Origin of the sequence: Sphingomonas zeae (assembly GCF_014197135.1) — a bacterium.
GTDB lineage: Bacteria > Pseudomonadota > Alphaproteobacteria > Sphingomonadales > Sphingomonadaceae > Sphingomonas > Sphingomonas zeae.
In genome coordinates, this window is the sequence record NZ_JACIFA010000016.1 from 1 (window position 1) to 57,671 (window position 57,671).

Annotated in this window: 46 protein-coding genes and 2 tRNA genes (1 of these 48 running past the window's edge); 17 read left to right on the plus strand and 31 right to left on the minus strand. The window is 65.6% G+C overall.

The features are described from left to right. Positions 1-5 precede the first annotated feature (5 nt). From GGR45_RS19550 to GGR45_RS16910, 4 genes are all read right to left on the minus strand, one after another. Complete coding sequence (locus GGR45_RS19550; protein ID WP_221235837.1) at positions 6-239, minus strand: hypothetical protein; 234 nt, start codon at positions 237-239, stop codon at positions 6-8. A 279-nt stretch (positions 240-518) separates the two neighbouring features. Then, positions 519-1,388, minus strand: coding sequence for an SDR family oxidoreductase (locus tag GGR45_RS16900; RefSeq protein WP_175311000.1), 870 nt, complete (start codon positions 1,386-1,388; stop codon positions 519-521). Then, complete coding sequence (locus tag GGR45_RS16905) at positions 1,385-1,873, minus strand: MarR family winged helix-turn-helix transcriptional regulator (protein WP_175311001.1); 489 nt, start codon at positions 1,871-1,873, stop codon at positions 1,385-1,387. Before GGR45_RS16905 ends, GGR45_RS16900 begins: the two co-directional genes overlap by 4 nt. 233 nt (positions 1,874-2,106) lie before the next feature. Continuing rightward, positions 2,107-4,362 carry a glycoside hydrolase family 3 N-terminal domain-containing protein gene (locus GGR45_RS16910; RefSeq protein WP_175311002.1) on the minus strand — a complete coding sequence of 752 codons (2,256 nt, stop codon included), beginning with the start codon at positions 4,360-4,362 and terminating at the stop codon, positions 2,107-2,109. A gap of 180 nt (positions 4,363-4,542) precedes the next feature. On the opposite strand from GGR45_RS16910, the gene GGR45_RS16915 reads away from it, so the two are divergent. The 3 genes from GGR45_RS16915 to GGR45_RS16925 all read left to right on the plus strand — a co-directional run bounded on the left by GGR45_RS16915 (position 4,543) and on the right by GGR45_RS16925 (position 10,261). Continuing rightward, a complete protein-coding gene (locus GGR45_RS16915; protein WP_175311003.1) occupies positions 4,543-5,607 on the plus strand; it encodes a LacI family DNA-binding transcriptional regulator in 1,065 nt (354 codons plus the stop codon). A gap of 3 nt (positions 5,608-5,610) precedes the next feature. Continuing rightward, the gene (locus GGR45_RS16920; RefSeq protein WP_246358286.1) at positions 5,611-8,694 is read left to right on the plus strand and encodes a TonB-dependent receptor; all 3,084 of its coding nucleotides are present in this window, start codon (positions 5,611-5,613) and stop codon (positions 8,692-8,694) included. Between the two features lie 91 nt (positions 8,695-8,785). Continuing rightward, positions 8,786-10,261: a glucoamylase family protein gene (locus tag GGR45_RS16925; RefSeq protein WP_175311004.1), complete on the plus strand. Its 1,476-nt coding sequence runs from the start codon at positions 8,786-8,788 to the stop codon at positions 10,259-10,261. A 19-nt stretch (positions 10,262-10,280) separates the two neighbouring features. On the opposite strand, the gene GGR45_RS16930 is transcribed toward GGR45_RS16925, so the two are convergent. From GGR45_RS16930 to GGR45_RS16975, 10 genes are all read right to left on the minus strand, one after another. Beyond that, complete coding sequence (locus tag GGR45_RS16930) at positions 10,281-10,487, minus strand: hypothetical protein (RefSeq protein ID WP_175311005.1); 207 nt, start codon at positions 10,485-10,487, stop codon at positions 10,281-10,283. Positions 10,488-10,722: 235 nt separating this feature from the next. Next, positions 10,723-10,799, minus strand: a tRNA-Pro gene (locus GGR45_RS16935). A 59-nt stretch (positions 10,800-10,858) separates the two neighbouring features. Then, entirely contained in the window at positions 10,859-11,350 is a 492-nt protein-coding gene (locus GGR45_RS16940; RefSeq protein ID WP_175311006.1) for a nucleoside deaminase, read from the minus strand. A gap of 53 nt (positions 11,351-11,403) precedes the next feature. Beyond that, the gene (locus GGR45_RS16945) at positions 11,404-13,263 is read right to left on the minus strand and encodes a glycoside hydrolase family 2 protein (RefSeq protein ID WP_175311007.1); all 1,860 of its coding nucleotides are present in this window, start codon (positions 13,261-13,263) and stop codon (positions 11,404-11,406) included. Between the two features lie 84 nt (positions 13,264-13,347). Next, entirely contained in the window at positions 13,348-14,673 is a 1,326-nt protein-coding gene (locus tag GGR45_RS16950; RefSeq protein ID WP_175311008.1) for an alpha/beta hydrolase family protein, read from the minus strand. Continuing rightward, positions 14,673-16,973: a TonB-dependent receptor gene (locus tag GGR45_RS16955; RefSeq protein WP_246358287.1), complete on the minus strand. Its 2,301-nt coding sequence runs from the start codon at positions 16,971-16,973 to the stop codon at positions 14,673-14,675. The genes GGR45_RS16950 and GGR45_RS16955 overlap by 1 nt, the downstream gene beginning before the upstream one ends. A gap of 440 nt (positions 16,974-17,413) precedes the next feature. Continuing rightward, on the minus strand, positions 17,414-19,798 hold the full coding sequence (locus GGR45_RS16960; RefSeq protein WP_175311009.1) for a glycoside hydrolase family 31 protein: 2,385 nt from the start codon (positions 19,796-19,798) through the stop codon (positions 17,414-17,416). After that, a complete protein-coding gene (locus GGR45_RS16965; protein ID WP_175311056.1) occupies positions 19,795-21,066 on the minus strand; it encodes an MFS transporter in 1,272 nt (423 codons plus the stop codon). Before GGR45_RS16965 ends, GGR45_RS16960 begins: the two co-directional genes overlap by 4 nt. 117 nt (positions 21,067-21,183) lie before the next feature. After that, a complete protein-coding gene (locus GGR45_RS16970) occupies positions 21,184-22,773 on the minus strand; it encodes a glycoside hydrolase family 43 protein (protein WP_175311010.1) in 1,590 nt (529 codons plus the stop codon). Continuing rightward, on the minus strand, positions 22,770-24,050 hold the full coding sequence (locus GGR45_RS16975) for an MFS transporter (protein WP_175311011.1): 1,281 nt from the start codon (positions 24,048-24,050) through the stop codon (positions 22,770-22,772). Before GGR45_RS16975 ends, GGR45_RS16970 begins: the two co-directional genes overlap by 4 nt. Before the next feature lie 92 nt (positions 24,051-24,142). Here GGR45_RS16975 and GGR45_RS16980 point away from each other — a divergent pair, with 92 nt between their 5' ends. Continuing rightward, positions 24,143-25,183: a LacI family DNA-binding transcriptional regulator gene (locus tag GGR45_RS16980; protein ID WP_175311012.1), complete on the plus strand. Its 1,041-nt coding sequence runs from the start codon at positions 24,143-24,145 to the stop codon at positions 25,181-25,183. A 163-nt stretch (positions 25,184-25,346) separates the two neighbouring features. Here GGR45_RS16980 and GGR45_RS16985 read toward each other — a convergent pair whose 3' ends face one another. Together GGR45_RS16985 and GGR45_RS16990 are read right to left on the minus strand one after the other, a co-directional pair. After that, the gene (locus GGR45_RS16985; protein WP_246358288.1) at positions 25,347-26,318 is read right to left on the minus strand and encodes a glycoside hydrolase family 43 protein; all 972 of its coding nucleotides are present in this window, start codon (positions 26,316-26,318) and stop codon (positions 25,347-25,349) included. Positions 26,319-26,347: 29 nt separating this feature from the next. After that, the gene (locus GGR45_RS16990; protein WP_246358289.1) at positions 26,348-29,332 is read right to left on the minus strand and encodes a TonB-dependent receptor plug domain-containing protein; all 2,985 of its coding nucleotides are present in this window, start codon (positions 29,330-29,332) and stop codon (positions 26,348-26,350) included. Between GGR45_RS16990 and GGR45_RS16995 the strand changes: the two genes are divergently transcribed. Further along, positions 29,331-29,840: a nuclear transport factor 2 family protein gene (locus tag GGR45_RS16995; RefSeq protein ID WP_246358290.1), complete on the plus strand. Its 510-nt coding sequence runs from the start codon at positions 29,331-29,333 to the stop codon at positions 29,838-29,840. The two genes, GGR45_RS16990 and GGR45_RS16995, sit on opposite strands and share 2 nt — an antisense overlap. A gap of 56 nt (positions 29,841-29,896) precedes the next feature. Here GGR45_RS16995 and GGR45_RS17000 read toward each other — a convergent pair whose 3' ends face one another. Beyond that, the gene (locus GGR45_RS17000; RefSeq protein WP_175311014.1) at positions 29,897-30,364 is read right to left on the minus strand and encodes a Fur family transcriptional regulator; all 468 of its coding nucleotides are present in this window, start codon (positions 30,362-30,364) and stop codon (positions 29,897-29,899) included. A gap of 99 nt (positions 30,365-30,463) precedes the next feature. Between GGR45_RS17000 and GGR45_RS17005 the strand changes: the two genes are divergently transcribed. The 5 genes from GGR45_RS17005 (at position 30,464) to GGR45_RS19555 (ending at position 35,115) form a co-directional block, all read left to right on the plus strand. Further along, positions 30,464-31,531 (plus strand): COX15/CtaA family protein, encoded by a 1,068-nt coding sequence (locus tag GGR45_RS17005; protein ID WP_175311015.1) that lies wholly within the window; start codon positions 30,464-30,466, stop codon positions 31,529-31,531. A gap of 122 nt (positions 31,532-31,653) precedes the next feature. Continuing rightward, positions 31,654-32,133 (plus strand): 50S ribosomal protein L13, encoded by a 480-nt coding sequence (rplM, locus tag GGR45_RS17010; protein ID WP_175311016.1) that lies wholly within the window; start codon positions 31,654-31,656, stop codon positions 32,131-32,133. Next, positions 32,133-32,675: a 30S ribosomal protein S9 gene (rpsI, locus tag GGR45_RS17015; protein ID WP_175311017.1), complete on the plus strand. Its 543-nt coding sequence runs from the start codon at positions 32,133-32,135 to the stop codon at positions 32,673-32,675. The genes rplM and rpsI overlap by 1 nt, the downstream gene beginning before the upstream one ends. Positions 32,676-32,854: 179 nt before the next feature. Next, positions 32,855-33,745, plus strand: a complete 891-nt coding sequence (locus tag GGR45_RS17020) for a DMT family transporter (protein WP_175311018.1) — start codon at positions 32,855-32,857, stop codon at positions 33,743-33,745. A gap of 926 nt (positions 33,746-34,671) precedes the next feature. Then, positions 34,672-35,115 carry a hypothetical protein gene (locus tag GGR45_RS19555; protein WP_175311019.1) on the plus strand — a complete coding sequence of 148 codons (444 nt, stop codon included), beginning with the start codon at positions 34,672-34,674 and terminating at the stop codon, positions 35,113-35,115. A 9-nt stretch (positions 35,116-35,124) separates the two neighbouring features. Here the strand turns inward: GGR45_RS19555 and GGR45_RS17030 are convergent, their stop codons facing one another. From GGR45_RS17030 to GGR45_RS17075, 10 genes are all read right to left on the minus strand, one after another. Further along, entirely contained in the window at positions 35,125-35,730 is a 606-nt protein-coding gene (locus GGR45_RS17030) for an ATP-binding cassette domain-containing protein (RefSeq protein ID WP_175311020.1), read from the minus strand. Further along, entirely contained in the window at positions 35,720-36,409 is a 690-nt protein-coding gene (gene modB / locus GGR45_RS17035; protein ID WP_175311059.1) for a molybdate ABC transporter permease subunit, read from the minus strand. The genes GGR45_RS17030 and modB overlap by 11 nt, the downstream gene beginning before the upstream one ends. A 7-nt stretch (positions 36,410-36,416) precedes the next feature. Beyond that, positions 36,417-37,169 carry a molybdate ABC transporter substrate-binding protein gene (gene modA / locus GGR45_RS17040; protein WP_175311021.1) on the minus strand — a complete coding sequence of 251 codons (753 nt, stop codon included), beginning with the start codon at positions 37,167-37,169 and terminating at the stop codon, positions 36,417-36,419. Positions 37,170-37,379: 210 nt separating this feature from the next. Further along, the gene (gene lepA, locus GGR45_RS17045; RefSeq protein WP_175311022.1) at positions 37,380-39,191 is read right to left on the minus strand and encodes a translation elongation factor 4; all 1,812 of its coding nucleotides are present in this window, start codon (positions 39,189-39,191) and stop codon (positions 37,380-37,382) included. 38 nt (positions 39,192-39,229) lie between these two features. Further along, positions 39,230-39,757, minus strand: a complete 528-nt coding sequence (locus GGR45_RS17050) for an AAA family ATPase (RefSeq protein WP_285138835.1) — start codon at positions 39,755-39,757, stop codon at positions 39,230-39,232. Then, the gene (gene pnuC, locus GGR45_RS17055) at positions 39,754-40,305 is read right to left on the minus strand and encodes a nicotinamide riboside transporter PnuC (RefSeq protein ID WP_175311023.1); all 552 of its coding nucleotides are present in this window, start codon (positions 40,303-40,305) and stop codon (positions 39,754-39,756) included. The genes GGR45_RS17050 and pnuC overlap by 4 nt, the downstream gene beginning before the upstream one ends. A 76-nt stretch (positions 40,306-40,381) precedes the next feature. Further along, positions 40,382-40,458: transfer RNA gene (locus GGR45_RS17060), tRNA-Pro, on the minus strand. A gap of 117 nt (positions 40,459-40,575) precedes the next feature. Further along, entirely contained in the window at positions 40,576-41,394 is an 819-nt protein-coding gene (locus tag GGR45_RS17065; RefSeq protein WP_175311024.1) for an ATP-binding protein, read from the minus strand. A 46-nt stretch (positions 41,395-41,440) separates the two neighbouring features. Continuing rightward, on the minus strand, positions 41,441-43,399 hold the full coding sequence (locus tag GGR45_RS17070; RefSeq protein ID WP_175311025.1) for a tetratricopeptide repeat protein: 1,959 nt from the start codon (positions 43,397-43,399) through the stop codon (positions 41,441-41,443). 65 nt (positions 43,400-43,464) lie between these two features. Beyond that, positions 43,465-44,853 (minus strand): TIGR03013 family XrtA/PEP-CTERM system glycosyltransferase, encoded by a 1,389-nt coding sequence (locus GGR45_RS17075; RefSeq protein WP_175311026.1) that lies wholly within the window; start codon positions 44,851-44,853, stop codon positions 43,465-43,467. A 170-nt stretch (positions 44,854-45,023) separates the two neighbouring features. On the opposite strand from GGR45_RS17075, the gene GGR45_RS17080 reads away from it, so the two are divergent. Continuing rightward, the gene (locus GGR45_RS17080) at positions 45,024-46,067 is read left to right on the plus strand and encodes a mannose-1-phosphate guanylyltransferase/mannose-6-phosphate isomerase (protein ID WP_175311027.1); all 1,044 of its coding nucleotides are present in this window, start codon (positions 45,024-45,026) and stop codon (positions 46,065-46,067) included. Between the two features lie 34 nt (positions 46,068-46,101). Here GGR45_RS17080 and GGR45_RS17085 read toward each other — a convergent pair whose 3' ends face one another. Then, a complete protein-coding gene (locus GGR45_RS17085; RefSeq protein ID WP_175311028.1) occupies positions 46,102-47,100 on the minus strand; it encodes a polysaccharide deacetylase family protein in 999 nt (332 codons plus the stop codon). A 2-nt stretch (positions 47,101-47,102) separates the two neighbouring features. Further along, positions 47,103-48,893, minus strand: coding sequence for a sensor histidine kinase (locus GGR45_RS17090; protein WP_343051216.1), 1,791 nt, complete (start codon positions 48,891-48,893; stop codon positions 47,103-47,105). 191 nt (positions 48,894-49,084) lie between these two features. On the opposite strand from GGR45_RS17090, the gene GGR45_RS17095 reads away from it, so the two are divergent. After that, the gene (locus GGR45_RS17095) at positions 49,085-49,552 is read left to right on the plus strand and encodes an Lrp/AsnC family transcriptional regulator (RefSeq protein WP_175311030.1); all 468 of its coding nucleotides are present in this window, start codon (positions 49,085-49,087) and stop codon (positions 49,550-49,552) included. A 140-nt stretch (positions 49,553-49,692) separates the two neighbouring features. On the opposite strand, the gene GGR45_RS17100 is transcribed toward GGR45_RS17095, so the two are convergent. Next, on the minus strand, positions 49,693-50,979 hold the full coding sequence (locus GGR45_RS17100; RefSeq protein ID WP_175311031.1) for a hypothetical protein: 1,287 nt from the start codon (positions 50,977-50,979) through the stop codon (positions 49,693-49,695). A gap of 168 nt (positions 50,980-51,147) precedes the next feature. Between GGR45_RS17100 and GGR45_RS17105 the strand changes: the two genes are divergently transcribed. From GGR45_RS17105 to GGR45_RS17125, 5 genes are all read left to right on the plus strand, one after another. Further along, positions 51,148-51,888 carry a YaaA family protein gene (locus tag GGR45_RS17105; RefSeq protein WP_175311032.1) on the plus strand — a complete coding sequence of 247 codons (741 nt, stop codon included), beginning with the start codon at positions 51,148-51,150 and terminating at the stop codon, positions 51,886-51,888. Further along, positions 51,885-52,583 carry an SDR family NAD(P)-dependent oxidoreductase gene (locus GGR45_RS17110; RefSeq protein ID WP_246358291.1) on the plus strand — a complete coding sequence of 233 codons (699 nt, stop codon included), beginning with the start codon at positions 51,885-51,887 and terminating at the stop codon, positions 52,581-52,583. The genes GGR45_RS17105 and GGR45_RS17110 overlap by 4 nt, the downstream gene beginning before the upstream one ends. Before the next feature lie 377 nt (positions 52,584-52,960). After that, the gene (gyrA, locus tag GGR45_RS17115; RefSeq protein WP_175311034.1) at positions 52,961-55,711 is read left to right on the plus strand and encodes a DNA gyrase subunit A; all 2,751 of its coding nucleotides are present in this window, start codon (positions 52,961-52,963) and stop codon (positions 55,709-55,711) included. Beyond that, positions 55,708-56,064, plus strand: a complete 357-nt coding sequence (locus GGR45_RS17120) for a DUF952 domain-containing protein (protein WP_175311035.1) — start codon at positions 55,708-55,710, stop codon at positions 56,062-56,064. Before gyrA ends, GGR45_RS17120 begins: the two co-directional genes overlap by 4 nt. A 139-nt stretch (positions 56,065-56,203) precedes the next feature. Continuing rightward, the gene (locus GGR45_RS17125; RefSeq protein WP_217497904.1) at positions 56,204-57,436 is read left to right on the plus strand and encodes a methyl-accepting chemotaxis protein; all 1,233 of its coding nucleotides are present in this window, start codon (positions 56,204-56,206) and stop codon (positions 57,434-57,436) included. A gap of 4 nt (positions 57,437-57,440) precedes the next feature. On the opposite strand, the gene GGR45_RS17130 is transcribed toward GGR45_RS17125, so the two are convergent. Next, positions 57,441-57,671, minus strand: partial view of a DUF488 domain-containing protein gene (locus GGR45_RS17130; RefSeq protein WP_175311036.1) — the 3' portion only. The gene runs 204 nt beyond the window's last position; 231 of the gene's 435 nt are visible here — the last part of the coding sequence; its start codon lies beyond the right edge, outside the window; the stop codon is at positions 57,441-57,443.

Below are 57,671 nucleotides of genomic sequence, written 5' to 3' on the forward strand. Positions count from 1 at the left end.
ACCCGCTACGATCGGTGCCCAACCGCCTTCTTCTCCGCCGTCGCCCTCGCTGCCACCATCATCTTCTGGCTTTGATCAACGAGTCCTGACCCTAGTGTAGTTGAGCGCGGACGGCGCCGGACCAGATTGCAGAAGCCGTCGATATGGCGGGCAATCGTCTGCTCGCCCTGAGCACCGGTGTAGAAGACTTTATGCCAGACGAGTTCGGACTTGATGGGCTTGAAGGAAATCTCGACCATGGCGTTGTCGTCGCTCGGTGCGGCAGTCCACGGAACAGTATTGGCTGCCGCGCCCCGAATGATGAATGAGCCTTCGGGCGGACGTCGCGTACGGGGGCCTTGCCCGAGGTTGCGGTGCAGCCGGTCGCCGACAGCCAACCGACAACGCGGCGGGAGAAGATGTCGATGGCTCGCTTCAACCGGCGCTTCTGCCGCGCGCACAGATAACGAGCGGGCCAGGCGCTGGGCAGCGGCTATCAGGTGCCATGAGCCCGCGCTGACATCGTCAAGATGGATTTGTCATAAGGTGGAGGATGAGACGAACTGCCCGGCGTGATCGCGGACGAAGTCCGTGAAGCTATGTGCCGGCTTACCGGTAAGGCGTTCGATCTCGAAAGTGGGGTCGATGTCGTGATGGCCGGCGACCACGTCGGCGAACTGGACGACAAGACCCTTTGCCATCCACCGTGAATTGCCCGTCAGGCGAAGAATGGCGCGAAACACGGGCGTCGGCAGGTCGAGATAGCGGACCTTGTGCCCCGTCGCGTCGGACAAGCGCTTGGCTGCCTCCTTCATGTCGAGCGTCTCCGGCCCTGTCAGGAAATAGGTCGCGCCCTCATGCCCCTCCTCGACCAGGACCGTCGCGGCGACGCGCGCGACGTCGCGCGTGTCCACCCAGGAGACCGATCCCTTGCCCGTCACCTGCGGCAGGAAGCCCTTGGCGATGGGATCCTTGAACCACAGGAAGTTTTGCATGAACGCGGTGGGCTTCAGGATCGTCCAGGCAACGCCGGCCGCGCGCAGATGATGGTCGATCAGCGCGTGGGTTCGAGCCCAGGGAACGGGCGAGCGCACGTTGCTGTCCGATGCGGAAATCTTGACGATCCGGCCGACGCCTGCGCGCTTGGCCGCATCGATTGCGGCCGTTTCCTGGGCGAACTGGTCGGGCGTCGGCGGCGTGATGAGGAACATGGTCTCGACGCCCTTCATGGCGGCGACCAGCGTATCGGGACGATCGAAATCCCCGAGCACCGCATCTATTCCCTTTTTGTGGAAGCTATCAACCTGCTCCTGCTTGCGGCACATCGCCCGGAAGGCCGTTCCCCTTTTCTTGAGGATCTTGCAGACTTCTCCACCGATACCGCCGGTGGCGCCGGAAATCAGGATCATGATGATGGTCCTTCATGGTTGGGGATGGAAGGAAGGCGCTCGTCAAGCTGCTCTGAGATGACGGAGATCATGTCTTGAAGTATGGTGACGGCCTCGCGGATCCGGGCTGCCCCGAGCCGATCGGCAATCGCCTGATCCAACGGAGCGACGACCTCTTCCGCGCCGGTCACGGCCTCCATTCCGGCACGCGTCAGCACGACGAGTTTCGCGCGCCGGTGATGGGGATTGGGCTGGAACTCGACCAGGCCTTGTTGCGCCAGCAAATCCACGATGCGCTGCACCCCCTGCCGGGTCAGGCCCATGTTGCGCGCAATGGACGCGACGGCCAGGGGAACGGGCGAATAGCGTAGCGCCGCCAGGACCTGCCACCAGGCGCTGGTCAGCCCCAGATGCGCGACAAGTTCATTTCCCGCGCTGACCAGTCGTCCATTGGCCGCGAAGATCGCAAGAGCGAGTTGCCGCACGTCATCATAAGGATCAGCCATATGGCAGCATATCACCTATTGGACAATATGCTGTCATAATGCCTTGATGGCAGGATGGTTGCCGAGGGTCGCGCACCTTTGCGAATTTTTTAAACGGTGCCGTCATGCGCTGCCACCGAGCGTTTTCCGGACGCACGATGCTGGCAGCGCCTTAACGAGACGGAGGAAGCCGCTCCGTGCCTATTTCAAGCGGCCCTCCCCCACCCGCCCCGGCCAAGCGGGGCGATGGGAGGTCACGCCAGCGTGAAGGTCGCAGCCAGTCCCTCGGCCTCGGCGGATGGTGCAACCCACAGGTGGAAGGCGCCGACTTCGGTGGTCGACGTCAGGTCGCGGCCGGTGAAGGACAAATCGGCGCGGTTCAGGGTGAAGGTCACGTCCTGCCGCGCGCCCGGTGCCAGGGTGACGCGGGTGAAAGCCTTCATGACGCGCACCGGCTGGGTCACGCTCGCGACAACGTCGTGGACATAGAGCTGGACCACTTCGGTCGCAGCCATTCGGCCTGAATTGGCGATCGTCGCGCGGATCGTCAGCGGGGTGTCGCGCAGGGTCCGGCTGCTCAGGCGCAGGTCCGAATACACGATGTCGCCATAGGTCAGACCGTGTCCGAACGCGAACAACGCGCTGTTCGGAACATCGCGGAAATGCGCCTTATAGGGTTCCAGCGCCCCAGGCGGATTGGGGCGGCCGGTGCTGCGGTGTGCATAGTAATAGGGCACCTGCCCGCTGGCGCGCGGGAAGGACACCGGCAGCCGGGCCGAGGGTGAGACCGCGCCGAACAGCACGTCCGCGATCGCCGGGCCGTCCTGCGAGCCCAGGAACCACGTCACCAGCAGCGCGGGCGCCTTGGCCACCGCGCCGGCCAACGCAAGCGCTCGCCCGGTACGCAGCAACACGACATAGGGCTTGCCGGTCGCGGCGATCGCCTCGGCGAGCACCTGCTGCTCTGCGGGCACAACAATCTCCGTACGCGACTGCGCCTCGCCCGACATATTCTGCGTCTCACCGATCGCGAGCACCACGACATCGGCGGCGCGCGCCGCGGCGACCGCGCGCGCCACATCGCTACCGTCATCAACAGTCGCGCCGGGGACGATTCCACGCACTGCCGTCACCAGATCGACGGCCTCACGATCGGTGCCATAGACGTTCCAAGGCCCGATCAGATCGTGCCCGCCGCCTGCAAACGGCCCGATCAGCGCGATCTTCTTGCCTGAACGGGGCAAGGGAAGCACGTCGCCCTCGTTGCGGAGCATGACGATGCTGCGCGCGCCCGCCTCGCGCGCGAGCGCCAGCGTCTCGGGGGTACGCAGCCGCGCCTTTTCACGCGCGGGGTCGATGCGACGGAACGGATCGTCGAACAGGCCGAGCGCGACCTTGAGAGCGAGCGTGCGACGCACCGCCTCGTCAAGCCGCGCCAGCGGCACCTCGCCCGTTTCAACCAGGTCGGGAAGATATTTGAGATACAGACCGCTCTGCATCGACATGTCGACGCCGGCCAGGAAGGCAAGCCGCGCCGCGTCCCGGCCATCCTTGGCAAGCCCGTGCGCGATCAACTCCTCGTCACCGGTGTAATCGGAGACGACCAATCCGCTGAACTGCCATTCCTTGCGCAGGATCGTGTCGAGCAACCATGGATTCGCGGTCGCGGGCACGCCCGACAGATCGTTGAACGATGCCATCACCGTCGGGGCGCCAGCCGCGAACGCGGCCTGGAACGGCGGAAAATAAATGTCGCGCAGTGTCCGCTCCGACACGTCGACGCTGTTATAGTCGAGCCCGGCCTCGCCCGCGCCATAGGCGACGAAATGCTTGGCGCAGGCCGCCACCGCGTCCGGCGCGGCGAGGCCGCTGCCCTGAAAGCCCTCGACGCGCGCCGCCGCCATCAGCCGCCCGAGCAGGACGTCCTCGCCCGCCCCTTCGACGCCGCGCCCCCAGCGTGCGTCACGCGCAATGTCGACCATCGGCGCGAAGGTCCAGTCAATCCCCGATGCGGCCGCTTCGACCGCCGCAGCGCGCGCGGTGCGGCGCGCCAAGTCGGGGTCGAAGCTCGCCGCTTCGGCGAGCGGCACCGGGAAGACGGTGCGCAGGCCGTGGATGACGTCAGCGGCGAACAGCAGCGGGATTTTCAGCCGCGAGCGGCGCACCGCCTCGGTCTGCATCCGCCGCGCCATTTCCGCGCCATTGCCGTTGAACACCCCGGTGAGTTCGCCTCGGCGGACCATACGCAATTGCGCGTCGAAGCTCGATGCCGCGCCCGCCGGGTTGAGCGAGATTGCCGCCCCCCCTGCCCATGCGGCGGCGAGGAGATTGAGTTGCCCGGCCTTTTCAACAAGCGTCATCTGCGGGATCAGCGCCTCGACCGCCGTGGGGAGCGGGCGTGAGCCGACCATGGCCAGCAAGGCCCGTGCCGGACTGGCCGACCATGCCAGCGCCGCGCCGGCTCCCGCCAGCCATGCTCGCCGCGATATCCGCCGATCCTGCCCGTCCATCCTGCTCCCTTCCTACTTCCTTTACGTCGTATCGCCACCGTCGCGCGGACCACATTTCACACGAGGGTCGTGATCGCGCCACGTCGACAAACCGACCGATTGATTGTCATTCTTGGTTCATGTAAGCGGTTTCTGTAAGCGGTTACAAGCCCGTGTTCCAGAGAGGATGCTTTGCCGGCCATGTCGCCTGCCCGACCCGATTCTGCTTCTGTCGCTGCCCCGGCGGCGCGCGGTACGCATGCGACGATCCATGACGTGGCGCGGGTGGCTGGCGTCTCGGTCGCCTCGGTCTCGCGAGTTTTCAACGGGCGCGACCATGTCCGCGCGGAGATGCGGGCGCGCGTCGAACAGGCTGCGGCGCAGCTCGGTTATGTGCCCCATGCCGGGGCGCGCAGCCTCAGCATGGCACGCACCGGCGCGATGGGGGTGGTGCTGCCGGATCTGCACGGCGAATTCTTCTCCGAGTTGCTGCGCGGCATGGACCGCGAGGCGAGCAGGCGCGGACTGGGACTGTTGCTGACCGTCCTCCACGACGGGCGCGGGCTCGACACGCTGGCGGCGCTGCGTGGGCAGGTTGACGGGCTGATGGTGATGGCGCCGGAGCTCGATCCCGCCATACTCGCGCGGCATATGCCGCGCGGCTTGGCGTCCGTCTTCCTGGCTTGCATTCCGCAGGACGGCAGCCCGAGTCTGCGTATCGACAATCGCGCCGGGGCCGCCGCAGCGGTCGCGCATCTAGCGGCAGGCGGGGCAAAGCGGATCGTCCATATCTCCGGCCCCGCAGGCAATCTCGACGCGCTGGAGCGGCGCGCAGGCGCCGAGGCGGCGGCCGCAGCGGCGGGCGTGGCGCTGACTGTGATCGAGGGCGATTTTCACGAGGGCAGCGGTGCCGCGGTCGGGGAATCCGTCGCGGCCGGGACGCTGGAGGCCGATGCGATCTTCGCCGCCAACGACATGATGGCGATCGGCGCGTTGATGGCGCTGAAGCGCCACGGCGTCGCGGTGCCTGGGCAGGTGGCGATCGTCGGGTTCGATGACATCCCGTTGTCACGACTGGTGAGCCCGGCGTTGACCAGCGTCGCCATCGATATCGCGGCGATGGGCGCGCGCGCGGTGGCGCAGCTGGCGGCGCGCATCACAGCGGCGCGCGAAGGATTTTTGGAAAGCACATCCACCGGGGCGGACGAGACGATCGTCCCGCACCTGATGGTGCGTGAGACAACAAGAGAAACGGACAGGGGATAGGTTATGAAGAGGAACAATTTCCGGCTGGCGCTCGCCGGCGCAACGATGCTGGCGGGGCTGGCCACCACGACGATGTGGAGCGCGCCCGCCGCGGCGCAGGCCGGACAGGCCGCGCTGCGCGGCGTGATCCGCACCGCGCCCGACAATCCGGTGCAGGACGTGACATTGATCGAGGCCGATACCGGCTTTCGCCGCACCGTCGTGCCCGGCGCGGACGGCAGCTATAATTTCCCATCGCTGCGGGCAGGCGCATACCGGCTGGAAATCCGCCTCCAGAAGGGCACGCGCAATTCCGATCAGTTCACGCTGCGCGTCGGACAGAATGCCGGGCTGGACCTTGACCTGACCACCGCTCCGGCCCCTGCCCAGCCCGCGCCCGGCGACAACACCGCGGGCGAGACCGCGCCGTCGCCTGCCGAGGCGCAGCAAGGCGACATCATCGTCACCGGCAGCCGCATCCGCTCGCTGTCCGGCGGCCAGGTGGGCGTCAACATCACCCCGCGCCTGATCGAACAATTGCCGCAGAACAGCCGCAACTTCCTGGCCTTCGCCGACCTGGCGCCTGGCGTGCGCTTTCTCGAAAGCTCCGACGGCAGCTCTCGCATCCAGGGCGGCGCGCAAGGGAGCAACTCGGTCAACGTCTTCATCGACGGCGTCAGCCAGAAGGATTATGTGCTGCGCGGGGGCCTGACCGGGCAGGACAGCTCGCCGGGCAATCCATTCCCACAGCTCGCGATCGGCGAGTATCAGGTGCTGTCGTCGAACTACAAGGCGGAGCTGGACCAGGTCAGCTCGGTCGCGATCATCGCGGGCACCAAGTCGGGCACCAACGAATTCCACGGCGAAGGCTTTTTCGACTTCACCAATCAGAATCTGCGTGATCGTCGCCCGACCGAAATCTTTCCCACCAAGATTGCCAAGATCCCCTCGGAAGACAAGCAGTTCGGCGTCGCGCTGGGCGGCCCGATCGTCAAGGACGTTGCGCATTTCTTCGTCAGCTATGAGGGCAAGCGGCGGCAGGTGCCCATCGACATCCTGCCGACCAACGGCGTGGCCGTGTCGAGCCTGCCTGCGCAGTATCGCGACATCTTCGGCCCGGCGAATTCGACGTTCAGCCAAGACCTGTACTTCGGCAAGATCGACCTCGAACCGACCGACAAGGACCTGTTCGAGCTGACCGGCAAATACCGCAACGAGACCGGCGTGCAGATCGGCAACGGCAATGCCGCTTTCTCGACCCGCACGCTGAGCAAGGTCGATGAGAAGCGCGGGATGCTGCGCTGGCAACATACCGAGGACACTTGGATCAACGACGTGCGCCTCTCCTATGAGGATGTCGCCTGGTCGCCGCAGCCTGCCGAGAACGGCATCGGCCAGCAGTTCCGGACCACGACGCGCAACGGCACCAGCGTATCGACCTTCGACCTGTTCCGCACCGGCGCCGGGCTCGGCTTCCAGGACAAGGGGCAGAAGGGCTGGACCATCCAGGACGATTTCACCTGGACCGGGTTTGAGAACCACACGTTCAAGGTCGGCGCGAAGGCGAAATGGGTGACGCTCAACTCACTCGAGCAGAACCTCATCAACCCGCTCTATCTCTATGACACCACCCTGCCGAGCGCGAGCGGGTTCAACGACCAGATCCCGTACAGCCTGCAATTCGGCGCGATCGGCCCGCTGGGCGATCCGCGCATCCGCTCGAAGAACTTCCAGCTCGGCCTGTATGCGCAGGACGATTGGGACGTCACCGACCGGCTGACGCTGAACCTCGGGCTTCGCTGGGATTATGAGCGGACCCCGGCGTTCCTGAACTATGTGACCTCCGCCGAGAACGTCAACGCGGTGTCGCCTGCCAACTATCCGAACCTGAACAACGCCGATTACAAGATCAGCGACTATATCTCGACCGGCAACAACCGGAAGGCGTTCAAGGGCGCGTGGCAGCCGCGCGTCGGCTTCACCTATCGTATCGACGAGCAGGGCCGGTTCGCGGTGTTCGGCGGCTATGGCCGCTCCTATGACCGCAACCAGTTCGACTTCCTGCAGCAGGAGTTGGCCAATGGCCGCTTCCAGCGCCGCGAATTCCTGTTCCAGGGCGCCGACACGATCAATCCGTGTACGCCAGGACCGAACTGCATTCCCTGGAACCCCATCTATCTGACCGACGCGGGTCGCCAGCAGCTGATCGGCAATGGCAGCCCCGGCGGCCGCGAGTTCCGCTTCATCAAGAACGACCTGAAGGTCCCCTATTCGGACCAGTTCAGCCTGGGGGTTCGCGGGCGGTTCAACCCGGTCGAGCTGGAGGTGGGCTATACGCGGATCGTCAGCAAGGACGGGTTCGTCTATCTGCTCGGAACGCGCCGTCCCGATGGGTCGTTCTTCGCGCCGTCGCCGACCACCGGCGCGCCGCAGGGACCGAACACCAGCTTTGCGCCCTCGGGTTATGGCGCAATCATCCTGGGCGACAACGGGCTCGAGACGCGGGCGGACTCGGCCTATGCCAAGCTGACCAAGGCCTATTCGGCGGCCTCGCCGTGGAGCATCGACGCCACCTATACCTTTACGGCGGCGGTGGATAACCGACCCAATAACGACCAGTCCTCCTACTTCCTGCTCGATTTCCCCAAGGCGTCGGATTACCCGATGCTGCGCTCGGGCGTGGTGCCGCGTCACCGCTTCGTCGTGGCGGGCAGCGTCGACACGCCGCTGGGCGTCACCATGTCGGCGAAGTTCCAGATCGAGAGCCCGACCTTCCAGCGCGCGCTGCTCGACACGTCGACGCCGTATCAGCGGACGCTGGTGGGATCGGAAGTGTTCGGGCTGGGCGATCGCTGGGGCCGGCGCCAGCTCGACCTGGCGTTCACCAAATATGTGCCGCTGAAGTTCATCAGCGACGCGACGCGCATTCGCTTCCGCGTCGACATCATCAACGCGATGAACGACCGCAACTACGTCGATTATAACAACGACCCGAGCGACACGACCCGCACTCCGGGCTCGCCGAGCATCTACCGTCAAGTGTCGACCTACAGCATCGGCGGCAATCCGCCGCGCACGGTGAAGCTGTCGGCCGGATTCAACTTCTGATGCCTGATCGTCATCCCGGCCGTGGCGCCGGGATGACGACCTGACGGGCAGCGGAGGCGGTTGAAAACAACAGGAGAGGATGCCTGGCCGCATGACGTTCGACCGACGCGATATCCTGCGCGCCGCCACGCTCGGCGGGGCGGGGTGGCTGGCGGGGTGCACCGCCGGACCGCTCGCGCCCAAACGCGCGCCGCAGATGGCGTTCCCTGGGGTGTTGCCCAAGATCGGCACCACCCCGGCGAGCGCCAGCGACCCGCTGATGGACGACATCCAGCGGCGTACCGTCAGCTATTTCTGGAATACTACCGATCAGGTGACGGGGCTGGCCCCCGATCGCTGGCCGACGCCCAGTTTCGCCTCGATCGCGGCGGTCGGCTTCGCGCTCACCACCTACCCGATCGCGGCGACGCGAGGCTGGATCACCCGCGCCGCCGCCGCGCAGCGGACGCTGGCCACGCTGCGCTTCTTCGCGAATGCGCCCCAGGGGCCGGACAAGGAAGGGATGAGCGGCTATAAGGGATTTTTCTACCATTTCCTGGGCGTCACCAAGGGGCATCGCTTCGCCAAGACCGAGTTGTCGACGATCGATACCGCACTACTGCTGGGCGGTGTCCTCTTCGCGCAGACATGGTTCGACGACGAGGCCGATCCTGCCGAGCGCGAAATCCGTGCGCTCGCCGACCAGCTCTACCGCGCGGTCGAATGGGACTGGATCACCCCGCGCAAGCCGTTCGTCTCCATGGGTTGGCATCCCGAGAGCGGGTTCATCGGCTCTGATTGGAACATCTATAACGAGAGCCTGATCCTTTACGTCCTCGCGCTCGGCTCGCCGACGCACGCGTTGCCGCCTACGACCTGGGACGCCTGGACCGCCAAATTCGACCCGTCCTGGGACGAGAAATATGACGATCCGTTCACCGCTTTCCCGCCCCTGTTCGGGCATCAATATAGTCAGGTGTGGATCGACTTTCGCGGCCTCATGGACACCTATTCCAAACGACGCGGCTTTGGCTATTTCGAGAACAGCCGCCGCGCGACCTATGCGCAGCGCCGTTATGCGATCAACAATCCCGGGCGCTGGCGCGGCTATGGGGAGAATGTCTGGGGGCTGACCGCGTGCGACGGGCCGGGCAACTTTGTTCGCGAGATCGACGGGATCAATCGCGAATTCTTCTCTTATTCGGCGCGCGGCCCCGGCGACCGTGACGACGGGACGATCGCGCCGACCGCCGCGCTCGGCTCGGTGGCCTTCGCACCCGAGATCGTGCTGCCGGCGGCGCGTGCCATGTATTCGACCTATGGCACCGCCATCTACGACCGCTACGGTTTTCGCGACAGCTTTAACCCGACGCTGACGCGGTCCGACGTCAAGCTGCAACACGGCAAGGTGGTGCCCTATATCGGCTGGGTCGCGGACGATTTCCTTGGCATCGACCAGGGGCCGATCGCATGCATGATCGAGAATTGGCGCAGCGGACTGATCTGGAAGACGATGCAGAAAAATCCCTATATCCGCGCCGGACTTGAGCGCGCGGGGTTCGCGGGCGGCTGGCTTTCAGCCCGATAAGTGGGTGCTTACCCCAGTGTCAGCCGATCCAGGCGACAGATCGGGTGAGAATCAGACTGTCCTTGTCCTCGGCATCGACCCCCCGCACGCCCAATCCCGCCATCACAGCATCGCAATAGCCATCGTCGACCGGATTATACTCGGGAAACGGCGTGATCGCGACCGCGTGCGAGCGAGGCGGCGAGCCGCCCCCCCTTACGACCAAAAGGTCGCTGCCAGAGGTCACCGCTGGTAATCGACGGGCCGTAACATCTGCGGCGAGGTAGCGCGTCTACACGGAGGTTCAGCCCTGCAGCTCAGGCCCGGCGACGCCTGCCCATCGTCACTATCGAATGCAGCGCAAGCCCACGTTCGAAAAGCCCCTTCCGCCACCCCAAGGGGTACAGCGAGGGGTACAGTCGTGGGTACAACCGTCCCTGATCGCCGTCGTTAAGACGCGAAATCAAAGACTTGCAAGCGGATGGTCGGGGAGACAGGATTCGAACCTGCGACATCCTGCTCCCAAAGCAGGCGCGCTACCAGACTGCGCCACTCCCCGACAGGCGGTTGCCCTTAGGGGAAGCGGGGGTAGCGGTGCAAGGGGTATTTGCGCGGCGTCTACAGGTTGGCCTGCTCCTCCTGGGGCAGATCGGCGTCGGGCGGATAGTAGAGCGCGGCGCATTCCTCGCGCAGGCAGCCGCCCTCGATCACGATGTCATCGCGGTAGGCGTCGGAAATGAAGCTCAGCGTGTCGACATGCCGCGCCTCGAAATACATCGGGTGGACGTCATCGCGGCCCGCGCCATAGACGACGCGTCCGACCTTGGACCAGATGGACGCCATGGTGCACATGCCGCAGGGCTGGAGTGTCGAATAGAGCGTCGCGCCGCGCAATTCAAGTTCGCCCTCCCCCTCACAGGCACGGCGGATCGCCATCATCTCGGCATGGGCGGTGGCGTCGGGCAGTTCCTCGGTCTGGTTGCGCTCGGCGGCGAGCACGCGGCCGTCGAGCACGATCACCGAACCGAGCGGCGAGGTCGAGGGATCGGAACCCTTCGACCGCGCCACCTCAATCGCCATGCGCATCCATTTTTCGTCGTCCTGGGTCATGGCGGGGTTAACGCCGTGGCCCAGCTTTCGGGTTCAAGCTTTTTGAATCCCGCCTATCGCTGTTCGGCCTTTGCGCCATAATAGTCGCTCAGCACGCCGAACGCCTCCTTGCGCTGTCCGGTTTCGGAGATCAGCCCCTTGCGGTTCCAGCCCTGCTGAAAATCGGGGTTCTGGCGGCGGGGCGAGCGGAAGTCCTTGAGGATCCAGGGCGACATGCCGCGCAAGGTCGGCACATGGTCCGCCATGCCCAGCGTGGCGCGGTAATAATCGGCCTGAAACTCCTCGGAGAATTTTTGCTTGTTCGCCGGATCGTGGAAGCCCGCCCGCGCATCGGCGCCGAACTCGGAGAAGATCAGCGGCTTGTCGACGGGCACCCGCCATTCGCTGCGCGCCAGATCGGTCAGACGATCCTGGGTGTACCAGCCGTTATAGGTGTTGATCGCCATGACATCGAGCGCGTCGGCCAGCGGATCGGCGAGCGTCATCACCGGATGATCGCCGCCCTCCCCCCGCTCGACCAGCAGCGCGGCGCTGACCAGCCGTGTGTCGTCCAGCCGCCGGACATCGCCGACCAGCGTGCGCAGGAAGACGTTGCGCGCGTCGGTCACCGGCGTCTCGTTGGCGACGCTCCAGATCGCGATCGAGGCACGGTTGCGGTCGCGCAGGATATTCTCGGCCAGCATCGTCCGCGCGCGGTTCAGCGTGTCGGGGTTGGACCAGGCGACACGCCAATAGACCGGCACTTCGCTCCAGACGATCAGGCCCAGTTCGTCCGCCAGTCGCACCGTCACGTCGGAATGCGGATAATGCGCCAGCCGGACGAAATTGCCGTGCAGTCCATCCTTGATCTCGGACAGCAGCGCGCGTGAGGCGGCCGGGGTCATGGCACGCGTCGGATCGACGCCCAGTTCCTCCTCATGCATCGAAATGCCGCGCAGGAAGATGGGCTTGCCGTTGAGCAGGATGTCGGCGCCGCGCCGCTCGATGGTGCGGAAACCGATGCGGTCGCGCCACTGGTCTTCGCCTGCCGTGACGGCCACCTCGTAGAGCCGGGGCCTATCGGGCGACCAGCGGACCAGCGCACGCGGGGCGGCCATGGTCGCGCGCCAGTCGCCATTCGCGTCGGTGGTCCCCGCCCGGTCCAGCCCCAATTCGGCGATGCGCAGCCGCACCGGCCGGTTCGCCGCCTGCGGCCCGTCGAGATGAACGTCCACCGCCATCTTGCCATCCCGCGTCAGCCGAACCCAGGCATCGTCGACATAGGTGTCGGGCGTCTGGATCAGCCGAACCGGGCGGGTGATGCCGCCATAATTCTCCCAGTCGGTGACGGGCGGCGGCACGGTGGCCTCGGTCGCCTGGCTGTCGACGCCGACCGTGACCTGGTTCAGGCCGTCGCGCATCAGTCCGGTAATGTCGAAGGCGAAGGGGGTGAAGCCGCCCTCATGGCGCCCGACTTGCTTGCCGTTCAGATAGACGATGGTGGCGTAATTGGCCGCTCCGAAGCGGAGGAAATAGCGGCCCTTGCGAACGGCGGGGGCAGCGAAGGTCCGCTGATACCACATCAGCCCGTCATAGTGGCGAAGCTCGGGCGCCTGGGTCAGCCAGGAGGAGGGGAGCGAGGTCAGCGGCGAATGCGGCAGGTCGAACTCGTAAAGGACGCGGCTGTCCTTGGCCATTTCCGCGCGGACGTCGACATCCTTCCAGCGCTGCTGCCCGCTGTCGGGCATACCACCGTGAAAACCCGCAATCCCCGAGCGGAACGGGTCGATCGAGTAATGCCACGGCCCCGACAGATCGGTGCCGTCGCGCAGATCGGCCGCCGCGAGAATGGGGGTGGGCCTGGGGGCGGCGTCCTGCGCGGAGAGCGACGCACCCGTCGCCAGCATCATGCCCGCCACGGCATATCCCCACATGGTCCTGCCCATCACATCGCTCTCCCCTTTCGCTGGCCGGTCCTGTGCGCCAGCCTTTGTCGTCAGTCTAAACCCCGCCCCCGCTCATCGCCAGCCGGATGCGGGGCGGTACTCAAAGCTCATGCCGACCGCGCGGCCAGGCTGGAATCCCTTCCACACGGTCGAGGCGGGCGGGCCGGGGCTGTACTGCGCGACCCGCCCGACCGGCGCGCCGGGCCAGCGCCCTTCGTCCGACTGCACCGTCAACCCATTCAGATAACCATCCTTGGCCATATCGCCCTTCACATAGCGATCCAGAAAGGCGGTGATGAAATGGGTCTGTACGGGAAGCAGCCGGTCCTTGCGCCACACGGCATCCTCGAACCAATCCATGTCCCAGAAGCGCTGACGCATTGCCCCGGGTGCGGCGGTGAGCGCAATGCTGTGCCCGGCCTGGGCGAAGGTCAGCAGATAGCGCGGCGCTGGTGCGGGCTCGGTGAACAACGCACGCACCGCCTCATGCCCGACGACCCGGTCATGATCGCCGACCACGATCAGGGTCGGCACGGGCACCACGCCCACGCCCTGCCCCGTCCAGATCGGCACATCGCCAAAGCGCGCGGCGGGGGCGAGCGCGACGATGGCCTTCAAATTTTTCGCGCGCAATTCGCTCGCCTGATCAGCGGCATAGGGGGTGAGGATGCCCCGGCTCAGCGTTCCCATGGCCGGGTTCAGCCGCGCGCCGCCGACCGTCAGCACGCCGTAACCGCCCATCGAGTAACCGATCAGCGCGGTTCGCGTCGGATCGGCGGCGGCGAACACGCCTTCGCGCTTGTCGGCACGCGCCTGCGCCTCGGCGGTCACGAAGGCGATGTCGAGCGGCCGCCGAGCGATCGGTCCGGCACGCGCGGCATCGGTACGGATGCTGATCGGCGGATCGCGAAAGGCCGGGGCGACGACGACATAGCCCTTGCTCGCCAGATTTTCGCCCAGCCAGGACAGGACCTCGGGCGTGTTGCCATAGCCATGCGCCAGGATCACCAGGGGGAAGCGGCCAGCCGCCACCGGGCGGTCGGGCGAGGCCAGGCCGGGCAGGTCGAAGGCGACATCACGACCATCCTCCCCCGACAGGGCGGTATGATAGGTGGTCCCCCGTCCCGCCGACGCTGCCGGATACCAGATCAGCAGCGGGAGTTCGCGGGACGCGATGGCGGGCCGATCCTTGCCCTGGAGCGGATCGGCCTGTCCCGGCTGGACGAACCGGCTCCGCTGTATGCCGACCGGATAGCGGCCCAACCGGGCGAGTTCTGGGGCATCCACGGGCGGGCGGGCGGGCACATCGCCCTGCCCCGCCCCCGGCCGCTGGGCCGTAGCGACGGCGGTAAGAGCCACCACCGCCGCCAGCCCGAACCCAAAGCTGACCCGGCGCATCAGAAGTTCAGACCAAGGCGCATTCCCGCATAGCGACGGAAGTCGCGCGGCAGCACGGCCTGGGTCGCGATATTGTTGCCGAAATTGCCCGCCGTGTTCACCAGCGACCCGTAATATTGCTTGTCGAACAGGTTGTTCACGAAGGCGACCAGTTCCCAGCGGCGATCCTCTTCGCGGACGCCCAGACCAACATTGACGATACTGAAGGCAGGCTGGAAGGTCTGCGGGTCACGCGCCTGGAAGTACAGGCTGCTCTGATATTGCCAGTTCACCTGCACGACGCCGCGGGTAGTCGTGGTCAGGCGCGGCGAGTAATCCAGATTGGCGTTGAACTTCCATTTGGGCGCCTGGATCGCCGTGGTATCGGTCAGGTTCTGGCTAGCGGGGGATCCGGTGCAACCCTGCGCCGCCGTCTGGAGCGGATAGCATTGCGCCACGTCGAACTGCGCATATTTGGCGTCGAGATAGGTGACCGCCCCGCCCAGGTTGAAGCTGTCGCTGAAGCGCATCGATCCTTCGAACTCGACGCCCTTGGTGGTCAGCCTGCCGACATTGGTCAGCCGGTAGTTGGAGGTGCCATCCGCCAACGTCTCGATCGTCTGCGCCTGGAGATCGCGGTAATTGGTGTCGAACAGCGTGACGTTCGCGGTCAGACGCCGGTCGAGGAACTGGCTGCGGATGCCCAGTTCCTTGTCACGCGACCGTTCCGGGCGGATCGGCCCGGCCAGCGCGCGGTTGCGGTTGAAGCCGGTCGTCAGGTCGTAGGTCTGGCCCTTGTAACCCGTGGCATAGGTGACGAAGCCGTTGATCGTCGGGCTGAAATCATAGCGCAGCGTGCCGCGATAGGTGCCCGCCGTGTCGCTGGCATGGCCCGCAAAGGCCGTACCCGCCAGATTATCGCGGAAGGTGTAGCTGACCCGTTCGTTCTGGACGCGTCCACCGCCGGTGAAGGTCAGGTCGGGCACGATTGTCCAGTCAATCTGGGCAAAGGCCGCCACCTGACGTGATTGCGACGTGGCATACCAATTGGCGAGCGAGAAATACGGTCCGCGCTGGAACGGGCGGTTGAACTTCACATTCGCGCCGTACAGCCCGACCGTATAGCGGAACGGCTTGTCGGCATCGGATTGCAGCCGGACTTCCTCGGTCACCTGCTCGGAGTTGAACACGCCGATCTGGGTGTTTTGGCCCAGATTGCCGGGCGCGGACGTGTCGTCATGGTCCAGATAGTCGTTCAGGTGGAAACGGTCATAGGAACTGATCGTGACGAGGTTCAGCGAACCGATCCCGAACTCGCCACGGATATAGCCGCCGCCACCCTCATATTTGGTGCGCGAGTCGTAATTGTTGCTGATCGTCTGATTGTCCGGGCCGACCACGACGCCGGGCAGCACGACCGACGGGGTCAGGCCCGCGGTCCCACGCAGCCGGGCGTTGGCGCCGAACGCCAGGAAAGGCCGACCGACCGTCGTGTTGCCGTTGACGTAATTGCCCGAGATGACCAGCGCTGCCGTGTCGGTCGGCTCCCAGCGCAGCTTGCCGCGCAGGTTCAGCGTCTCGCGACCATTGACCCGCTCGCCGTTGAACAGGTTGCGGATATTGCCGTCCCAATTGTTGTAGGCAGCCGACACGACATAGCCGAGCTGCTCGTTGATCGGCCCGGATACGCTGAAATTGACGCCCTGCTCGCGATCGGTCGTCGCCACCGCATTGGCGCGAATGCGTAGTTCGGAGGTCGGGTTCCGGGTAATGAGGTTGACCAGACCGGCCGAGGCCGACTTGCCGTACAGCGTGCTCTGCGGCCCGCGCAGCACCTCGATCCGCTCGACATCGGGCAGGTCGGTGAAGGCGCGTGCCTGGAAGGCCAGCGGAACCTCGTCAACCAGCACCGCGACGCTCGACTCCACGCCGATCCCGAAGGCGAAGGTGCCGACGCCGCGCAACGAGATGTTGGAATTCTGCGGTTGTTCCGCTGGGCGGACGACCAGCGAGGACGAAACCTTGCCGATATCGGTGAAGTTGCGAACGCCCGCCGCCGCCAGCTGGGCAGGCGCGACGACGGAGACGGCGAGCGGCACACGCTGGACATTCTCGGCGCGCTTGTTGGCGGTGACGATGATGTCGCCTGCGCTGACAGGTTCGGGCGCGACTTCGGAGGTGGGACCGCCGGGCTGCCCCTGCCCATCCTGGGTCAGCTGCGCCTCATCCGTTTGCGACGGGGCCGCCTGTTGGGCTGAAACCTGGGTTGCCGCCGACAGGGATACGATCATCGCCGTCAGGGCCACGGTGGAACGCAGCATCTTCATCCTTCCCTCCCATTGCCGCCGGTCTTGGCCGGTCTTGCCTTGTCAACCAAACATACCGAATGGCCTTACCAATGCAATGGTGTTGTTAGACCTGCCTTAGATTTGTGGAAGCGGGGATGTGAGGGAGAGAGGAATTGCAAACGTGTGCGACATTTGCGCATCACTGGCCAGCGCCCGATGCCTCTCAACCATATCGATGTTCTTTTCTTCCCTCTCCCCTTGATAGGGGAGAGGGTTAGCGGAGCTTGCCAGCGTGCTGGCTAGCGCTGCTTGGGTGAGGGGTTGAGCGAGCCTTCGGCTCGCGCGCGCCCTGCGCGCCCACCCCTCACCCAGCTCCGACTAAGCCTTTGCTCACGCAAAGACCAAGTCTGCGCAACCCTCTCCCCTCTACGAGGGGCGAGGGAGAGGAGAGGCGCACTCCGAATAGCTTGCCGTCAGACGGTCAGCCGAAGCCCACGCCGTCCATCCTGCTCGACCGGTTCGCTCGCCGCGCCCTCGACGATCAGGATGCGGCCATCGCCCGGCGGAAGCAGCAGGGTAATATCGCCCTGACCTTCCCCGTCACGCGACACGGCCACCACAACCCGATCCGCATCGGCATGGCCGGTCAGATGCCAGCGCGTCACCGGGCCATGGCCGTCGCCGCTATCGTCCATCCCGGTCCAGCGAACCTCGCCGTCCGACGGGGGAAACAGCCACAGGCCGCGACAATAGGGCTCGGGTCGCCAGCCGCCCTTGGCCAGATCGACCAGCATCGCCGATCCGACCCGCGCGAACAGCGGTGGCGGGCCGTCGAGCGGTGCGGCGACATCGGCGGTCGCGCCGACTGCAAAACGCTCGCCCGTCCAGACATGAACCCATTCGACTCCACTGGGCAGCAGCACCGAACGGCGCTCCGCTCCCTCGTCCATCACCGGCGCGGCGAGAATGTCGGGACCCAGCATATGCTCGTCCCGCTCGCCCCAGGCCGTCGGATCGTGTGCAAAGTCGGCCCAGAGCGGGCGCACCATCGGCTCGTACTCGGAATGATAACGATGGAGCAGATCGTAGAAGAACGGGATCAACGTCTGCCGCAGCGCCATCAGCCGGTGCATAGCGGGCAGAACCTCGGGATACATCCAGGGCTCGTTGACCGTCCGGTCATCATTCCAGCTATGGATGCTGAACCGCGGCATCAGCGCCCCCGCCTGCACCCAGCGGATCAGCAATTCGGGCGACGGCGCGGGGCCGGAAAAGCCGCCCACATCATGGCCGCTGTTCGACACGCCCGAAAGCGCCAGTCCGATCGACTGGCGGGCATTGTAACGGATCGTCTTCCATTCGGTCCGGTTGTCGCCGGACCAGGTCTGCGCATAGCGGTGCAGCCCCGCCATGCCCGAGCGCGTCACGACATAGGGCCGGGTATCGGGCCGCGCGGCGACCTGTGCCTGACGCGAGGCACGGGTCATCAGGATCGGCTGAACGGGGCGCATCTCGGACGCCGGGCGCGCCTCGCCGAAGCCGTCGACCATGGCCCGGCGATCCCATAGCTCATATTCGTTATTGTCGTTCCACGTCGCCTCGATTCCCTGGTCGAGCAGCGCGGATGTAACCTGATCCCGCCACCAGGCCGCCGCCCGCGGCTTGGTCATGTCGATATAGCTGCCGACCTCGTCCCAGAACTGCGCCTCGACCGGCTGGCCGTCCTGATCCGCGACGAACAGCCCGGCTGCCGCGACCTCGTCATAGCGCGGGTGGCTACGCAGCAGCGCGGGCTTGATGTTGGGCACCAGCCGGACCCCCGCCTCGGCATAGGATGCCACGAATGCCGCCGGGTCGGGAAACTTGTCACGGTTCCAGTGGAAGACATAGCGCTTGTGGCCGATCGAGGTATAGCCCGACGACAGATGGAAGGAGGTGCAGCCCAGATCATGGCGCTCGCACAACTCCAGGAACCCCGCCATCTGCGCCGCTGCATCGGGCGCATCGGTATAGGTCATGGTCGAACCCGAATAGCCCAGCGACCAGCGCGGCATCATCGCCGGGCGCCCGGTCAGCCAGGTGAAGCGCCGCGTGACGGCCAGCGGGTCCGGCCCCGCGATGATCCAGCGATCGACATCGCCCGCCTCCGCGACGACATGGCGATAGAGGCCGTGATAATTGTCGAGTTCCTGCCCCAGATCGAAGGTGACGTCCGCCACCGTATCGTAGAACTCGCCATGACACCGCCCATCGGCATCGGCGACAAGCAGATAGGGGATGGACTTATAGAGCGGATCGCTCGTCTCGGCATCGAAGCCCATCGGGTCGACATTGGTCAGTCGGAATCGCCGCCCCGCCCGATCGGTATCGCCAGTGCGGTCGCCAAGACCATAGAAGCGCTCGCCGGGTGTCCTGGCGGCATAATGATGCGCGCGACCGTCCCACCAGCCGAAGTCATAGGCCTGGGTCGGACGGTCCTGCGTGATGACATGCCAGCCTTCCCCGGCGCGCTGCTCCCAACGACCATACAGGCCGTCCAGCGTCAGGGTCACGCGCAGCCGCTCGGTCGCGACGGTCAGGCGGCCGTCCGCCTCCTCGCAAGTGAAGTCGGGGCAAGCGAAGCCGGACACGTCCATCCGGTCGCGGCCCGGCTCTGCGATATCCTCGACTCCCGGCGCGATCGCCCAACTCGGCGGGCTGGTCACATGCCCCTCGGCCAGCAGCAGGAGGCGCATCATATCCTCCTCCAGCACGAACAGATGCGCGACCGCGCCGGTATCGGCCGTCAGGGTCAGGCGCCCGCGCGAATGGCCGGTGACGGCAAAGCGCGGCGGCTGGGAAAGGGTGGCACGCCTCATTGGCCGGGCTCCTGGGTCACGGGGTTGGTGGCGAACGGCGTCAGCCGCCGGATGAAGATGATGAGCACCGCCGCGCCGATCAGGTCGAAAACCGCCAGCACGGCAAAGAGCGGCGCATAGCCGACCGTATCGGCCAGCTGCCCGATCAGCAGCGAGAACAGCAACCCGCCGATCCAGCCCGCCTGGCCGATAAAGCCATTGGCGGTACCGACCTCGGCGGGCGCGAAGACGTCGGCGGACAAGGTGTTGATGAGGCCCGAGATCATCTGGTGGGCAAAGCCGCCGATGCAGAACAGCGCGATCGCCATATAGGGGCTGGCGGCTAGGCCGATACAGCCTGGCGCGATCATCAGCACCGCGCCCAGGGCGACGCCCGCGACGCGCGACGGGATCAGCGTGACGCCGCGCTTCATCAGCCAGGGCGAGAGATAGCCGCCCAGGATACCGCCAATATCCGCCGCCAGGAACGGCAGCCAGGCGAACAGCGCGATCTGCTTCAGGTCCATGCCGCGCTCGCTGGCAAGGTACAGCGGGATCCAGAAGCTGAAGGTCTGCCATGCCGGTTCGGCGAGGAAGCGCGGTACCGCAATCACCCAGAAGCGCGAGGTGCGCAGTATGTCCTTCGCCTTGGCCCGCTGGACCGGCCCCTTGGGCTTCTCGACCGCGATCATCGCCTTTTCCTCCGGCGTGATCGCGGGATGGTCGTCGGGCGAGCGATAGAAGATGTACCAGGCGGCGGCCCAGAAAATGCCGACCCCGCCCGTGACCAGAAAGGCGGTGCGCCAGTCGGCCCAGAGCGCCACCGCCACGACGACCGGCGGCGCGATCAACGCGCCCAGCGACGTGCCCGCGTTGAACCAGCCGACCGCGACCGACCGCTCGCGCGCCGGGAACCACTCGGCCACCGCCTTGATGCCCGAGGGGATGGCGGCGGACTCGAACAGGCCCAGCACGCCGCGGAAGAAAGCGAGGCTCAGCCAGCCGATCGCCAGGGCGTGCATCATGTTCGCGGCCGACCAGGCAAGCCCGAACAGCGCGAATCCCGCGCGCAAGCCGAAACGGTCGATGAACGCGCCCGCGACCGGCTGCATGATCGTATAGGCGAGCTGGAACGCGCCAACGACATAGCTGTATTGCTGCGTCGACATGTGAAGCGCCGACTTCAGCTCGGGCGCGAGTACGCCCAAACTGTTGCGCGCCAGATAATTGGCGATGGTCCCCGCGCAAATCAGCGCGACGATCCACCAGCGCAGATTGCGTACCCGCAAGCCCGTCACTCCCCTACATCCTCCGTACGCATCGCGGCGCCGTTGTCTAAGAGAAGAGCTTAACGGGTGAAAAGCGGCCTGTCCATATTGGTCTGGCCAATCAAGCTAGCCGCCGGCCTAATCGGCGCCAAGTCGTTCAACATACTGAAAATACTTGAAGTCCGCCGGGCGTCCCGAACCGCTCATATCCTGACACGCCATACCGACAAAAGCACCGGTGAAATTGGGCAGCCCGGCCAGCGTCGCTTCGTCCGACAGGATGGTGGCGTCGAAACTCTGCGGCAGCCAGGTCCATTCCCCCGTGCCCCCGGCACGGAAGGCGAAGCGCAGCACCTCATGGTCCATGGCGGCGCGCAATTCGACCGGACCGGCGGGTGCCGCGATGGCGGCGCTCATCAGGCTTTGCCCTTCGCCCTTGGGGATAACCGATAGGACCTGGATCAGCTTCTCGCCAGCATCCCCCGCCGTGAGATGGAAGAAATGATATTTCGTGCTGTTGTAATAACAGACGATCCCGGCCGCCTGCTGGAAATGCTCGGGCTCGAAATCGACGAGCGTGCGGACGTCGTGACGAAAGGCTGTCTGCCGTCGGGCGATCAGTGCCTGCTCGAAATGGCTGCCGATCGTCTCGCGCCCGAACAGTCGCAAATAGCCTGGGCGCTCGGTCAGGCTGAAGATACGCTCCGGCTGAGGTGTACGCAGCCATTGGAAGGCGTCGGGCAGCATCGGGCCGTCGAACCGATCATGTGCCTCGACCGGCGCGGGATCGGCCGCCATGGGGGTCGGTTCCGCACAGCGCAGCCAACCGTCCGCCCCCCATTCCATCCGCTGGATCGCCGTCTCGCGGCCCAGCACGCAGCAATCGCTGACGGGAAGCGGGCGGCCGCAGAGATACGCCATCCATGTCTCACCCGCCGGCGTGTCGACCAGATCGCCATGCCCGGTTCGTTGCAGCGGCGCGTCCGGCCTGTCGCGCGCAGTCAGTACCGGGCCGTCGGGATGCACCTCATAGGGTCCGAACAAATCGCGGGAGCGGGCCATCGTCACGGCATGGCCGCGTTCGGTGCCGCCCTCGGCGACCAGCAGGTGATACCAGCCGTCCCGCTTGTAGAGATGCGGCCCCTCCGTAAAGCCAAGCGCGGTGCCGTCGAAGATTCGGCGACGCTCACCCAGCAGGCAGCCGTTCGCAAGGTCCATCTCCTGGATGACGATCCCGGCAAAACGCTTGCGATCGGGGCGATGGTCCCACAGCATGTTGAGCAGCCAGCTCCGCCCGTCATCGTCATGGAACAGCGCCGGATCAAAGCCGCTGCTGTTCAGATATACGGCGTCCGACCATTCGCCATCGATCCGGTCGCTCGACACCCAGTAATTGTGGAAATCGCGCAGTGATGCGCCCTTCGCGCCGTCGACGGTCGTACGGCCATAGCGCTTCACATCGGTGAAGATCAGATGGAAGCGTCCGTCATGATAGCTCAGGTCAGGCGCCCAGACGCCGCACGAGTCCGGATTGCCGCGCATGTCGAGCTGGCTGGCCCGGTTCAGCGGCCGCGCTACCAGCGTCCAGTTCGCCAGGTCGCGGCTATGATGGATCTGGACGCCGGGATACCATTCGAAGGTCGAGGTCGCGATGTAATAATCCTCGCCGACGCGCACGATCGAGGGATCGGGGTTGAAGCCCCGCAGGATGGGATTGTGGGGGGTCATGCGGGTTTGCGCACCAAGGTCCAGAGGAGAGCCGCACCGGCGAGATCGAGCAGGCCGAGCAGAATGAAGAAGGGCTGATAACCGACCTGATCGACCAGCGAGCCGAGCGTCAGAGTAAAGATCAGCACGCCCAGATTGGCCGCCGTCCCGGACACGCCGGTCGCCGTCGCCACCTGATCCTGCGGAAACAGGTCGGAGCACAGGGTAATGACGGTGACGGACAGCGTCTGGTGGGCAAAGCCGCCCAGACACAGCAGTGCGACGGCCGCGACGGGGCTGTTGACGCTCCCGACGAACATCATCCCCGTCATCAACGCCGCGCCCAGCGTGAAGGCGCCGCGCCGTGCGTCGATCAGGTTGACGCCGCGCCGTTGGAGGAAGGCGACGACCGCCGGGCCGAACAAGCATCCCAAGTCAGCCGCGAGGAAGGGCAGCCAGGCGAACAGCGCGATCTGGGTCAGGTCGAAATGCCGCGCCTGGACGAGATAGAGCGGCATCCACAGCGACAACATGCCCCAGACCGGATCGGCGAGGAACCGCGCCGCCGCGATCGCCCAGAGGTTGCGACGGCGCAGCAGCTCGCCCAGCGGCGGACGGCGACGCTGCTTGGCGAGCGCGGCCTCCTGCCCCTCGACGATCAGCGTCCGTTCGCGCGCCGACAGCGCCCGATGCCGCCCGGGGGGCGCATACCAGAACAGCCAGGCCAGCACCCAGAGCAGCCCCAGCCCCCCCGCGACGAAGAAGGCGGCGCGCCAACTGTGATGGAATACCGCCCAGGCGACGAGCGGCGGCGCGAAGACCGCGCCGAACGACGCCCCGATCTGATAGATACCGCCCGCGACCCCGCGCTCGCGTGCCGGGAACCACTCCGCGACGACCTTCATCCCCGCCGGTTGGGCCGATCCCTCGACCAGCCCCAGCGCGCCACGCAATCCCGCAAACCCCAGCCAGCCATTGGCAAAGCCATGCCCGATGGTGATGCATGACCAGACCGCGACGAACAGGGTAAAGCCGATTTTCAGGCCGATGAGGTCGAGCAGATAACCGGCCACCGGCTGGAACATGATCCCGAACTGAAAGGCGCCGGTGATCCAGCTATATTCGGCCGAGCTGATATGCTGCTCGGCCATGATCGCGGGTGCGGCGACGCCCAGGATGCTGCGCGTCAGATAGTTGATGACCATCGCCCCCACGAACAGCGCGATGATCGTCCAGCGGATATAGGGAAAGCCCTTCACATCCGGTCCTTCGGCCTGTTCGGCATTCGTCTTTCCCATTGATCTTTTGCCCCCCATTGACCTTTCGCACTCTGCCGGGGCACGGCAGTCGGCGAGCATCGGCATAGCGTGAAGGCCGATGACCGGACAGGATGACCTTGACCAAGACCCGACGGCGCCCGCGCGGCGTGACCATCATCGATGTGGCCAAGGAGGCCGGTGTCTCGCCCATGACCGTCTCGCGGGTCATCAACGGCGACGCCGGCGTGCGTAACGAAGTGCGCGCGCATGTTCGCGAGGTCATCAAGCAGTTGAACTACACGCCCAACCTGATGGCGCGCAGTCTGGTGACGTCCAGAGAGATCCGGATCGGAGTCATCTATTCCAATCCCAGCGCCGCCTTCATGAGCGAGTTGCTGGTCGGCGTGTTCGAGGAAGCCTCGACCCGCGCGGCGCAGCTTTTCCTGTTGAAGGGCGAACAGGGGCGCCCGCCGACCCGCGAGGCGATCGAGCGGCTGATCGACCAGCGGATCGCCGGGCTGATCCTGGCGCCGCCGCTCGGCGAATCCAGCTTCGTCCGTGACATCATCCGCGAGGCGGGTCTGCCCATGGCGGTTGTCGGCGGCGTCGCGCCCGGCGCCCTGTGCGTCTGGATCGACAATGCCCGCGCCGCCTATGACATGACACGCCACCTGATCGGCCTGGGCCACCGCCGCATCGGCTTCGTCCACGGCAATCCCGACCAGTCGGCCAGCATCGAGCGTCTGGCCGGCTTTCGCCGCGCGGTCGAGGAGGAAGACGAACTGGAAACGCGGATCGTCCAGGGCGACTACAGCTACGCCTCGGGCCTGAGGGCGGGCGAGGAACTGCTGGGCGGCGAACGCCCGCCGACTGCCATCTTCGCGAGCAACGACGACATGGCCGCCGCGGTCGTCTCGGTCGCGCATCGGCGCCATCTGGACGTGCCGGGGGACCTGACCGTGGCAGGCTTCGACGACAGCACCGCCGCGACGACCCTGTGGCCGCCGCTGACCACCATCCATCAGCCGGTCCGTGCGCTGGCGACATCCGCGCTTCAGATGCTGATCCAGGATATTCGCGGAGGGGTTCCCACGACCGACGGTCAGCCGCGCGTCACGGTGCTGGAGCACCAGCTGATCGAACGCGACTCCGCCGCCCCGCCGCGCTCTTAGGTCGGGGCGGCATGACGTCGAGTCACCCCTCCCCTTCAGGGGAGGGGCAGGGGGTGGGGCGCTTCCGCAAGCGTGGCGCTCGTGGTGAGGCCCCACCCCAACCCCTCCCCTGAAGGGGAGGGGCTCGCTCTGAAACCGCAAAATGCCATGCTCCATACGCCTCCTACCGCGCCGAGGCCGTCACACCGGCATCGGTCTGCACGACCGGCTTCATCGTCCCGTCGGGATTATAATGAAGCCGTTCGACCGTCACCGCACGCCGCCCGATCGCACCGCTCTGGTCGCCGATCGCCAGGTTCGCATTGTGCAGGAACAGATAGGACTTGCCCTTGAACTCGGCGATGCCGGGATGGATCGTAAAGCTGTACTTGCCAGATCCGGTCAGCAGCCCGCGATAGGTCCACGGCCCCTTCAGCGAGGGCGCGGTGGCATAGGAGATATGCTCGTCCCGCTGCGTCGTCCGGTCGAGCGAGGCATAGGTCAGGTAATAGAGATTGCCCCGCTTGTGCAGCCAGGGTCCTTCCTCGAAATGCGGCGGCGTGATCTCGGTGATCGGACCGTCGATCTCGATCATGTTGGGCTTGAGCTTGGCGATATAGCATTGCCGGTTGCCCCACGCGATCCAGGTCGTGCCGTCGTCATCGGTCATGACGGTCGGGTCGATGTCCTCCCAGCTATGCGTGCCCTTGGGCGTCATCTCGTTAGTGACGAGCGCAGAGCCTTTGGCATCGACGAACGGCCCGGTCGGCTTGTCGGAGACGGCGACCGCGATCGCCTTGCCCGGATGGGTGTTGTCATGTTCGACCGCGGCATAGAACCAGTATTTGCCGTTCTTGTAGATCGCCTGACTGGCCCATGCGTCCTTCTTGGCCCATTTGAAGTCCTTGACGTTCATGATGGCCCCGTGCGGCGTCCAATTCCGCATGTCGGTGGTCGAATAGACCAGCCATTCCTTCATGTTGAACATCTCGTCGCGCTGCGCCTCGTCATGTCCGACATAAAGGTACAGGCGATTGCCCACGACCAGCGGCGCGGGGTCCGCCGTGAACTTGTCGCGGATGATCGGGTTGCTGCCCGGCCGGTCGGCCGCCAGCGCAACCCCGGATACGGCCAGCAGCAGGAAGGGTGCGATCATCCGCGATATCATCATGGTTTTCGGTTCCGTCAGAAGTTGAAGCGCACGCCCGCACGGTACACCCGCCCAAGCACGTCATAGAGCGCCGGGTTGACGAAAAAGGGCGAAGGCGCGGGATCGCGATTAAATACGTTATCGACCTTGAAATAGGCTGTGACCGCCTTGGTCACGTTATACGTGCCGCCCACGTCGAAATAGAAGGCACCGGGGATGAAATTCCGGTCGATGGTCGGCCGGTTCGCGGTCGAGGCCGGGCAGCCCGTCGTACACTGGACATATTGATTGCCCAGCTTGCCGTCGCTGAACCAGCGTTCCTGCAGGAGCAGCGACCAATCGTCGGTAGCATAGGTCTGCACCGCCAGCCATTTCCACTTGGGTGTGTTGCCCAGGTTTACGCCCGCCGTATCATTCGGGATGGTGTTCGGCAGGCCGGTATCGGTGATGAAGCGGCGGATATTGGTCGCCAGCGCGCGCAGCGTCAGGCTGCCCGGCAGGCCCATCGGATTGCGCCAACGATAGCTTGCCTCGATGTCAAAGCCATCGGTCAGGATCGATGCCAGGTTGAACGATTGGACGTTGATGAAATTCGGACCGTTGGAATTGTTCAGGTTGAACACGCCGCACGTCTCGGGCGCGATATTGAGGTAGCATAGGTTGACGATGTCCTGCGCGCCCAGGCTGGAAATCACGTCGGTGATCTTGATCTTGTAGTAATCGACCGACAGGCTGAGGCCCGGAATGGCCTGCGAGTTCGAGAAGGCAATGCCCAGCGTGGTGTTGCGCGCGATTTCCGGCGTCAGGTTGACGTTGCCGATGGTGTTCTGCAGCGCCAGCACGGTGACGTTGCGGAACGGATCGAAAAAGCCGGGCAGCGTCGTGGTGACGGGCGCCGCGAACAGTTCCGACAGGTTGGGCGCACGAACGTCGCGTGACGTTACGCCGCGAATGCGCAAGCCGTCGACCGGCAGGTCCCAGGTGCCGCCCACCTTCCACGCCCAGACGGTGCCCGAGGTGCTGTAGTCGGTGACGCGCACCGCGCCGTTGATGTTGGCACGGCCACCCGCATCGGAATTGATGATGGGCAGGTCGGCCTCGACGAACGCTTCCTTCACGCTATAGGCGCCGGTCCCATTCTTGTAGTTGCCCGCATACCAGTTGTTGCCATCGGCCAGCAGCGCCGGGTCGGCCGGATAGGCGGCGTTGGCCGGGGTATTGGCGAAGCCCGCGCCATAGGGGTCGGCGCGTACACGATAGAATTCGTGGCGGAATTCGCCGCCGAACGCGATCGACACCGGCCCGGCCCAGGACGAAAAGGGCGAGCCCGAGAAGTTCAGGCTGATGACGTCCTGCGTCTGGCGCGTCCGCTGATAGGGGCCGTATTGCGGCATGATGTAGCTGATCGCCGCCGCCGAGGGGTTGCCGCCGAAGATGTTGAGCGGCTGGCAGCCATTGGCGCGCGCGGTCGCATCGGCGCAGACGATCGCGCCGTTCAGCGTGGTGGCGTTGATCGCCTGGTTGAAGCGGCGCGACAGCATGATGTTGCTGACATCGACATCGGTATAGTTGGTGCCGTGCTCGAAATACATGTCGTAGGACCAGTCGGACCCTGCGACCGTTTCGCGCCCCTTGGCACCCGCGACGAAGCGGAACTGGCGGCGATCGGTGTAAACCTGGGTGTTGCCGAGCGCGGCGTTGCTGGTGCCATATTGGAAATTGGTGATGCCCGCCGTGGCGCATTGCGCCTTGACGAGGGCGGGGACGTAAGGATTGGCACACTGAATGGTCAGGTTGGGCCGGTTCTGCCCACCAACCGGCTGATTGTTGGTCTTCACCTGGCCGATATTGATCGTGCCGTAAATCTCGCCATTGGGTGCGAAGTCATAGCCGATCCGGCCATAGCTGTTCACCCGCTGGATCTTCGACTGGAGCGAGCGTCCGGCATCGACATTGCCCGACAAGTCGCCGCCCTGGCAGAAGCCCGGGAGACAGCCGCGGACATTGCCCGCCGCGTCACGCGCGGGCACGCCGTTCGAGCCGTATTGGAACTGGAACGGATTGCCCGACTGATCGAAAGCGATGCCCTGAAGAGGCCCTGCGGTAATCAGGCCATATTTGGTGTAATTGTAGGACTGGGCATAGTCGCGAAACAGATATTGCGGCGATCCGTCGTTCAGGACGTTGCGGTTGATGAGCGTCGACTGACGGAACCAGTCACGCCCGCCCGCCAGACCGATGCCGAACTGACCGCCGCCCACGCCGTCCTCATGCGCATATTCGGTGCTGGCGATGACGTGCAGCGTATCGTTGAACAGGCTGGTGCCACCGGCCAGCTGGATCAGCACCTGCCGATCGTCGCCATAGGTGGTCACACCGCCCTGGATATTGCCCTTGATCCCCTTGAACCGGGTATCGGTGATGAAGTTGACCACGCCACCGACCGCGTCCGAACCATAGGAGGCCGAGGCACCGCCATTCACGACGTCGACCCGCTTGATCAGCAGCTGTGGGAACAGGCTGATGTCGGGCACGCCGGTCACGTTCGCGCCGACGACCCGCTGCCCGTCGAGCAGGGTCAGGGTACGGATCGCCCCGACGCCGCGCAGCGAGAAGGAGCTGAGCCCCTGCTGCCCGCTGGACGTGCTGAAAGTGTTGACGGAAGTGCCGGTCGATCCCTGAAGCGAGGGCAGCTGCGCGATCGTGGTGAAGACGTTGGGCTGCGCATTGGCGGCAATCTGTTCCTCACCGATCACCGTCGTCGGCGTGGGCGCCGTGAAGCCGCCGGTCGTGATGCGGGACCCCGTCACGATGATGTCGCGGGCGCTGGCTTCTTCATTCTGATCGGTGGTATCGCCCGGCACGGTGGCCTGCGCGACCGGCGTGGACTGCGCGCCCTGATCGGAGGCCGTCTGCGCCCAGGCCGGTGCGGCCATCATGCCGGTGGCGATAACCGCCAGGCTAGCGGCCCCCAAGGCACGATGGCGCAAGCGCCGGGCATATGTTCCCGTCTTCATCATGATCCTCACCCTCTGGTTTCTATCTTATCTGGTAACGTTACCAGCTTCATTTCCTGTTTTACGACGCCTGTCAATGTCAGAAAATGTTAAGGGTATCGGACGCACCGGATATGGCGCCGAAATGCAACAGTTGGCCCTCTACCTCTTTAAAAGATCCGGTGCGGTCATGACGAACGAAGTCGCCAGCGCCTTTGCGGAGGACCTCCGCTTCGAAATCCAGGGGGATGTCGGCGCTTTGCCCTGGATCGGTCAGAAGACGGGACGACAGGCGATGACGGATTTCCTGCGCGACCTCCGCGCGCTGACCGACCCCTTGTCCTTTGAGGTCTACGATATCCTCGCAAGCGACACCCGCGCCGTAGTCCTGGGATCGCTTCGGAGCCGGATCACCGCAACGGGCAAGATCACCGCTTCGCAATTCGCCCTGGTGTTCACCGTCGCAGATGGCGCCATCGTCCGCTTTCAGATGCTCGAAGACAGCTATGACGTGTCACGGGCGGCGCGATGATCATGAGGTGCGTGCGCGGCGCGACTGGATAAGATAGCCGCCCGGCTTCGCGCCGCTCAGCCCTTGGCGCAGTCCGCGCAGCGACCACGCACCTCGATCACCGGGCGCTCGGGGCGGAATCCCGCGCCGATCGCTGCATCGCGGACCGCGCCGGTCAGACGATCGTCGTCGATATGGGTAATCTGCCCGCATTTGTCACACACCAGGAAGATGCAGTCGTGCAGACAGTCGGGATGCGCGTTGGCGACATAGGCATTGGCGCTCTCCACCCGCCGCGCCAGATTGGCGCCCACGAACAGGTCGAGGATGCGATAGACGCTGTTCGCCGCCACCCGGCGCCCCTGTGACTGCGACATGACATCGGCGATGTCATAGGCCGAGGCGGGCTTGTCGAACCCTGCGAGCGCTTCGAACACGCTGGCGCGCATCGCCGTCCACTGCTCCCCCGCACGCTCCAGGGTGGCCTTGGCCGCGACGGAAAGGTCGGCCCCGCGAGGCTCCTGATGGTGATGCACATGCGCCATGGTCGGGATTTAGGCGGTGGCGCCCCGGCGGGCAAGGTCCAGGACGACGGGGCATTCGGTCCACTATCGCGCGCGGGCGCGCCGTCCTATGGTTGGGCCATGCTGCAACCGAGCCCCGCCTTCATGATGACCACCCGTCCCCGCGCCGTTGCCCGCTGGCTGTTCGCGGTCGCCGGGCTGATCGTCGCCATGGTCGTGGTCGGCGGGATCACGCGCCTGACCAACAGTGGGCTGTCGATCACCGAATGGAAGCCGATCACCGGCATCATCCCCCCGCTGACCGAAGCCCAGTGGCAGGCCGAGTTCGCCAATTACAAGCGCATCCCGGAATATTGGACCGTCAACCGCGACATGACGCTCGCCGGGTTCAAGGCAATCTTTTTCTGGGAATATCTACACCGCGTCCTCGGCCGGGTGATCGGCCTGGCCTTCGCCCTGCCCCTGATCTGGTTCTGGGCGCGCAAGGCCATTCCGGCCGGATACAAGCCGCGCCTTCTGGCCTTGCTCGCTCTTGGAGGTTTGCAGGGCGCGATCGGCTGGTGGATGGTCGCCTCGGGACTCGTCGAGCGCACCGATGTCAGCCATATCCGGCTGGCCGTCCATCTGTTGACGGCGCTGTTCATCCTGGCGGGGATCGTCTGGACCGCGCTGGACCTGATGGCGCTTTATCGCAACCGGCTGGCGGCGCCTGCCCGACTGACACGGCTGGGCGCAGGCGCCATCGTGGCGCTGTTCGTCCAGCTGCTGTTCGGCGCGCTGACCGCCGGGCTGGATGCGGGCTATGCCTTTTCCAGCTGGCCGCTGATGGGTGATGCCTGGTTCCCGGCGGGCACGCCGATGATGACGCCCGCCATCGCCAATGTCTTCGACAATCCGGTCGTGGTGCAGTTCATCCACCGCTGGTTCGCCTTTGTCGCGGCGGGCCTGCTCGTCTGGGCGGCGGCGCGCGCGATCGGCCATGGCGCGCTGCGCGCCGGATGGCTGGTGATCCTTCTCGTCGTCGTGCAGATCGGCCTGGGCATCGCGACGCTGTTGTCCGGCGTGCAGATCGACATTGCGGTGGCGCATCAGGCCAATGCCGCGCTGTTGCTGATCGCCGCGACCGCCGCCGCGCATCGGCTGGGCCGGGGCCACGGCCGCATCGCCAATAGCATCATGGTATCATAATACCCGTCAGCAAAGCCCCACTTTGCTTGACATTTTGGGGCCTCTCCAGCATTGGACCCTCGTTCTCGCCGCCCGGTCATACGGGCGGCGTGTTGCATTTCAAACCGAAAGGTCTCTCGCCCATGAAGGCGCTCATGAAGACCACCAAGTCGGCCAAGCCGCACGAAGTGGAAAAGAAGTGGCATATCGTCGATGCCGACGGTCTGGTTGTCGGCCGTGCCGCCAGCATCATCGCGAACATCCTGCGCGGCAAGCACAAGCCGTCCTTCACCCCCCATGTCGATTGCGGTGACAATGTCATCGTCATCAACGCGGACAAGGTGCGCTTCACCGGCAACAAGCTGGGCCAGAAGGTGTATTACAAGCACACCGGTTATGCCGGTGGTATCAAGGGCATCACCGCCGCCAAGGTCCTGGAAGGCCGCTTCCCCGAGCGCGTCCTGGAGAAGGCCGTCGAGCGTATGATCCCGCGCGGTCCGCTGGGTCGTGAGCAGATGCGCAACCTGCGCATCTTCGCCGGCACCGAGCATCCGCACGCCGCTCAGAACCCCGAAGTCCTCGACATTGCGTCGATGAACCGCAAGAACAAGGTGGGCGCATAATGTCCGATAACCGCCAGTCGCTCGCCGATCTCGGCGCCACCCTGAACCAGCAGGCCGCTGCCGCTCCGGCGCAGACCGCCGCTGCCGGTGAAGCGCCTGCCGCTCCGGCGGAGCGCGTCAGCACCACCCCGCTGCGTCAGCAGGAACTGGACAAGTTCGGCCGCGCCTATGCGACCGGCCGTCGTAAGGACGCCGTCGCTCGCGTCTGGCTGAAGCCGGGTTCGGGCAAGATCACGATCAACGGTCGTGACCAGGAAGTGTATTTCGCACGTCCGACGCTGCGTCTCGTCATCAACCAGGTGTTCGGCATCACCGAGCGCGAAGGTCAGTATGACGTGATCTGCACCGTCAAGGGCGGCGGTCTGTCGGGCCAGGCCGGCGCGGTCAAGCACGGCATCAGCCAGGCGCTGACCAAGTACGAGCCGATCCTGCGCGCGCCGGTCAAGGCCGCTGGCTTCCTGACCCGCGACAGCCGCGCTGTCGAGCGTAAGAAGTATGGCCGCGCCAAGGCGCGTCGCAGCTTCCAGTTCTCGAAGCGCTAAGTGCGGGCAGCCGTGGATTGCGAAAGCAATCCGCGGACTCGCCACGGCGGGCGGCAGGAACGGCGATGCTGTTCATGTCCGACGACGTGGCACTTGGCCTCGTGCAAAAGGAGCGGTCCGGCAACGGGCCGCTCTTTTCGTTTGGAGCGAACACCACCCGCCGACAGGACAAGGAACCAATGTCGAACCCCTTGTGGATTCCCGCCACCATCGCGGCCGCGACATTCCAGGTCGGCCGCAACGCCCTGCAACGCGGCGTCATGTCCTCGTCGGGGCCATGGGGCGCGACATTGGTCCGGTTCCTGTTCGGCCTGCCCTTCTCCATCCTGTTCGTCACGGCCGCTTATTTCGCCATGCCGGGGGCCGATCTCCATTGGAGCGGCGCCTTTTGGCTGTCGGCAATCGTCGGCGCCGCATCTCAGGTGCTGGCGACGGCGGCGCTCCTCGATGCGATGCAGCGTTCGGGCTTCGCGGTCGGCACCGCGCTCCAGCAAAGCTCGCTGCCGCTCGCCGCACTGCTCGGCCTGATCGTCTATCACGACCGGATCAGCGGGGTGGCCTGGGTCGGCGTGGCCATCACAACTGCCGGGCTGGTCGCGCTGTCCTGGCCGCCGCCTGAACAGCGTCGTGCCTCCCTGATCGGGGCGGCGATGGGGCTGGCCTCAGGGCTGTTCTTCGGCTTTTCGCTCAATGCCTTTCGCCATGCCGCATTGGCGCTCGACCCCGCCCATCCGGTCTTCGCCGCGCTGGTCTGCGTAGCAGTCGTCCAGGCGATGCAGACAGTTGCGCTTGGCCTGATCCTCGCCTGGCGCGATCCGGCGACCTTGACGGAGGTGGCACGCCGCTGGCGGCCGTCGCTGGGCGCCGGACTGTGCGGGGCTTGCGCCTCCGCCGGTTGGTTCGTCGCACTTGCTCTCTCCCCGGCCGCCCCCGTGCGGGCGCTGGGCATCATCGAGGCGCCGATCGCCGCCATGGCCGGTCACCGGCTGTTTCGCGAACGACTGGGCGCACGTCAGCTCCTGTCGGGCATAGCCATCGTCGGCGGGGTTCTGCTGACTACCCTGTTCTGACGTCCGATCTCCTGGGCCGGAATGTCATACGGGCTTCACCAAAGGAGCGACCGACTTAGGGCATGATATTCCGGCTCTGTTAGGAGGATAGCCGATGCCAATGGCCCGCGTCGTGACACCCAACGTGCCCCTGGCAATGGCTGGGGCCGCGTCGGCCGCAATGAGCGGTCGTTCTGCTATCAGACGTTTCGCGCGCCCGCCTCGCGCCCATCGGCCCGAGCCGGCGTGCGCTGATCCTGATCGGCGGTCACGCCGATGCCAGTTATGAGGCGCGCCGGTCCTTCGATCGTCACATGGTTCGCCGCATGGAGATAAGGCATGGCGAGATGAAGACGATCGAGCAGGCCACCGATTATCACGACATGACCGAACAGGCCACGAACCTGTAAATCTTATGGAGCCATCGATCTCGACCGGGATACACTGCGGATGAAGATGGGGCTGAATGACCTCGCCTGGGTTTGGCGACGTGAAATGGGGCGGGTCGTTCCCTTTCTCCCCGTGGCGATCACAGTCTCCTGGTTGCTAAACCGGAAAGCCGCATTTGAGGCGCAGTCGGAGAGTCCGTGATGAAGCCAAGCCCGTTTTCCCATTTGACGGCTGCGTGGCTTATCGCCGCATCCGCATCGGCTGTCGCGGCTGCTCCGGGGCCGGTCGACCTCTCGCGTCCTTTCGGTATCGCGCCCGGCTGGCAGCTGCTCAGCCACCAAGGCCCCGCCATCGAAGATGCGGGCGGCGATCCAGCGCCCGGCGCGCTGCATCTTTGCATCACGCACGACCACGGTAGGACCTGCCGCCCCGCGCTCGACGACATGTTCGCAATGCCCGGCAACAAAAGCGTTTTCGACACAGCCCATTATCTAAACGAAGCGCGTGTCGTTCATCCTCGCCCGGGCCATCCTCTCCTCTGGGTTCAGGTCGCCAGCATGTATAGCGGCGACGGCGATCAGCGCGTCGGCCGCGTCGCATTGGCCTATGACCGCGCGGCTGATCGCTTCGTGCCCGTTTTTCGTCAATGGACAGGCCACAACAACAATCAGGAGGTACGATTCATCAACAAGGGGCCGCTGCGCGGCACCATCATCTCTGCCGAGCCGACGTCCGATCCACCATTCGGCTTCTGGATCACGGTTAACCAGATGAACGGCAGCGGGCATTATGCCCCCATACTCCGCTATCGCAGCGGGACGCGCTATGGCGACGGCAATCCGCTGGCGGTGATAGATTCGGAAATGCCCGAAACCCTGCGCCGGTTGAAGCTGTGGCAGCCGGGACAGAAGCTTCCCCTGCCCGATCGCGCCTGCCCCAAACCCCGGCTGATCGGCCAAGTCCTATGGTGCACCGATCCGCCTGCCAAGCCGCTCGGCTAGGGCAGGCGATCAGAGGCGGACGATCGCGGTGGCGATGCGTTCGGCTTCTTCCGGATCGTGCGTGACCATCAGGATCGGGATGCCGCTCCGATCGCGCACCGCTACCAGCGCATCGAGAATATCCCCCCGCCGCGCCCGGTCGAGCGACGACAGCGGCTCGTCCAGCAGCAGCACGCGCGGATCGCTGAGCAAAGCCCGCCCGATCGCGACCCGCCGCGCCTCGCCGCCGGACAGGCTGCGCGGCCAGCGGTCGAGCAGATGGCCGATGCCGAGCATCGCGATGATCCCGTCCCAATCGCCGCCGCCCCGGCCCATGCCGTAACGCAGATTGGCCGCGACGCGCCGGTGTGGAAACAGGCGCGGCTCCTGAAAGACATAGCCGATGCGGCGATGCTCGGGGCGGACATCGATCCGGGCGGTGGCGTCGAACAGCGTTTCGCCTCCGACACGCACATGGCCGCTTTCGGGTCGGACAAGCCCGGCGACCATTTGCAGGATCGTGGTCTTGCCGACCCCCGACGGGCCGAACAACACGGTCGCGCCCGGCCCGGTGACGAAGCGCGCGGCGATCCGCCCCTCGCCGCGCCGCACCGCGACATCGACGTCAAAGGACATGCAGCCCCCGCCCCATCCGCCGCGCCAGCCATTCGGAGGCGATCAGCGCGACCAGCGACAGCACGACCGACACGCTGGCCAGCCGCCAGACCATGTCCTCGCCCCCCGGCCGCTGGAGCGCGGAATAGATGGCGAGCGGGAGCGTCGCCGTCTCGCCGGGGACATTGGAAACGAAGGTGATCGTCGCCCCGAACTCACCGATCGAGCGGGCGAAACCCAGCACCATGCCCGCCAATATGCCAGGGGCGCAGAGCGGCAGGGTGATGGTGGCAAAGACCCGCGCCCGCCCCGCCCCCAGCGTCCGCGCGGCCTGTTCCAGCCGCGGATCGACCGCCTCGATCGACAGGCGTATTGCCCGCACGACCAGTGGCAGGGCCATGACGGCCGCCGCAATCGCCGCCCCCGTCCAGCGGAACAACACGCTCACCCCGAACCAGTCAGCCAGCCATCGCCCGACCGGCCCCGCAGGCCCGAAGGCGAGCAACAGTGCCCAGCCGGTGACGACCGGCGGCACGACCAGCGGCAGATGGACGATCCCGTCGAGCAGCACGCGCCCCGGAAACCGCCCCCGCGCCAATGCCCAGGCAAGAACGAAAGCGATCGGCAAGGTCACGAGCATCGCCGTGCCGCCGATGAGCAGCGACAGGCGGACGATTCCCCACTCCTCGGCCGACAGGATCACGGCTTCACCGCGTCGAGAAGCCGTAGCGCCGGAAGATCGCCTTGCCCTCGCCCGACAGCAGAAAGCGGCGGAAATCTTCTCCTTCCGGGTTGGTCGAAGCCTTCAGCCGGGCGAGCGGATAGGTGATCGGTGGATGGCTGGCCGCCGGGAACACGCCGACCACCCGCACGCGCGGCGAAGCCTTGGCATCGGTGGCATAGACGATGCCGTAAGGGGCCGCGCCCCGCTCGACGAGCGCAAGGGCGGCGCGGACATTCTCGGCGCGCACGACATGCGGAGCGACCATCGCCCAGGCGCCCAGTTTCTCAAGTGCAGCCTTGCCGTACTTACCCGCAGGCACGCTGTCGGTATCGGCCATGGCGAGCGGCCCGCCGGACAGCGTCTTGCCCAGCGTTCGCGTCGTCACCTGTACGCCCTTACCCGTCGGCGCAATGACGACCAGCCGGTTGCCGAGAAACGCGCTGCGGGTCTTGTCGGCCAGCAAGCCGCCTTTTTGCAGGACGTCCATCCACGCCTCATCCGCCGAGGCGAACAGGTCCGCCTTGCCCCCCGCCTGCACCTGCCGGGCGAGAGCCGAGGACGCGGCGAAGGAGATGACCGGGCGCGGGTGGCCCTTCTTCGCCCAGGCGTCGGCAGCGGCGGTCATCGATTCCTGGAGACTGGCGGCGGCCAGGACCAGCGGGGCACGGTCCTGTGCAATCGCCGGGGCCGAAAGGCTCAGCGCGCCGACCAGCGCGGCAAATCGAAATCCCATCATCGGCGTCCCCCTTTCGCCCTGATGGCGTCGATAGGATGTAACGCACAAGGAACGATTTTATCCCGTTTATCCAAACGCAAAATTCCTCCCCTGCGAGGGGAGGTGGCAGGCCGCAGGCCTGACGGAAGGGGTGTTGCCCTCTCGATAGCGGGACGCCCCTCAACCAGCTGCGCTGGTACCCCTCCCCTTGCAGGGGAGGAAGATATAGCCTTACGCCTCGTCGCCCATGCGGAGCGCGGCGATGAAGGCTTCCTGCGGAATGCTGACCGAGCCATACTCGCGCATTTTCGCCTTACCCTTTTTCTGCTTTTCCAGCAGCTTGCGCTTACGTGTTGCGTCACCGCCGTAACATTTGGCGGTCACGTCCTTGCGCATCGCGCTGATCGTCTCGCGTGCGATAACCTTGCCGCCGATCGCCGCCTGGATCGGGATCTTGAACAGGTGGCGTGGGATGAGTTCCTTCAACCGCTCGCACATGCCGCGCCCGCGCGTCTCGGCGGTGCCACGGTGGACGATCATCGACAGTGCGTCGACCGGCTCCTCGTTGACCAGGATCGACATCTTCACCAGGTCGCCCTCGCGATAGCCGATCTGGTGATAGTCGAAGCTGGCATAGCCCTTCGACAACGACTTGAGCCGATCGTAGAAGTCGAACACGACTTCGTTGAGCGGCAATTCATAGGTCGCCTGCGCGCGCCCGCCGACATAGGTAAGGTTCTTCTGGATGCCGCGCCGGTCCTGGCACAGCTTCAGGATCGAACCCAGATATTCATCGGGGACATAAATCGTCGCCTCGATCCACGGCTCGCTGATCGACTCGATCTTGTTGGGGTCGGGCATGTCGGCAGGGTTGTGCAGATCAATCTGCCCGCCGTCATGGGTCAGCTCGATCTGGTAGACCACCGACGGCGCGGTGGTGATGAGGTCCAGGTCATACTCGCGGGTCAGCCGCTCCTGAATGATCTCCAGATGCAACAGACCCAGAAAGCCGCAGCGGAAACCAAAGCCAAGCGCTGCGGACGTCTCCATCTCGAAGCTGAAAGAGGCGTCGTTCAGCCGCAGCTTGCTGATCGACTCGCGCAGCTTCTCAAAGTCGTTGGCATCGACTGGGAACAGGCCGCAGAACACGACCGGCTGCACTTCCTTGAAGCCCGGCAGCGCTTGCTCGGTCGGCTTCTTGGCGTCGGTCAGCGTGTCGCCGACGCGCGCCTGCGCCACGTCCTTGATCTGCGCGGTGATGAAACCGATCTCGCCGACGCCCAGCTCGGTCAACTGCTCGATCTTGGGACGGAAACAGCCGACACGGTCGATCAGGTGGGTGGTGCCCGCCTGCATGAACTTGATCTGCTGGCCCTTCTTCAAGGTGCCTTCCATCACGCGGACCAGGATGACGACGCCGAGATAGGGGTCGTACCAGCTGTCGACCAGCATCGCCTTCAACGGCGCGGCCGCATCACCCTTCGGCGCTGGGATCTTCTTGACGATCGCTTCCAGGATGTCGCCGATGCCGATGCCCGACTTGGCGCTGGCCAGCACGGCCTCTGACGCGTCGATGCCGATCACATCCTCGATCTCGGCACGCACCTTTTCCGGTTCGGCGGCCGGAAGGTCGATCTTGTTGATGACCGGCACGATTTCATGGTCATGCTCGATCGACTGATAGACATTGGCCAGCGTCTGCGCCTCGACGCCCTGCGCCGCATCGACGACGAGCAGCGCGCCCTCGCACGCCGCCAGCGACCGGCTCACCTCATAGGCGAAGTCGACATGGCCCGGCGTGTCCATCAGGTTCAGCGTATAGGTCTCGCCGTCCTGCGCCTTGTACGCCAGGCGCACGGTCTGCGCCTTGATGGTGATGCCGCGTTCCTTCTCGATCTCCATGTTATCGAGAACCTGCTCGCTCATCTCCCGGTCGGTCAGGCCGCCGGTGAACTGAATCAGGCGATCGGCGAGCGTCGACTTGCCATGGTCGATATGCGCGATGATGGAGAAGTTGCGGATCTTGTCGAGCGACGTGGACACGGGGGAAAGGGTTTCCTGAAAAGCTATTCGATCCGCCGTTAGCAAAGATGCGCGCGGATGCCAAAGTGCTCTAGCGCGGCGATGCAATTTGCATAGCGGCTTTCGCCCTGCCCCTCGATCAGGGCATAGGGGACTCCGCGCCGATCCAGCTCCGCGCGCGACAGTTCGAAGAAGCGTTGCCGCTCGTCAAGCGTACCGAACAGGCGGGTGCCGTCCTCCACCCAGGGCAGGTCGGGCGCAAAGAGCAGATAGACATCTGACAACCGGTTCCAGTCGCCAAACCAGGGGTCGCGCTTCCCGAACAGCATGTCGGCCCAGACCGCCGTCATCAGCGGATCGGTATCGGTGACGACCGGCCACGGCCCTTCCGCCATCGCCGTGGCCAGCATCGCATCGTGCCCCTGCCCGATCGCCACCAGATCGGCCATGGAGAAGTCGGTGCCGTGCGCCTCGGCATAGTCGCGGCCATATTCCGCAAGATATCGCCCGCCAAGCGCGTGGGCCAAGCGCGGACCGACGGTCGATTTGCCGGTGCTCTCGGGTCCGTGAAGGCAGATGCTCCTCACGCCCGCCCCCTCCATTCGCGATAACCCCACAGCGACAGCCCCAGAAAGATGGCGTAGAGAATGGCGGTCAGGGTCAGGCCCTTCACGGCGTAAAGCGCGATGGACGACAGATCGACCGCGACCCAGAGCAGCCAGTTTTCCAGCCGCCGCCGCGCCAGCAAAATCTGCGCCGCCACGCTGGCGACCGCGTTCGCCGCGTCCCAAAAGGGCATCGCCGCATCGGTCCAGTGCGCCATGGCTGCCCCCCAGCCGAGCGAGGCGGCCAGGATAGCGGCGAGCCACGATAGCCGCGCCTCGGGCGACAATGTCTCCACCGTCACCTGGCCTGCCTGCGCGACGCTGCGCCGCCAGACCATCCAGCCATAAAGGTTCAGCACGAAGAAAAAGAGCTGCAAGGCGGCATCGCTGTACAGCCGCTCGCGCCAGAACAGCAGCGCGTAGAGCGCCACCATCACCAGCGCGACGGGATAGTTCCACAGGCTGCGCCTCACGACCAGCGTGACGTTCGCGACACCCAGGATAAAAGCGATCGATTCGAGCCAGGTCATGCCACCCGGTTAAGCCCGTACGCCCTCCAGGGGTGGTTCGCTATCGATCGGCTGAGCCGCGTGTTCCGCGGCGAGATGGTCGGGGAGAGAGGATTCGAACCTCCGGCCCCTGCCTCCCGAAGGCAGTGCTCTACCAGGCTGAGCTACTCCCCGACTAGAGAGTACGGATCGTTTTCGAGGCCTTTCGGGAAGGCCGATCCGTGCTGGAGGCGCGCCAATAGCCAGCGGTTCGGGCGCGCGCAAGCGGTTTTTTATCCGTCGTCAAAACAATTACAGATTCCGCCCCAACCGGCCGGCCAGATCGACGACATATTGCCACGCCACGCGTCCGGAGCGGCTGCCCCGGCGGGTCGCCCAGTTGATCGCCTCGTCCCCATCGAACGGCAGATCGTACCGCGCCGTATAGCCGCGCACGATCGCCAGATACCCGTCCTGATCGAGCGTGTGGAACCCCAGGCTCATTCCGAAACGGTCGGCGAGCGCAAGTTGGTCGTCTACCACGTCGCGGGGATTGATCGCGCTGTCCTGTTCGCTCAGGTCACGGGGCAGCAGATGGCGGCGATTGGCGGTGACGAGCAACCGGACATGCGCGGGTCGTGCCTCTGCCCCACCGTCGAGCAGAGAGCGCAGCTTGCGCGCCTCCCCCGCGCCTTCAAACCCCAGATCGTCGATGAAGATGGCAAAGGCCCGCGCCACCCCCTCCAGCATCGCAAACAGATCGGGCAGGCTGTCGAGCGCATCGACCGATACCAGCGCGAGCCGCCCCGGCCGATCCGCCTGAACGGCGGCCACCCCCGCCTTGACCAACGCGGACTTGCCGGTGCCGCGCGCGCCCCAGAGCAGCACGTCCTGCGCCGCATGGCCGTCCGCCAGCCGGACGAGATTGGCGAGCAGAGCGTCGCGCTGCCGGTCCAAGCCCTGCAACAGGCCGAGCGGAACCGGTGCGAACCCGCGTGCCGCCTGCAGCGCACCGCCCCGCCACAGATAGGCGGGATGGGCCAGCGGATCGGCCGAGGGCATGGGCGGGGGCGCCAGACGCTCCAGGGCGGCGGCGATACGCTCGATGACGGGAAGGGCAGGATCGGTCATGGCGGTGCTGATACGGCACCGCCCCCGTCCTGCCAAGCGAGCCGCGTCAGAGTCGGGCGCGGTGCGCCAGGATCGTCGGACTGCCCGGCGCAAGAGCCAGCGCCTTGTCGAACAACTGCCGCGCGGCGTCCGGTTCACCGGCCACGGCCAGTGCCCGACCATAGGCATCCGCCACGCTGGCGTTCATCGGCGCCAGACGATAGGCCGCCGCGGCGTAGCGCCGCGCCACCGTTCCGTCCCCCACGTTCGCATAAGCGACGGCAAGGTCATGGAGCAAAGCGACGTCGCGCAGGCCAAGCTGGGTGTGCAGCCCCTCCAACGTTTCGATCGCGGCGTCCGATTGCCCGGCCGCCATCTGCCACCGGGCGAGGAGCCGACGTGCCGGGATGCTTTGCGGATTTTGCGAAAGATAGAGACCGAGGCCGACCGCCGCGTCCCGTGCGCGTCTGGTCCGCTGATAGGTGTCGACCAACCGCAACATGGTCGGCTCGTCAAACGTCAGATCCCCTGCCTCGGCATAGGCGCCCAGCGCGTCGGCGTTTCGTCCGGCGGTGGCCAGCACATCGCCATAGGCCAATTGCGCGGCCGGAGCGCCGGGAGTTGCGCGGATCAGCGATTGGGCGACCCGGATCGCCCCCGCACGATCGCCCTGACTAGCCAGCCCCCGGATCAGGCCGAGTGCATAGGTGGGATCGGTCGGAGCCTCCTCGGCCCCTAGCCTCAGATCGGTCAGAGCACGGTCGGGGCGGAAGATCGCCGCATCGCCCATCTGCGCCCGTGCGGCCCGATCGACGAGTGCGGCCCGCTCGTCGGGATCGGCGGCCATCGCGGCAAGGCGTAACGCATAACCGTCCGCATCCGCCCGCGCCAGGATCGGGCGGAGCGTAGCCCAGGCAGCGGCACGGTCGCCCACGCCGATCTGCGCTGCGGCCAGCAACCGGCGCGCAGCCACGTTCATGGGCTGCATCGTCACCAGTCGGGTCCAGACCCGCATGGCCCGCTGCGGCCGTCCCTGCGCGTAGGCGATGGCCCCCTCCAGCATTGCGGCGCCCGGCCGCATCCGCAGCGCGCCGCCAGTGAGCTGGAGCAATTGCTGGGCCAGGGGATAGCAGCCGGCGCGCGCCGCGATCACGGCCTGAAGGTAGAAGGCCTCCGGATTGCCCGGCTGCGACACCAGAGCGGAACGGGTCGCCGCCAGCGCATCGCTCGCCCGCCCCGCGTCACCCAGGGTTGCCGCATATTGGATCAACGCCTGCAAATGATAGGCGTCCCGCGCCAGCGCCGCCTGAAACCAGGGAAGCCCCGCCTGGAGACCATAGCGGGCGCGGATCACTTCGCCCTGAAGTGTCAGCGCGTCGGGATCGGCCGGGGCCAAGGCCGCAGCCCGTGCCGCTGCCTGCGACGCGCCGTTCATGTCGCCGGCACCGAACCGGCTCCGCCCCAGATCGGTCCAGATGCGGGCATCGGCGGGATAAAGGACGACGAGCCGTTGCAACTCCTGCCGCAACTGCGCGCCGCCATCACCCTGCGCCGCCGCCACATGCGCCGCGATCCGCGCCATGGCGGCGTCGCGTTCAGCGGGCATCCGGTCGACCGCATCCTGCGCACCCGCCAGATTACCCTCGATCAGCCGCGCCTCGGCGCGTGCCGCCAAGGTCTGCTCAAGCGGCACACGGTCCGCCAACGCACGATCCAGCGCGGCCTCCGCCGTCACGCCCTCGCCCAGCAACAGGCTGGTCCGCGCCAGCATCATCTGGGCTACGCCTGAACGGGGTGCGGCCTCCGCCGCCTGTCGGGCCTGGTCATGCGCGGCGTGATAATTGCCGGCTGCCAGCGCAACGCCCGCACGCCGGAGCGCCTGCACCGGATCGACGCGAGGCTTCCCGCCGTACAGCAGCGCCAGCAACCCGACCATGGCCAGGCCGATGACGCCCAGCACGGCCAGGACCCGGATACGCCGCCGAATCGACCGCCGCCACCAGATGCGCCGCTTGCGCCGCATCATCGGATAGGGATGCGACCGCCGCCGATCGCCTGCCCTGGGTATCGCTCGCCGATCCTCCGCCACGATCAGCGGGCGCCCGAGGGCCAGAGGATGACCCGCAGCGTCTGAAGCAGGATCAGCGCGTCGAGGAAGGGTGAGTAATTCTTGGCGTAATAAAGATCATATTCCAGCTTGTGCCGCGCATCCTCGATCGATGCGCCATATGGATAGTTGAGCTGCGCCCAGCCGGTGATCCCCGGCTTCACCATATGCCGTTCGGCGTAAAAGGGGATTTGCTGCTCCAACTGCTCGACAAATTGCGGTCGCTCGGGTCGGGGGCCGACGAAGCTCATCTCGCCGGTCAGCACCGACCAGATCTGCGGCAATTCGTCAATCCGCACCTTGCGAATGAACCGCCCGACCCGCGTGATGCGGGGATCATCCTTTTCCGCCCAGACCGCCTGCCCTGCCACCTCGGCATCCTGACGCATCGAGCGAAGCTTGGGAATGTCGAAAGGCTGGTTGAACAGGCCGACCCGCCGCTGCCGATAGATAGCGGGGCCGCGCGATTCGAGGCGGATGAGGATGGCGGTCACCAGGATTACCGGCACCGCGACGATGAGCAGGATCAGGCTGACCGCAATGTCGAACGCTCGCTTTGCCATGGCCGACCACATGCGGCCCGACGCAAAGCCTTCGGAAAAAATCAGCCAGCTGTGACTGACCGACGCCAGATCGATGCGGCCGGTCTGCTGCTCCAGAAAGGTCGATATTTCCGATACCTGGACCCCTGTCGTGCGAACGCGCAGCAGGTCCTGATAGGGCAGCGCGCCCCGCCGTTCCTGAAGCGCCAGCACCACCTCGCCCGCTTCGCGTTCGAGAACGAAGGTCGACAGGTTGGGAATAGCGTTTCGCGGTACGGCGCCGGGAATCGCCGTCTCCCCCGGGTTCATCGCAATCGCGCCCACCACGATAAAATTGGCCCCCGGCATTTCGGCCAGTGCAGCGATCTGCGCCGCCCGCTGGCCCGCGCCCATCAGCACCACGCGGCGTTTGAACCGATCACCGCCCAGAAACCGCCCGAGCAGGCCCCGCACCACGACCAGCAGAATGACCGCAATGATCATCGAGTAGAACAGGCTCGACCGCCAATAGGACAGGGTCGGGAAGAAAAAGAAGATGAGCGAAAGGAAGATCACGCCCAGCGAGATCGCCACCATCAATCGCGCCGCAGCGAACCGCAACGACAGGAAGGAGGCTGCGGCATAAGCCCCCACTGCCAGCAACGAGATCTGAAGGGGGATCGCGAAACTGAGCACCTGCGGCAGCTGCTCGATGAAGGTGCCGGCAGGATAGCCGATCTGATGCGCGCGCAGCAGCCAGCCCAGTTCGGCGGCGGCCATCAACAGAAGGAAATCGACCAGCCCGAGCAACAGCGCCGCATGGGGGACATAATGTTTGAACAGGCGTATCATCTACCGGACGGACATCCCAACGCACACCGCACCCCCGCTTCGGAGGCGACTTGTCCCAATTTTTACAGACAATGACAAACGAAGCGTGAAGATGTGCGTTATGCACGCGCTATAACCGACCCGACCACCCTGCTATTCCCGGGTGGAACGAACAACCAGAAGGGGCATTCATGCATAATCCGATCGTGCCGGTCATCCTGTCCGGTGGCTCCGGCACCCGTCTCTGGCCGATGTCCAAACCGGAAATGCCCAAGCAGCTTCTGCCGCTGACCTCCGACGAGACGATGCTGCAACTGACCGCGCAGCGGACCAATTCCAATGATTTTGCCGCGCCGATCGTCGTGGCCGGACAACGTCACGCAGACATCGTGGAGGCCCAGCTGACCGAGGCGGGCACGCCCCCCCAAGCGCTGATCCTGGAACCGGTGGCCCGCAACACCGCGCCGGCGATCGCGCTCGCGGCTCTGGCTGCCAAGCCCGAGGACGTGCTGCTGGTCATGCCGTCGGATCACGTCATCGCCGATCTCGACGCCTTCCACGCCGCTATCCGTGCCGCTCTGCCGATGGTGTCGCAGGGCTGGCTTGCGACCTTCGGTATCACAGCCGACAAGCCCGAGACGGGCTATGGCTGGATCCAGGTCGGTCGCGAGATCGCGCCGGGCGTGCATCAGGTCGCTCGCTTCGTCGAAAAGCCCCGGCTGGAGCGGGCCGAGGCGATGTTGGCGCGCGGCGACTATGCCTGGAACGGCGGCATCTTTCTGTTCCGCGCCGACCGGTTCCTCGAAGAACTGGGCCAACACGCGCCGGAAATGCTGGTCGCCGCCGAAAATGCGATCCGCGCTGCCAAACATGATGGCAAGCGCATCATTCCCGACGAAGCGGAATTCTCCGCTTGTCCGTCGGACTCGATCGACTATGCGGTGATGGAGCGCGCCGACCGGGTCGCGGTTGTGCCCGTCGCCATGGGCTGGAACGATGTCGGAAGCTGGGATGCCCTTCACGCGATCAGCGAGTTGGATGGCTTCGGCAACGCGCATCGCGGCGAGGTGCTGGCGATCGACACCAAGAACTGCCTCATTCGTACCGACCGCGTCCGGATAGCAGCGGTCGATGTCCAGGACCTGATCGTGGTGGCGAGCGGCGACGACATCCTGATCCTGCCACGCGGCAGCAGCCAGGACGTCAAAAAGCTGATCGAGGCGATGAAGCGCTGATCACAGGGACCGGGCCGCCGCCCCGGTGGTCCGGTCATCCGGCGGCGGCAAGGACCTCGTCGATGGTCGTCGCTGCGACGCCGTGTTTCGCCAACCGATCAAAGACCGCGTCCCACCATCGATCGAACCGAGCACGGTCCCGGGCATCGCGAACATAGGGCGTATGCCCCGGCTCCAGCGTCGGCGAGTGGAAGGAAAAGGTGAGCAGCCGCACACCATCGGCCAGCGCCTGGTCGATCCCCGCCAACGCGTCGCGAATATCCACCCCCTCGGGCGTCAGCGGGATCCGGCTGAGCAACCCCGCCCGTGCCAGAACGCCTCGCCCGTGCGGCCAGCGGCCCGCCCGGCGATACAGCCCCGCCCCGCGCCGCCGCAGCAGCCCGGTATACACGCTGGTCAGGGGCAGTTCGACCATCCCCTCTCGGCGAAATCCATGGGCGTCGATGGCGCTGAAATTCATGCCCCCGACCGCATGATAATCGTGCAGCGCGCGCATCGAACTGTCGATCCGATAGCCGCGTGACGCCAGCAGCGATAGCGAGGAGGGACCCAGCCCATAGCGACCCGACCGGAAGATGCGGGGCCGAATGCCGAAAGACGCATCGATCGCGTCGGTCAGCATATCGAGCTTGGCGGCCTCCAATGCGATGGGGAGATTGCCTGCATGGCTGGTAAAGGGATCGACCACCTCCTGATAAGGCGGCGTTACCCAGGAATGAAGCTGCGCTCCGATCTCGGAGCGGCCATCGCCCAGACATTCGGACAGGATGCCGACAGCGACGGGGTCCACCGCGACCGGATAGTCGACCATGCAATTGAGGCCCACCCCGGCTTCGGCGAAACGGCGATGCGCCGGACCGAAAGCGCGCATCGCCTTGGTCGAACGATGGCGTCGATCGAGCGGCGCCGTCCAGTCGAACTCCTCTTCGACATCGACCGTCACCAGGAAACGTTGCCCGAAGGCGGCCGGCCAGATGATCCGCTCGTCCGCGGTGGCGGCGTCATGACGTCGGGGACGAGCCGCGTTCGACACGATCAGGCGATCGACGCCTGCCCCACGTGCTGGTCCTTGCCGATGGGCAGCGCCAGCACGAGCCGGTGCAGGCCGATGGTCAGCCCACCACCCATCTCGCCCCCCAGCTTGTCGATCAGGCGCAGCGAAAAGCCGGTGCCCAACAGAGGCGCACCATCGCGATGTTCCTCATCCCCCGCCTCGCTGAGCAGCGCGGCGTCCGCCTCGACCGTCAGAGCGAGCGGGCGATCGATCCGCAGCGCCGCCATGCCCTGATCGACGGACAGACTCGCCGACAGCCGCTCGCCGACCACGCAATTGGACAGAAGCACCGAGAAAAGCCGGGTCAGCAGCCGCTCGCACGCCCGGTCATCGGCCAGCGCCGATAGGGTCGCATAGGAAGGATCGAACCGGATCTCGGCGCGACGCAATTCCGCCAACGGGCGCAATTCGGCCAGCACCCGTTGGATGAGTGGCACGAGCGGAACGATGGTCGGCCGAAGCTCCAGCACATGCCCCTCGATCCGCGCGGCGGTGTCGAGATCCTCGATCGAGGCGAGAAGATCGGATGCCATCGCGCGGATTGCGCTGGCGCGGTCGCGATAGACGGGTGCGACCGGCCCCAGCAACTCGGCCTCGATGAGTTCGGCAAAACCCGCCACCGCATTGGCGGGGGTGCGGAGTTCGTGAACCAACTGTCGCAGCGAGTCGGACGAGGATGTATCGGGCACGCCTGCGACCACATTGGCCATCTCGTCGCGACGCGGACGACGGCCGCTGCCGCGATATCCCGCATATCGTCCGGAAGCGGGGTCGAAAAAGGGCATGGCGGATACCCGCCACGATCCCGCCGCCGCCGAACTGCCCCCGATTTCCAGGCGCGCGTCGCGAAAGCCGGAGCGACGGCGAAAGGCGCCCATCGCCACGCCGTCAAACTGAGCCAGTCCCTGCATGGCCGTCTCGGCGATGCTGACGCCGACCAGCGGCCCGCGCGTGATGCCCTCCACGCCCAGGATCAGGCCGTTGGCGTCGGTATCGAAGTCGAAATGGGCAGGACCGGCATGATCCGGGGTCGCGTCGGTCGTTTCCTCGCGCCGCTGATTGAACGCATCGATGCGCGCGACGAGATCGGCGATCTCGTAACGGGGCGGCGCGACGGGAGGTGGCGCGTGCCGCATCGCCTCTGCCATGAAGGGCAGGCTGCGCGCGACCTGGCCCAGCGCGACGAAGGGGGTCGCTGCCTGGGTCGGCAGCGGATCGAGCAGGACGGAGACCGGCTCGGCTTCGGCGACGGGCTCGGGCGCGACGACCGGTTCCGGCTGCTCGGGCTCGGGCGCGGCTTCCAGCGGCGATGCTACCGGCGGCGGCGCCTCGGCAGGGCGGCTCATGTTCGGCAGGACGAAATCGACCGGCCCGAAACTCTCGAGCCCCCGAATCACGGTCTCGGACAGGTCGCGACGGTGGCGCAGGATCGAGCGCGTGCGGGGGGTCAGGGCGGGCAGGATCGCCAGCCACTCGTCATCCGCCAGCTTGACGCTACGCAGCACGGTCGCAGCGACCGCCATCGTGTCTTGGGCAAAGAAGGCGACCAACGCGACAGGCGGGCGGCCGCTGCTCAGGATCCGCGCGCTCGCGACGCGCACACCCTCGGCCACCGTCTCCCGCAGTTCGGCAAGCCGCGTCAACATCGGCGGATCGGCGGGCACGCGGCCACGGCTTATCAGGTCGATCAGCTGCCGCCAGGCAGTCTGCGCGCCGAAAGGCGTCGCAGTGTCGGCCGATAAAATCGTAGCCAGACTATCGTCGAACCGCACTGAGCTCCCTTCACGCATGGCCGGTCGGCCTTAACGCCCCTGTCTTAACGTCCTTATCCTTCCAACTGGTAACCTGCAAATATCCTTATTGGTGCCGTTGCAATGCCCGAGAATTACGGTAGTGCGTAATTTTCTTATAGTACGACGTCAAAGAGCATAGGGATTCGGCTTTTTATGTGGAGTATCGTGTAATGGCGCTCGATCGTATCGATCGGCAGATTCTGGCGCTGTTGCAGGCCGATGGCCGAATGACCAATGTGGAGCTTGCCGAACGCGTCGGATTGACCGCCCCGCCCTGCCTGCGCCGCGTGCGTGCGCTGGAGGAAGCTGGTGCCATTCGCGGCTATCACGCCGACCTGGATGCTGCGAGACTGGGCTTCCCGATCACCGTCTTTGCCATGGTGTCGCTGCGCAGCCAGGCCGAGCATGACCTGGCCGCATTCGAGACGCATGTCGCGGGCATACCGGAGGTGCGTGAGTGCCACATGCTCAACGGCGAGATCGACTTCATCCTGAAGATTGTCGCGTCGGACCTGAAGAGTTTCCAGGAAATCCTGACCGGCCATCTGACCCCGGCGCCCAATGTCGCGAGCGTCAAGACCTCGCTGACCATCCGTACCGCCAAGCAGGTGTCGGGGATTCCGATCGAAGCGGATTGATCCGATTTCGGTGTTGAAAAAAGGGCCGGTTCTCCCAAGCGGAGGACCGGCCCTTTTTATTGGTGGGTAGCGGACGTTCCGCGCTATCCGTCCAGCGGAGGAAAGGCCCAGGCTGTGTTCCAGTCCGGGCCTTTCAATCCTTATGCCTGGTTACCCAGCCACGCCGTCCAGAAGCTCGCCAGATCGGCGCGGGGTGCACCCTTGACAGCGTCGAAGGCGGCCTTGGCGCCCGCCTTGTCACCACCGGCGGCCAGCGCGATGCCGAGGCGGGTGTTCACCTCATTGGCGTCAACGCCGCCCTTCTGAAGCGCCAGACGATAGAGTTCGGCGGCCTTGGTATAATTGCCCTGGCCATAATAGGCTTCGGCGGTCAGTGCGGCGAGCTTGCCGTCGCCCGCCGACTTGGCGCGCGCCTCGGTCGGGGCGAGCGAGCCTTCCTGGCGGTTCTTGGCTTCGGCGGCGGTCAGCATCGCCTTGGCCGTCGCATTGCCGGCCGGAATCTTCCCATTCGCCATGCCTTCCTTCAGCACCGACGCCGCCTCAGCAGGCAGCCCCTTGTCGGTCGCGTACTGAGCATATTCCATATAGTCATTCTGGTCGGCCAGCGACTTGGAGACGCGCATCAGGCGGAACAGGTCGAGCTTCTGGTTCTTGTCCAGCGTCGCCAGTGAGCCCGGCTGGAGGCCGTAGATGACCAGTGCGTTGCGCCAGTTCTGCGGGGTCGGATAGGCCGCGATCCACTTGCGCATCCAGCTCAGCGTTTCGGGGACCTGCTTCGCCTTGTTGGCGCGGCCGATGGCGAACTTGTAATAATCCTCCGGCGCCTTCTGGCCCGAGGCGTTCATCTGGTCGATCACCGACGCCAGCTCGGCATTGCCCCCCGCCACGTCGCCCGTCTCGAACTTCGCCTTGACGATCAGCATTGGCAGGTTGGGGTCGTTATAGCCGAGCTGCTTGGCCTGCTGGAAATATTGCAGCGCGATCGGATACTGCTTGCCGTTGAAGGCCAGCGCGCCGCGGCGATAGACATAACGCGGCTTGTCGGCGGCGGGGGTCGACGGGCTGTTAATGAGCGCGTCGAGCGGCTTGGCAAGCACCGCCTCGTCGATCGGGGCGTTCGGATTGGCCTGCTGGGCCGCGAACAGCTTGCCCGATTCGAGCTCGTAGCGCATCGCGGCAGCGATATACTTGTCGTCTTCGGTCTTGGCCGCGGCCTCGACCGCGGCGATCAGCGGCTCGGCTGCGGCATAATTCTTCTGCTGCAGGACGGGCTGCGCGGCCTGTGCGGCCTTCAGCGCCTCGGGGCTCAGCTTCAGGCCGCCCGCTTCTTCCTTCTTCTTCTGCGCAGACGCCGGCGCGGTCAGCACGACGCTGCCCATGCCCGTCGCGAGCGCGGCCGCCAGCGCGAGCTTCGGTATGATTTTCATGCGAATTCTCTCCAAGAATACAGCCGGTCGGTCCGGGATCGTCGATGGCAGGCTTGATAGGGACAGCACGCGTCCCGTTCAAGCAAAGCGATGGAATGGATGTCCCCTATCCATTCACCGCTGAACGCGGATTGAACGGGAACGCTCCCGGCGCTAGCGCGCGCCATCATGATCGCCGTCATCTCCCCCGCCAAGACGCTCGACTATCAGAGCCCCCTGCCCGACCTCGCACCCACCACGCCGCATTTTGCGCAAGAAGCGGAGGCGCTGGCCAAGGCCGCGTCCGGGCTCGGCGAAGAAAAGCTCGCCTCGCTGATGCGCATTTCGCCCGCGCTCGCCGAGCTGAATGCCGAACGCTTCCGCGATTTCGCGACCGCGCCGGAACGCCCGGCAATGTTCGCCTTTGCGGGCGACGTCTATACCGGGCTGGAGGCCAAGTCGCTCGACATACCCGCCGTGCGGTTCGCGCAAGACCATCTGCGGATGCTATCGGGGCTGTACGGCCTGCTCCGCCCGCTTGATGCGATGCGCCCCTATCGTCTGGAGATGGGTACGCGCTGGGCACCGGGCGGCGGCAAGTTGACCGACTGGTGGGCCGTCCGCATCGCCGAACGGCTGATCGAGGAGGTCGAGGCGGAGGGATCGGGCACCATCCTGAACCTCGCCAGCCAGGAATATTGGCATGCCGTCGACGGCAAGCTGCCCGCCGCCATCCGGATCATCGCGGTCGATTTCCGTGAGGGCGACCGCTTCGTCAGCTTCCACGCCAAAAAGGCGCGCGGAGCGATGGCGCGCTGGATGATCGAGCATCACGTCACCGACACCGATGCGATGCGCGGCTTCGATAGCGATGGTTATGCGTTCGACGCCGAGGCAAGCACGCCGAACCTATGGAGATTCGTGCGATGAGCACATGGAAGCGGGCGATCGTCATCGGTGCTTCGGGCGGGATCGGCAAAGCGATCGCCGATGCGTTGGAGGAAGAGGACGTGAACGTCGCGCGCTTCGCGCGTTCGATGCCGGGCGATGGCCATATCGATATGGAGGATGAGGCCAGCATCTCCGCCGCCGCCGAGCGGATCGCCAAAGGCCCCGCCCCCGATCTGGTGATCGTCGCCACCGGCCTGCTCCATGATGGTGAGCGGGGGCCGGAAAAGGCTATCGATCAGCTTTCGCCCGAATGGCTGGCACGCAATTTCGCGGTCAACGCAATCGGCCCGGCGCTTGTCGCCAAGCATCTGTTGCCGCTGATGCCGCGCACTGGCAAGACGCTGTTCGCGGTGCTCTCCGCGCGGGTCGGGTCGATTTCCGATAACCGGATGGGCGGCTGGTACGGCTATCGCGCGTCGAAGGCAGCGCTCAACCAGTTCGTCCGCACGCTCGCGATAGAACATAAGCGACGCAACGACCGCTCGATCATCGTCGCGCTGCATCCGGGCACGGTCGACACCGCGCTGTCCAAGCCGTTCCAGGGCAATGTCCGTCCTGGCGGGCTGTTCACGCCCGATCGCGCGGCGGTTCAACTGCTCGATGTGATCGACGGGCTAAAGGCGCCCGACAGCGGCAAGCTATTCGACTGGGAGGGCAAGGAGGTCCAGCCCTGATTCCAGCCGAAGGGAGCGGCAGGAATCGCCACGGAGGAACTGGCCCCTCGCCATCGGGCCGGCCTTAAACCGTTGGCCTATCATGATTATGACAAGATGGTAACATTTGCGACATGCAGCCGAAATCGCCGGCCTCGCATAAGCGCGGGGCTGGCCGCTGTTAACTCCCATCGGTGGCCAGCACCTGCAAAGTCCCGCGATCATGCTGCCGAGGGGGGGAGCACATTCGCCGGGCCCATCCCCGCCGCCCCGTTTCGCGCCCGCCGTTTCTCCCGAACGGCCGCCCGCGAATGGGTCGCGCGGGGGTGGTCAGGCGGCTCATGCTCCGCTAGTACCTCTGGTTCCCATCTGACCATCAAGCCGGAAAGCAACTGACTTTGGCCGACGAGACGACCCTCGCGGAACCTTCCGATATTTCGACGATCTCCATCGTCGACGAGATGAAGTCGAGCTATCTCGACTATGCGATGAGTGTGATCGTGGCGCGTGCGCTGCCCGATGTGCGCGACGGCCTGAAGCCCGTCCATCGCCGTATCCTCTATTCGGCCGCCGAAAGCGGCTTCGTCGCGGGCAAGCCGTACCGCAAGTCGGCGCGCATCGTCGGTGACGTGATGGGTAAATACCATCCGCACGGCGACAGCGCGATCTATGACGCGCTGGCCCGCATGGCGCAGGACTGGTCGATGCGCGTGCCGCTGATCGACGGCCAGGGCAATTTCGGCTCGATGGACCCCGATCCGCCCGCCGCGATGCGTTACACCGAGGCGCGTCTGGCGAAGGTCGCCAATTCGCTGCTCGACGATCTCGACAAGGACACGGTCGACTTCCAGCCCAATTATGACGGCTCGGAACGCGAACCCTCGGTCCTGCCCGCCCAATATCCGAACCTGCTGGTCAATGGCGCGGGTGGTATCGCGGTCGGCATGGCGACCAACATCCCGCCGCACAATCTGGGCGAGGTGGTCAATGCCTGCCTGGCGTATATGGAAAACGGCGCGATCACGGTCGAGGAACTGAACGAGATCGTCCCCGCCCCCGACTTCCCGACGGGCGCGCTGATTCTGGGCCGGTCTGGTGCGCGCTCGGCCTATCAGACCGGGCGCGGTTCGATCATCGTGCGGTCTCGCCACGAGATCGAGGAGATGCGCGGCGACCGCCGGGCCATCGTCCTGACCGAAATCCCCTTCCAGCAGGGCAAGAACGCGCTGGTCGAGAAGATCGCCGAGGCCGCCAAGGAAAAGCGGATCGAGGGGATCAGCGACATTCGCGACGAATCGAACCGCGAAGGCGTTCGCATCGTCATCGACCTGAAGCGTGATGCCACGCCCGAAGTCGTGCTCAACCAGCTGTGGCGGCACACGCCGGCGCAGACCAGCTTCCCGGCCAACATGCTCGCCATTCGCGGCGGCCGCCCCGAGCTGCTCAACCTGCGCGACATCATCCAGGCCTTCGTTCAGTTCCGCGAGCAGGTCATCACCCGCCGCTCGAAGTTCGAGCTGGCCAAGGCGCGCGAGCGGGCGCACATCTTGCTGGGCCTCGTCATCGCCGTGACCAACCTGGACGAGGTGGTGCGGATCATCCGCGGATCGGCCTCGCCGGTCGCCGCGCGCGAAGCGCTGCTCGCCCGCGAATGGCCGATCGCCGAGATCGCCGGGTATATCCGCCTGGTCGAAGCGGTCGAGAGCGAAGGTTTCGGCGACACCTATCGCCTGTCGGAGACACAGGTTCGCGCGATCCTCGACCTGCGCCTGCACCGCCTGACGGCGCTGGGCCGTGACGAGATCGGCGACGAGCTGAAGGGTTTGGCGGACTCGATCACCGAGCTGCTCGAAATCCTCGCCAATCGCGTGAAGCTGTACGAGGTCATGCGTGGTGAGTTGGTAGCGATCCGCGACCAGTTCGCGACCCCGCGCCGCTCGGAAATTGCCGCCGCTGCCGATGGCATCGACGACGAGGACCTGATCGAGCGCGAGGACATGGTCGTCACCGTGACCATGCAGGGCTATATCAAGCGCACCCCGCTCGATGCCTTCCGCGCGCAGAACCGGGGCGGCAAGGGTCGCTCTGGCATGGCGACCAAGGACGAGGACGTCGTCACCGAACTGTTCGTGACCAGCACGCACACGCCGGTCCTGTTCTTCTCCAACCATGGGAAGGTCTATCGCTACAAGGTGTGGCGCCTGCCCGAGGGCGGGCCTGCCACGCGCGGGCGGCCGATGGTCAATCTGTTGCCGCTGGCGCCGGGCGAGGTCATCTCCACCGTGTTGCCGTTGCCCGAGGACGAGGCGGAGTGGGGCAAGCTCCACGTCATGTTCGCCACCGCCAAGGGGGCGGTCCGCCGCAACTCGATGGATGCGTTCACCAACGTGCCCTCGAACGGCAAGATCGCGATGCGCTTCGACGACGAGAGCGAGGACCGGCTTATCGGCGTCGCGCTGCTCGGCGCCGAGGACGACGTGCTGCTCGCCACCCGCTGCGGCCGGGCGATCCGCTTTGCTGCCGACGATGTGCGCGAATTCCAGAGCCGCACCTCCACCGGCGTGCGTGGCATGACCTTGAAGGATGGTGACGAGGTCATCTCGCTATCCGTCCTGCATCGCTCGGGTGCCGACCAAGAACAGCGCGAGGCCTATCTCCGCTTCGCTCCGTGGAAGGGCGAGAAGGAAGGCGAGCCGACGCTCGACATCGAGATGTTCGAGCATATGCGCGAGAACGAGCAGTTCATCCTGACCGTCTGCGCCAATGGCTATGGCAAGCTGTCCTCCGCCTATGAATATCGTCGCACGGGTCGCGGTGGTCAGGGCATCACCAATATCGACAATATCGCACGCAATGGCGATGTCGTCGCCAGCTTCCCGGCGTCCAAGGGGCATCAGTTGATGCTCGTCACCGACCAGGCCAAGCTGATCCGCATGTCGTTGGCGTCCTTGCGCGTCATCGGGCGCGGCTCGGCGGGTCTGCGGCTCTTCAACGTGGCGGCGGGCGAGCATGTCGTCTCGGCCGCGCGCATCGAGGAGACCGAGGAGGATGCCGAGATGAACCTGGCCGAGGGCACGCCCGAAATCGCCCCCGAGCCGGATGCGATCGTCGGTGAAAATCTGGCCGCAGGGCCGGAGGATGGTGAATGACCCACCCCTATCCCACCACTGCCTATAAGGTACTGACCGCCGATCAGATGGCGGCGCTGGAACAGGAGGGCGTCTTCACGGGCGCCCCGGTGGACAAGGCCGATGGCTATATCCACCTGTCCACCGCCGGGCAGCTGACCGAAACGGTCGACAAGCACTTCGCCGGCCAGAGCGACCTGCACATCGCGGCGGTCGATCTGGAGGCGATGGGGGAAGCGGTGAAGTGGGAGGAAAGCCGGGGCGGCCAGTTGTTCCCGCATCTCTATGCCAATCTGCCGCTATCGGCGGTCGTCGCCTATAGCCCGATGAGGCGCGAGGACGACGGGATGGTCCGCTTGCCGGTGACGGGGTAATATGGGCGGCCCTTGGCCAGACCCGTTCCGTCATCGAAACGTCACCAAATTCTAACACCGCGTTTACGCTCTCTTCGTAGAATGGGCGGCAATGAAGCCGCCCGCTTTCTCCTCCTGTCCCGCAAGGGCTGAAAGCCCCGTGATCGGGAAAGATGCGTCGCTGATCGATGCCATTGGCTTGTTTCGGCAATATTCCGACATGCGGCTGCTGCCGGTGCTGGATGACGAAAGGCGACCCGTCGGGGCGATCACCGAACGCGACGTGAAGGGACTGCTGTATAATCCCTTCGGCCATGCGCTCCTTCACAACCCCGATTTCGGGGCGAGCCTGACCGCCTATGTCCGCCCGCATCCCTGTTGCGAGGAAACGGCACCACTCGCCGACAAGCTGGCGCTCCATGCCGATTGGGGGGCGCCCGATGCCCTGATCCTGACTCGCAAGGGCATATTTGTCGGCCTGCTCGACGCCGCCAAAATCGCCCGGCTGGCCGCCGATGCGCAGATGGCGCTGGCGCAGGAGCGGATGGTCCGGGCGCGACGGATAGACGAAGCAGCGCGGTCCTTCACCGCGGATATTGCGGCGCTGTCGGAAAATCTCCTGCGCGCCACCGCCAATATGGGCGGGATGGCAAGCGACCTCGCGCGCTATGCGGGGGAGACCCAGGGCGGCGCGGATCGCATGACAGAGGCGATGGCGGATACCGGCGCTGCGCTCAGCGATATCGCCGCACGCGGCCATGGCTTGGCCAGTGCCTTTGCCGCCATTACCCGCGACATGGACCAGGCCCGCACCATCCGGGAGGTTGTCCGGCACCGGATCGCGGCAACTGACCAGCGGGCGGACGCCTTGGCGGCCAGCGCGACCACGATCGACACGCTTCTGTCACTCATCGAAACCGTTGCGGCACGGACCAACCTGCTCGCGCTCAACGCCGCGATCGAGGCGGCACGGGCGGGCGAGGCCGGGCGCGGCTTCGCGGTCGTCGCGCATGAGGTAAAGGCCTTGGCCGGACAGACCCGCGAGGCCGCGCGGGACGCCGCCCGCAATGTCGACGAGGTAAAGGCCAATCTTCACGCGCTGGTCGCCGAACAGGCCCAGCTCAACCGCGCCGTCGACACCATCGGCACCATCTCGCAGTCGATCGATGAGGCCGTCGCGGCGCAGGGTTTCGCAACGACCGGGATCGCGGCCAGCGTCGATCAGTCGGTCGCCTCCGCCCACCGGGTCGGCCAGCAGGTCCATCAGCTGCAACAGGACGCGAACCGGATCGATCAGGATGCCGGATCGCTGCTGACCCTGGCCGAGGCGTTGGAAAAGAGCATCGGAATGCTTCGCGATCGCACCGATGCCTTTGTCGCGACCGTCGTCTGATGGATCAGACGTAGAGGTCGACGACCGCCACCCCCTGCCCGACGGCCTCCAGCAACAGGGTCCTGTGGCAATGGCAGGGATCACGCTCATAGCAGAGCAGCACGCTGGGCTTCTCGCCCGCCAGATCCAGCATCCGCGCCGCCGCCGCCTGCGCCTCGGGCAGGGCGAGCTGGTCGTCATAGACATCGCGCAGCGTGCCGACGTCCCCCTTCTTCGCCGCGTCCCGCCCCCGCTT

Bases quoted from the DNA above. Each gene is read 5' to 3' on its own strand.
- GGR45_RS17070 (WP_175311025.1), bottom strand. From the start codon at position 43,399: ATGATGCGGCGCAAGCGGCGCATCTGGTGGCGGCGGTCGATTCGGCGG.
- GGR45_RS19550 (WP_221235837.1), bottom strand. From the start codon at position 239: ATGGTCGAGATTTCCTTCAAGCCCATCAAGTCCGAACTCGTCTGGCAT.
- GGR45_RS16920 (WP_246358286.1), top strand. From the start codon at position 5,611: ATGAAGAGGAACAATTTCCGGCTGGCGCTCGCCGGCGCAACGATGCTG.
- rpsI (WP_175311017.1), top strand. From the start codon at position 32,133: ATGTCCGATAACCGCCAGTCGCTCGCCGATCTCGGCGCCACCCTGAAC.
- GGR45_RS16940 (WP_175311006.1), bottom strand. From the start codon at position 11,350: ATGACCCAGGACGACGAAAAATGGATGCGCATGGCGATTGAGGTGGCG.
- GGR45_RS17105 (WP_175311032.1), top strand. From the start codon at position 51,148: ATGATCGCCGTCATCTCCCCCGCCAAGACGCTCGACTATCAGAGCCCC.
- GGR45_RS17020 (WP_175311018.1), top strand. From the start codon at position 32,855: ATGTCGAACCCCTTGTGGATTCCCGCCACCATCGCGGCCGCGACATTC.
- GGR45_RS16975 (WP_175311011.1), bottom strand. From the start codon at position 24,050: ATGGGAAAGACGAATGCCGAACAGGCCGAAGGACCGGATGTGAAGGGC.
- GGR45_RS16995 (WP_246358290.1), top strand. From the start codon at position 29,331: ATGATCCTCACCCTCTGGTTTCTATCTTATCTGGTAACGTTACCAGCT.
- GGR45_RS16945 (WP_175311007.1), bottom strand. From the start codon at position 13,263: ATGTGGGGATATGCCGTGGCGGGCATGATGCTGGCGACGGGTGCGTCG.
- GGR45_RS17000 (WP_175311014.1), bottom strand. From the start codon at position 30,364: ATGGCGCATGTGCATCACCATCAGGAGCCTCGCGGGGCCGACCTTTCC.
- GGR45_RS16905 (WP_175311001.1), bottom strand. From the start codon at position 1,873: ATGGCTGATCCTTATGATGACGTGCGGCAACTCGCTCTTGCGATCTTC.
- GGR45_RS17110 (WP_246358291.1), top strand. From the start codon at position 51,885: ATGAGCACATGGAAGCGGGCGATCGTCATCGGTGCTTCGGGCGGGATC.
- GGR45_RS16900 (WP_175311000.1), bottom strand. From the start codon at position 1,388: ATGATCCTGATTTCCGGCGCCACCGGCGGTATCGGTGGAGAAGTCTGC.
- GGR45_RS17030 (WP_175311020.1), bottom strand. From the start codon at position 35,730: ATGTCCTTTGACGTCGATGTCGCGGTGCGGCGCGGCGAGGGGCGGATC.
- modA (WP_175311021.1), bottom strand. From the start codon at position 37,169: ATGATGGGATTTCGATTTGCCGCGCTGGTCGGCGCGCTGAGCCTTTCG.
- GGR45_RS16955 (WP_246358287.1), bottom strand. From the start codon at position 16,973: ATGCTGCGTTCCACCGTGGCCCTGACGGCGATGATCGTATCCCTGTCG.
- GGR45_RS16970 (WP_175311010.1), bottom strand. From the start codon at position 22,773: ATGACCCCCCACAATCCCATCCTGCGGGGCTTCAACCCCGATCCCTCG.
- GGR45_RS16960 (WP_175311009.1), bottom strand. From the start codon at position 19,798: ATGAGGCGTGCCACCCTTTCCCAGCCGCCGCGCTTTGCCGTCACCGGC.
- GGR45_RS16925 (WP_175311004.1), top strand. From the start codon at position 8,786: ATGACGTTCGACCGACGCGATATCCTGCGCGCCGCCACGCTCGGCGGG.
- GGR45_RS16910 (WP_175311002.1), bottom strand. From the start codon at position 4,362: ATGGACGGGCAGGATCGGCGGATATCGCGGCGAGCATGGCTGGCGGGA.
- GGR45_RS17080 (WP_175311027.1), top strand. From the start codon at position 45,024: ATGCATAATCCGATCGTGCCGGTCATCCTGTCCGGTGGCTCCGGCACC.
- GGR45_RS16980 (WP_175311012.1), top strand. From the start codon at position 24,143: ATGACCTTGACCAAGACCCGACGGCGCCCGCGCGGCGTGACCATCATC.
- GGR45_RS16915 (WP_175311003.1), top strand. From the start codon at position 4,543: ATGTCGCCTGCCCGACCCGATTCTGCTTCTGTCGCTGCCCCGGCGGCG.
- rplM (WP_175311016.1), top strand. From the start codon at position 31,654: ATGAAGGCGCTCATGAAGACCACCAAGTCGGCCAAGCCGCACGAAGTG.
- GGR45_RS17120 (WP_175311035.1), top strand. From the start codon at position 55,708: ATGACCCACCCCTATCCCACCACTGCCTATAAGGTACTGACCGCCGAT.
- GGR45_RS16985 (WP_246358288.1), bottom strand. From the start codon at position 26,318: ATGATCGCACCCTTCCTGCTGCTGGCCGTATCCGGGGTTGCGCTGGCG.
- GGR45_RS17005 (WP_175311015.1), top strand. From the start codon at position 30,464: ATGCTGCAACCGAGCCCCGCCTTCATGATGACCACCCGTCCCCGCGCC.
- GGR45_RS17075 (WP_175311026.1), bottom strand. From the start codon at position 44,853: ATGATACGCCTGTTCAAACATTATGTCCCCCATGCGGCGCTGTTGCTC.
- GGR45_RS17100 (WP_175311031.1), bottom strand. From the start codon at position 50,979: ATGAAAATCATACCGAAGCTCGCGCTGGCGGCCGCGCTCGCGACGGGC.
- GGR45_RS19555 (WP_175311019.1), top strand. From the start codon at position 34,672: ATGTATAGCGGCGACGGCGATCAGCGCGTCGGCCGCGTCGCATTGGCC.
- pnuC (WP_175311023.1), bottom strand. From the start codon at position 40,305: ATGACCTGGCTCGAATCGATCGCTTTTATCCTGGGTGTCGCGAACGTC.
- GGR45_RS16950 (WP_175311008.1), bottom strand. From the start codon at position 14,673: ATGCGCCGGGTCAGCTTTGGGTTCGGGCTGGCGGCGGTGGTGGCTCTT.
- GGR45_RS16990 (WP_246358289.1), bottom strand. From the start codon at position 29,332: ATGATGAAGACGGGAACATATGCCCGGCGCTTGCGCCATCGTGCCTTG.
- GGR45_RS17095 (WP_175311030.1), top strand. From the start codon at position 49,085: ATGGCGCTCGATCGTATCGATCGGCAGATTCTGGCGCTGTTGCAGGCC.
- GGR45_RS17065 (WP_175311024.1), bottom strand. From the start codon at position 41,394: ATGACCGATCCTGCCCTTCCCGTCATCGAGCGTATCGCCGCCGCCCTG.